Genomic DNA, 57,506 nt, shown 5'->3' with positions numbered 1-57,506 from the left:
GCCGAGAGCCTTGACGGCGACCCGCCCGTCTTCGTGCCGGTCGACTTCGCCCGCGACGTGCTCACCGACGCCCTCGAGTCGGCCGGGCACCGCGCGGACGTCCCCACGATCTGGGTCTGGGAGGGCGTGGTTCCCTATCTGACCCGCGCCGAGGTGACCGCCACGGTCGCGGCGCTGGCCGCCCGCTCGGCGTCCGGCAGCCGCCTGGTCGTCAACTACCAGTCCCCGTCCCTGCTGAGCGACCTGATCCGCAAGTCGATGTCGGCGGTGTTCCGCAAGTCGGGCCCGTGGGCCGGCGAGCCCTGGCGTTCCACGTGGTCCGCCGCGGCGATGTCCCGGCTGCTGGCCCTGCACGGCTTCGCCGTCCGCGAGGATCGCGACCTGCTCACCGTGGCCGCGACCCTGGGCGTGGTCCCGAAGCAGCAGACCAGCGTCAAGAACGGCCGCGTCGCCGTGGCCGAGCGGTGACCCTTCCGCCGTCCCGGCAATTCGCATACGACGACGGCCGCGTGCTGCGCTACTGCCTTTACGGCCCGGCGGACGGGTTCCCGGTGATCTGGCACGGCGGGTCGCCGAGCAGCCGCTGGAAGTGGCCGCACCTCATGGACGCGATGGCGCGGAGCAAGCTGCGCCTGCTCGTCTACGACCGGCCCGGCTACGGCGGCTCGACCCGCCGGCCCGGCCGCACGGTCGCCGACGCGGCCGCGGACACGCGGGCCCTGGCCGACGCGCACGGCTGGCAGCGCTTCGGCGTCTTCGGCGGCTCCGGCGGCGGTCCGCACGCGCTGGCCTGCGCGGCGCTGCTCCCGGACCGGGTCACCCGCTGCGCCGTGCTCTCCGGCATCAAACCCTCCGCCGACCGCCCCCGCGACGAGCACGCGCTCCGGTCCTCGCTGGCCGGCGTGGCGGCCGACATCCTGGCCCGGATCGAGGCCGGCGGCCCCGAGACGCCCTACTGGCCCGGGCCTCCGGCCCGCGACGATCCGGATGCCATGGCACGGATCCGGGCGACCTTCGTCGACGGCCGCGACGGCTGGGTCGACGACTTCCTCGCCTTCGCCCACCCGTGGGGTTTCGAGCCCGGCGAGATCGCGGCGCCCGTCGGCATCTGGCGGGGAACCCGCGACGCCCACGTCGCCGCCGACGACAACGACTGGCTGCTCGCCCACATCCCTGATGCGGAAGGACACGTCTACGACGGGGAACACCTTCCCGGCCCCGACGTGTACGGCGAGATCTACGACTGGCTGCGCGCCGGCTGAGCGCCCGCGACGAGGGCCAGCCGCAGTTTGGTCTCGTCCTCGGTGTCCGGCGCCGCGGTCAGGATGACGATCTTCAGGTCGGCGTCGCTGAGCACGTCGCAGTCGACCGCGATCGGCCCGACCGCCGGATGCTCGACGATCTTGTGATCCTCGCGGTGGGCGCCGACCACGCCGGAGGCCCACAGCTCGGCGAAGCGCTGGTTGCCGGCCGTCAGCGTGCGGATCAGGGTGGCGAGGCGCGCGCTGTGCGGGAAGCGGCCGGTAGCGCGGCGAAGGTCGGAGACGACGGCTGCTTCGACCGTGGTCGCGAGGCGCCGGATCTCCGGCGGCCGTGACTCCGGCGGCCGTGACTTCGCCGTTCTTGGGTCGGCGGCGGCCTCGATCGCGTCGCCGGCCAGCGAGGTCACCGGCCACTGCGACAAGCGCGGGCCCTCGTCGTCGACCGGGAAGGTGTCGAGGGCGAAGTTCCGCAGCCCCGGCGGCACGGTCGAGGGGTCGCCGAGCAGCGACCCCCAGCCGTGGTTCCACCGGATCAGCTGCCAGTCCGCGGCGAAGACGGCCACCGCGGCATCGCCCAGCCGGTGCAGGACCCGCTGCATACCGGGCGGGATGTGGTCGGAGACCTCGCCGTCGGCCGGCGGCGCCAGACCGGCCAGCCGATAGAGGTGGTCCCGTTCGGCGGCGGAGAGTTGCAGGGCACGAGCCAGCGCGGCCACCACCTGCGCCGAGGGAGTGGCAAAGCGGCCCTGCTCGAGCCGCACGACGTAGTCGACCGAGATCCCGGCCAGGTCGGCCAGCTCTTCGCGGCGCAACCCCGCGGCCCGGCGCGAACGCCCGGCCGGCAGCCCCGCCGCGGCGGGGGAGAGGCGGTCGCGCCAGGCACGCAGGGTCGCCCCGAGTTCCGTAGCCATGCGCCGATTCTTGCTCGCCGCCGCCCACCGAGGGTGGTAACGCCTTTCTCTGGAAGGCCTTCCGCGCCCGGCCGACGATGGACGCATGACGATCACCTTCATCACCGGGGCCAACAAGGGCCTCGGCCGCGAAACCGCCCGCCGCCTCACCGAGCTTGGTCACATCGTGCTGATCGGCGCCCGCGACGCCGAGGCCGGCCGGGCCGTTGCCGACGAGCTGGGCGCCCGCTTCGTGCCCATCGACGTCACCGACGACGCCTCGGTGGCCGCCGCCGCCAAGGACGTGGAGGCCCACGAGGGCGCGATCGACGTCCTCGTCAACAACGCCGGCGTGCATGGCCCGATGGGCGACCCGAGCGACTTGACCGGCGCCGAGGTCCTCCACGTGCTCGACGTCAACGTAGCCGGCGTGGTCCGCACCACCACCGCGTTCCTGCCGTTGTTGCGCCGCTCCGCCGATCCGGTCATCGCCAACGTCAGCAGCGCCATGGGCGACCTGGCCGCCACCCACAACCCGTCCCGCCCCGAGTCCGGCGTGATCGCCCCCGCCTACACGGCTTCCAAGGCGGCCCTCACCATGCTCACCACGCAGTACGCCAAGGCTTTCCCCGCCATCCGCATCAACGCCGCCGACCCCGGCTACACGGCCACCGACCTCAACGGCCACACCGGACACCAGACCGTCACCGAGGGCACCGACGCCACCGTCAGGTTGGCCAACGAGGGCCCGGGCCACGGTTCCGGCCGCTTCGTCGACCGCCACGGCGAGATCGCCTACGCGGAGCGCGACGCGCGGTAGTGCCGCCGGTAGGTTCCCCGGCCGGGTTGCCACCGGCACGCCCCGTTGCGCTCAAGCGACGAGGAAGGTGCCGGCCATGAAGACGAGCAGGAAGACCGCGTGCAGGGAGATGCCGACGGTCAGGACTGCTCGGTCGAGCGTGCGGTTGGCGCCCAGGCGGGCCAGCACCAGGAAGACCGCCACGGCCTCCAAGGTGTAGCGCGCCGCCGACTGCATCGAGCGGCCACCCACCTCGGTGGACATCAGGAAGACGAGGGTCAGCGCCGCCTGGACCACCAGGTAGAGCTGGTCGCGGCGGAAGCGGAAGCGGCCCTTCACGCACAGGATGAGCAGCGCGACCGCGATCAGGACGGAGCCGGCGTCGAGGATCGCGGCCAGTGAAGCGGGCTCCAAGAGGCTGCGGCCGTGCATCTGCCGGACGGCGATCAGCCAGGCCTCGCCGGGGAACGTGTAGCGCCGGCCCCACTGGTCCTGGGCGACGCTGAAAGCCAGCGGGCTCCCGAGCTCGATCGCGCAGTAGACGCTGTAGGCGACCACGCCCAGCGGGACCAGCGCCAGGCTCAGCACGTCGAGGCGCAGCCGCCACCGGCGCTGGCGGAGGTATTCGATCGCCAGCGGCGCGATGAGCAGGACGCCGAACAGGCGCGTGGCCGACGACAAAGCGCCGAGCGTCCCCGCCAGCCACCAGTGACCGCGGCGGCCGGTGTACAGGGCGCCCACGGCGAGCAGGATGAACAGCGACTCGTTGTAGCCGATGAACAGGAAGAAGCCGGTCGGAAAAGCGGCCAGATACCAGGTGGCGCGCTGGGCCACCCGCGGGCCGAACTCGTGCTCGGCCAGGCGGTGCAGCACGGCCAAGGCGCCGACGGCGGCGGCGTTGGCCACGAGCAACGCGGCGGCGAGCGCACCGCCGGGCAGCATCGCGTCGGCGACGTGGATCAGCAGTGGATACAGCGGGAAGAACGCCGGGAAGCCGGGCCCGAGGTGGTAGCCGCTCTCGGCGATCCGGACGTAGTGGCCGGCGTCCCAGCCGTTCCAGCTCAGGAAGATCATCGACAGGCCGGGTGCGTCGCCGGCGCGGCGCGGGAGCCACGCCAGCGCGCTCACGGCGAGGTGCGCGACGGTGACGGACGCCCACACCGCCAGGGCCGCCCGGAGAGCCGCTTGCCAGGGGCGGCGAAGCGGCGTCGAGGGAAGTACGGGTGTGGGAGCAACCGGCGCGGGCGCGATCATCGTCGACAAGTCGGGCTCCCCACCGTCGGCCCGGCTACGCACAGTCGCGGCACGGCGGTCGCACCATTCATGTGGCACCTCCCCTTCGCGATCTTCACCGGGGGAAGGCTGTCGCACGGAGGTGCGCGAGCCGGACCGCTCAGGAGTGACCTGGCACGTTCATGGGAGACGCACAGGAGACGCACATCTCTTCTTGCCCGGCCGCGCAACCTGGGGCTAGTGCCGATGCGTCAGGGCATGGCGGGTGGCGAAAGCGGTCATCTGGGCCCGCTGCGCGGACGGATCGCCGGCGGTGGGCGAGACGACGAGGCGGGTCACGCCCTGCTCGGCGTAGCGCGAGACCTGCTCCGGTAAGAGGTCGATCGATCCCCACCGTGTGTAATCGAGCGCGCGCCCCGACGAGCGCGCCACCTCGAGCTGCCGGGCGCGCTCGCCGGGCGCGAGCATGCCGCCCGGGAACCAGCCGTCGCCGCGGGCCGCCGCGCGCCGGGCCGCCGCGAGCGACGAGCCGCCGATGTGGATCGGCAGGTCGGCCAGGGGTCGCGGGTAGCTGCACAAGTCGGTGAAGTCATAGAACTCGCCGTGGTAGGAGACCGGCCCGCCCGTCCACAGCAGCCGCAGCACGTCGATCACCTCGTCGGCGCGACGCCCCCGGGTGCGGAAGTCGACACCCGCCGCCATGGCCTCGTGCGGAAGGGCGCCGACGCCGACGGTCAGCAGGCGCATCCGCCCGCCGGACAGCACGTCGATGGTGGCCAGGCGCTTGGCGAGGATCACCGGGTGGTGATAGGGCGCCAGCAGCACGGCAGTGCCGAGCAGCAGGCGGGTCGTCGCGGCCGCGACGAAGGCGAGGCAGTCGAGCGGGTCGGCGATCGGCAGGTCGGCCGGGAACTCCATCGCCCCGAGCCGCGCGCCCGGCTGCGTCGCGATGTGCTCGGGCAGGTAGAGCGCTTCGAACCCGCACTCCTCGGCGTGCCGCGCGTAATCGATCAGGCGGCCGGGGTCGGCAACGAACTGCGGTGTGCTGTAGCTGATCGCGAACCTCATGCGCCGCGACCCTAGACGTTGCCGCCGACGTCATGGCAAGACCACATCAACCTCCGCGCCCGGGGCGAGCCACGCGCTGAGGGATTTCGCTTCCGCGATGAGGGGGTCGAGGTCGATTTTCCGGTACGGGTGGAGCCACAGTTTTCCGTCGCGCAGCTGCCACGTGCCCTCCCACAGCCCGTCGACCAGGAAGGTGCCGGTCGTCGCGCCGGTGCCGGGCGGCAGGGGAACGCGGCGACTCTCCGGGTTGAACCGGCTGCGGTCCTTGTGGGAGAGCAGGAGATTGTCGTACTCGGGCAGGAATCGCGGCGGCGCGGGGACCTCCTCGCTGGGTCTGGGTGCGGCCGGCAGGTCGTACAAAATCTGATTGGTCTCGGTCTTGAAGGTCTGCAGCGGAAGCCGGCCGACCACTTCGGAGAGCCGGGTGAGGCCCGACCACATCTGCAGGTCGGCCACGCTCGCCGGGCCGAAAGCACCGAGGCCGCGCAGCACCAGGTCGTCGAGCGGGGTGGTGCGCAGCGGCTCGCCCAGCCAGGTCTCGACGAGCGCCCACGCGGCCGGACCGTTGCGCCCCCACACTCCGCGCGGCGGCACCTGACAGATCGGCACCTCCCGTGCGGCGGCCATCGCCAGCGCGCCCGGATCGTCCCGCGGCCAACGCTCGGCAAGCGCTCGGCCGAGATCGGCACGGGTCAGCGGGCGCTCGCCGAGCAGCCGAACCGCCTCGTCGCGAACGTCGTCGAGGCTCGCGGAAAGGCCGCGGATCTGCGGGGCGATCGCGGCGGAAAGCCGTTGACGAAAATGGCGGTGCCAGTCGAGACAGTCGCGCGCGCTCACCAGATGCACGGTCGCCCGCATCAGGTGCACCCGCACGACGCGGCGCTCCTCGACCAGCGCGGACAGATCCTCGGGCGCGAAGGTTTTCAGGCGCGACCAGAGACCCACGTAGGGTGACAACGGGGCCTGCGCCTGCATGCCGCCGAGGTGCTCGATCGCCTCGAGCGCGCCGATCGTCTCGCGCTCGAGGAGGAACTGGCGGGCGAGGGTGGCCCGGTTGAGTGCGCGGCGGCTGAGCATCGTCGTCATGGATCGAAGGCTAGGGCGAATTGCGGTCAGCTTCGGTCCGCAAGGTGGGCCCACGGTGGTGACTTCCCATTACGCTGAGATGCATCTCTGACGTGGCGGCCGCTGGGGGTGCCGATGGTGGGTGACGGTGTCCGCGCCGCCCGCGATTGATGCCGCCTGCATCGCGGAGGTCATCGTCTCGTCCGGCGAGGCTCAGTGGCGCGGGTCCGGCTACCGATTCAGCCGCGACGCGGTGCTCACCGCCGCCCACGTGGTCGCGGACGCCGACAAGATCACCCTTCGTTTCGACGCCGGGACTCCGGCCGAGTGGTCCTGCGCCGGTTCGGTGACCTGGCGCGGCAAGGACGCCGATCTGGCCATCGTCCGGCTCGACGGCGACCACCACCCGGAGCCCTCGCGCACGGCCGGTTTCGGCTCGCTGGGCGTCGGGTGGGCGGTGGTCCCGGTCGCCGCCGCCGGCTTTCCGCGCCGGAAGCTGCGCACCCGGCCGGACGGAACGAGGTTCCGCGACCTGAGCGCGATCACCGGCACCGTCATCACCCTGTCCAACCGGAGGTCCGGGACCTTCGAGGTCATGGTCAACAGCGGCTCCCTGCCCTCCGAGGACGGCCGCTCGCCCTGGGAGGCCATGTCGGGGGCCGCGCTGTGGCACGGCGACGCGATCATCGGCGTGATCACGGACCATCACCACGAGGAGGGCAGCACCTGCCTCACCGCCGCACGAATCGACGGCGCTCTCGACGAGATCGGCGATGCCCTCGCCGCGGCCGGCGCCCGGCCGGTGCGTGACGTGACGCCCCGGTCGCCGACCTGGCGATCCCGGTCCGGCTACTTCGAGCAGATCCGGGACATCCCGCCCCAGGGCGGCATCCGCGGCCGGGAGGAGGAGCTGCGGGAGCTCGCCGAGTTCTGCGCCGGCGACGAGAGCTACCTGTGGTGGCAGGCCGGCCCCTGGGCCGGGAAGTCCGCGCTGATGTCGACGTTCGTGGTCTCGCCACCGGCCGGCGTGGACGTGGTGTGTTTCTTCGTGACGGCGCGCCTGGCCGCGCAGTCGGACGGCAGCGCCTTCACGACGGCGCTTCTCGATCAGTTGACCGCGCTGCTGAACGAGCCGCTGGCCGACGCGTTCGACCGGACGTCGTACGCCCGTCAGCTGCTGCTGGACGCCTCGGCCAGGGCCGAGCAGGAAGGCCGGCGACTCCTGCTGCTCGTGGACGGGCTCGACGAGGACCGCGGCGCGATCCCCGGCTCGGAGATGGCCAGCATCGCCTCGATGCTGCCGAAGGCGCCGCACCCCCACCTGAAGATCATCATTTCCGGACGGCCGGATCCGCAGCTCCCGATCGACGTGCCCCGCGATCATCCGCTGCGGCACTGCCGGGTACGCCTGCTCTCCCGCTCGCCCTACGCCACCGAGTACGCCGGCCTCGCGCGGCAGGAGCTCGGCCTGCTCCTCAAGCAGCCGTTGCCCCGCGAGATCCTGAGCCTGGTCGCGGTGGCCGGCGGTGGCCTTTCGCTCGAGGAGCTCCAACAGCTCACCGGGCGCGCCCGGTGGGAGATCGACGACCTGCTGCAGGGACTCTTCGGGCGCACGATCATCGGCCGGGCCGACCCGAACCGGCCCGACGGCGGCAAGGTCTACCTGTTCGCCCACGAAGAGCTCCGGGTCGAGGCACTCGACCGCCTGCAAGGCACCCTCGAGCCGTTCGTACGCAAGCTGCACGATTGGGCCGATCGCTATCGCGCGGAGAGGTGGCCGGCCGAGACCCCGCAGTACCTGCTCTACGGCTATCGGCGCATCCTCGAGGACGGCGCGGAGGTCGCGCGCCTGGTCGAGCTCGCCTGCGACGCCGAGCGCCGATACCGCCTTCTCGACGTGACCGGGGGCGACGCCGCGGCCCTCACCGAGATCACCACTGCCGAGCGGCTGGTGCTCGAACGGCCGGAGCCCGACCTGCTCGCGCTGGCCCGCTTGTCGCTGCACCGGCAGGAGGTGCTGGCACAGAACGCGCACATGCCGGACTGCCTCCCCGCCGCCTGGGTCGCGCTCGGCAAGCCGGCCCGCGCCGAGTCGCTCGCCCGCGGCATCGCCGACCCCGACCAGCAGAACCGCGCCCTCGCCGACCTGGCGAGCGAGCTGACCTGTCAGGGACTGCTCGACCGGGCGCTGAGCGTCGCCGAGACCATCCGCAGCCCGCTACGCCAGACGACCGCGGTGGAGCAGGTCGGCGCCGCCTACGCGGAGCTCGGCGACTTCGCGTCCGCCGAGAAGATCGTCGGCCGCATGCCGCTGAGCTTCCGGCACGGCGACTACCTTCGCGGGATCGTCGACATCGCGCTGCGCGGCGGAGACGTCGAGACCGCCCGGCGCGTCGCGCGGGCGATCACGGCGCCCGACCTGCGGAGCTCGGCGCTGCTGGCGTGCTACCTGGCCGGCGACCGCGGCGAAGTGCCGGGCGGCATCACGGATCCGCGCGATCGGATCGAGGCCCTGGTCGAGAGCGGCGACCTCACCGACGTCGACGGCGTCCTCGCCGAGGTCATCGATCCGGTGGAGAAGCTGTCGGCGCTCGGCCTGCTCGCCGGCCACGAACGCTACGTCGCCGAGGGCCGGGCGGTCGTCGCGCGGCTCGCCGGCCCGGTCGCGGTCGCGCACGCCATCATCGCGACGGCCGATTGTCCCGTCTTCCTGCCCGACCTCCGGCTCCGGCTCGCCGCGGCCCGTACCGAGATCTTCGACCGGGACTCGCACGGCCAGCGCGCCGTCACCGGCCATGACGAGACGTTCGTGCGAGCGGCGGCGATCGCCGGCAACCGAGCGCTGGCCGACGAGATCGCGGGATCGCTGATGTACGTGGCCCTGGGGACGGTCGAGGCGCTTCTCGATCTCGCCGCCGGCGCGGATCGGCGGGGGAGAGCGAACGAGGCCGCGATCCTCGTGAAGGCCGCCTGCCTGCACGCGAACAGGTTGAGCAGCGACGCCAATCAGGCTCGTGCCGTGGCCACGCTGTGCCGCTACTCCGGGCCGACCGGCACGGCATACCTGCTCCGATGCGCGGACAACATCGCTCGCCGGATCGAGACGCCGTACCGCCGATCGGCCGCCGCGGTGTGCCTCGCCGTAGCCGCCCACCGGGCGGACAAGGGTGGCCTTGCCAAGGGCTATCTGGTGGAGGCGATCGCATCGGCCGGCGACATCCTCGAACGAAGCCGGCAGGCCTCCGCGCATGCCGAGATAGCGAGAGCCCTCGCCGGCGCCGGGGCGGCCGGCCGGGCGGCGGAATCGGCGAAGACGGCGGAGACGATCGCGCGTGGCATCTCGGCCACCGATCACTGGCTGCTCGCCATGGCGTTCGCGAGAGGCGCGCTGGTGCTCGCGCGACGCGGCGATCGTGAGGGAACGGCGGCCGTCGTCGCCGCGGCCACGGCGGCCACCGAGCGCGTGACCTATCCCTATTTGCGGGCCGCGGTGCTGGACACCCTCGTCGACGCCACCCTGGAACTACGGGATGTCGGCGCCGCCGACCTGATCGCCCGATCCATTCCGGTCATCGAGCGGTTCTACGCGCAATCGGGCACCTACTTCTCCGGCCGCGACATCGATCGGACCCGGCGTGATCGTGCGCTCGCCCGGGTGGCCCGGCATTACCCCGCGAACGATCTGCGACGGACCACCGAGCTGCTCGGACTGGTCACCGAGGACGCGGCGAGAGGAAGCGTCCGGGGGAGGCTGGCCGAGCGGGCGCTCGAGGACGACCTGAAAAGCGCCTTGGACATCGTCGACGCGGACGACTCGGATCGAGCCCGGCATGCGGGACGGCTGCATCTGGCCCGGCTGCTGTTCGAAGCCGGTCGCATCGACGACGCGAGCCGGCTGGTGAGACCGTCTTCGGGAGGGCCGGACGGTCGCGTTCTGGCCATGGACATCGTGCGCCGGGTCGCCGAGACCGATCCGGTGCGGGCGGCCGGCCCGGCAATAGCCGGCCGCTTGGAGCCTGACGACCTGACGACGGCGATCTGCCAAGGCGTGGCGACGGGCGGGAAGTGGTATGCCGCGTGGCAGAAGGCCGGCACGATCAAGAGCCCGTGGCGGCGGCTCGAGGTCCTGCTTGACATCGAAGAGCGGGCAACCCACAACAGCCGGGACGGTCTGGTCGAGCGGATGACCGAGCTGATGGGCCTCGCGACGACCGAGGCCAAGCCCAGGGATGGCAAGTACGAGGACTTCGTCGTCGTCGTGCGGCTGATCAAGGCGCTGCGCCGGCGAGGGCTCGACGACCAGATCGGTCCGCTCCTGGCTTTCGCCACCCAGGCGCGGCCGCGCAACTCCCTCGGTGGAGTGGAACACCTCCAGTCGACCATCGAGCTCGTGCGGCTGATGGTCGACCTCGGCGCGGCCGATCGAACGGACGAGTTCGTCGGACCGCTGCTCGGCGGCATCCGTAAGCTCCAGAACGACTTCGGCGGCCAGATGTTCGCGAGCCTGGTCGCCGCGGTCCCCCTCGAGACCGGGCGCCGGCTCACCGCCCGCGAGTTCGCCGCCGGCAGCTGGACGGTGCCGTTGCAGGCGATGGCGATCGTGGACCCGCCGGCCTTCGTCGCCATGGCGCGGTTGCTGACCGGCTGAGCGTCCTCAGGTCAGATGGGTCGTGAGCCAGGCGATCGTCTCGCGGAGGTAGGTCGCGCGGTTGGCGCGGTGCAGGAGGTCGTGGCCTTCGCCGGGGAAGAGCAGGTAGCGGTGGGGGTGGCCGCGCTCGGTCAGGGCGGCGACGAGTTGCTCGGCCTCGATGACGGGGACGTTCGTGTCGTTCTCGCCGTGGACGATCATCAGGGGTGCGCGCAGGCGGTCGAGGTGGTTGATCGGCGAGAGGTCGGCGAGGAGGTCGCGGTCGCGTACGGGATCGCCGTATTTCGAGATCGCGGCGGCCGCGATCCAGGGCTCGCTATCACGATAAAAAGTGAAAAAGCTGGACATGCCGCATACGTTGAGGCCGACGGTGAACAGGTCGGGGAAGCGCGTCAAGGCAGCCAGGGTGAGATAGCCGCCGTACGATCGGCCGGCGCAGCCGATTTTTCCGGAAATATTCGTTTTAGTGAGGTGCTGGACGCAGGAGCGCACGTCCTCGATGGCGGCATACCGCAGCGGCCCGTTGTCGGCGTTGACGAAGCTCCGCCCGAAACCCGACGACCCGCGCACATTGGGCGCGAAGACGGCGATGCCCCGGTCGACCAGCCCTTGAAACAGTGGCTCGTGCCCCGGCCGCTCCTGCGCTTCGGGGCCGCCATGCAGCCAGATCACGGTCGGATGCGGTCCGCCCGCGTCGGGCCGATAAAGCCATCCACTCAGCGTCAGCCCATCGTGGGCAGCGAACGTCTCGAGTGTCGGCCGCACCGCGCCCGCGGCGGCAGGCGTGGCCGACACGGGCTCCGTCGTTCCCCTTTCGACGGTGTGCACCCACACGCCGGGCGGCTGCCCCGGCCCCTCGGCGGTGAAGGCCAGAGCCGATCCGTCGAAGCTCCATGCGAGCCCCGCCACCACGATCCTCGGCAACGGCAACAGCCGCCGCTCCCCGCCGGGTAGGTCGATCAGCTCGACCTCGGACTCGCCCCCGCGAACGTTCCAGAGCGCCGCGACGGTGGCGCCGTCCGCGCTCAAGGCGAACGCCTCGACCTCGGCGTCGTCCGCCCCGGCCACATCGCTGGTCGTCAGCGGGTCAACCCTGATCAACACCGGGAACTCGCCGGCCTCCGAGCGGGCATAGACCGTGCGGCCGTCGGGCGAGTACACCGCCTGCTCTCCGGCCGCGACCGGCCGGTCGGCGCCCGCTGCCAGATCACGCTCGACGATCCGGCGCTCGCCTCGCGGTCCGATGCGGAGCAGAGCGCGCTTCTCGTCCGGCGACACGTCCAGCAGGGCCGTCAGCTCGCCCGTGGCCACGACCGTGCGGCGCCCGGCGTCCGGGTCGATCAGCACGGCCGTCGTGAGATTCTCGGTCAGCGCCAGCAGCGGGCGTCCCGGGAGCCAGCGCATGTTCTCGGCCGTGTCCGCGCCGAAGCCGGCCACCTGGTGCAGCGCCGAGCCGTCCGGCCGCACCAGCCATACCTCGTGCCGCGGCGCACCGCCCGGCGCCAGCTGGCAGGCCAGCCAGGCGCCGTCGCTCGACCAGCGGACGGCCGAGACCGGTGACTCGCCCGTCGCCACCAGGGATGCCCCCACCCACAGCTGCGGCCGTCCGCCGCGGTCGGAGATGTAGGCGCAGTGGCTCCCGTCCGGTGACAGCGTGGGCGACCAACTGCGGGTCACGCTCAATTGATTCCGTTCTTCTGCAGCCACATCTCCAGCAGAGCGAGCTGCCAAAGCTGATTGGCCCCCAGCGTCGTCCGAGGCGTGTTCGGGTCGGCCAGCAGCCGATCGACATATGCAGGCCGGAACAACCCGCGCCCCCGAGCCACCGGCGCCAGCAGCGCGTCCCGCACCCGGTCGAGCATCGCCCCTTCAAGATGCCGGATCCCGGGGACCGGAAAATACCCTTTCGTCCGATCGATGACCTCGTCGGGCACTACGCCGCGCGCCGCCTCCTTGAGCACCCCTTTGCCGCCGTGCGCCAGCTTCAGCTCGGGCGGGCAAGCCGCCGCCACCTCGACCAGCTCATGGTCCAAAAACGGCACCCGAGCCTCCAGCCCCCAAGCCATCGTCATGTTGTCCACCCGCTTGACCGGGTCGTCGACGAGCATCACCTCGGAGTCCAGCCGCAGCGCCGCGTCAACCGCCGTCGTCGCCCCCGGCCTGCCGAAGCTTGCGGCCACGAACGCCAGGCTCTCGTCCTCGTCGACGAGCCAGTCGGGGTTGAGCTGGGCGACCAGGTCACGCTTGGGTCGATCAAAGAACTCCTTCGCGTACGCCGACACGGCGCGTTCCCGCGGCACGCCGGCCAGTGGCGGGTACCAGCTGTAGCCGGCGAGGATCTCGTCCGCGCCCTGACCAGATTGTACGACTTTGACCTGCTTCGAAACGTCCTCGCTCAGCAGGTGGAACGCGATGCAGTCGTGGCTGACCATCGGCTCGCTCATGGCGGCCACGGTGCGCTCGACCGCGGGCAGGAACCGGTCGCGCCCGATGCGGATCTGGTGGTGGTCGGTGTCGAACTGCTTGGCCACGAGGTCGGAGTAGGCGAACTCGTCCCCGCTCTCCCCACCGGCCGACTCGAACCCGATGCTGAACGTGGTGAGCCCTCGCTGCCCCTGCGAGGCCAGCAGCGCCACGATGTAGCTGGAGTCGATCCCGCCCGAGAGCAGCACCCCGACCGGCACGTCGGCGACCATCCGCCGCTCGACCGCGACCTGCAGCTTCTCGTGGATGAGCGCCGGCCAGTCGGCGGGGGAGAGGTGCCGCGTGAACGACGCCTCCCAGTAGCGGGAATCTTCGAAGCTCCCGTCGGGGCGAATGGTCCGGACAGTCGCGGGCGGCAGCTTCCGTACGCCGGTGAGGATCGTCCGCGGCGCCGGGACCACCGAGTGGAACGTCATGTAATGCTCCAGCGCTACCTTGTCGATCGAGGTGTCGACGTCCCCGGCCGCGAGCAGCGCCGGCAGCGTCGAGGCGAAGCGCAGCCGCCCGGAAGTGGAAGCCACGTACAGCGGCTTGATGCCGAGCCGGTCCCGCGCCAGCACCACCTCGCCCGTCTCGTGGTTGTGCAGGGCGAACGCGAACATCCCCAGGAATCGCTGCACACAGCCGGCACCCCAGCGGTGATAGGCCTTGATGATCACCTCACTGTCCGAGGTGGAGAAGAAGCTATATCCGTACGCGGAAAGCTCTTGTCGAAGTTGTTTGTAGTTGTAGATGCAGCCGTTGAACACCAGCGTGAGGCCGAGCTGTGCGTCCGTCATCGGCTGGCTGCCCGCGTCGGAGAGGTCGATGATGCTGAGGCGGCGGTGACCGAACGCGACCGGCCCGCGCTCGAAGTAACCCTCCCCGTCCGGCCCGCGCGACTGAAGGCTCGGCAGCATCCGCCGGACCGCCTCGGCGTCCGGCGGCCGACCGTCGAACCGGAGCTCACCGGCGATCCCGCACATGCATCCTCCTCATTGAGACAGCAACCAGGTGTCCTTGGAACCGCCGCCCCGGGAGGAGTTGACGATCATGCTCCCGGCCGGGGCGACCCGGGTCAGCGCGGCCGGCGCGACCACCGACGACGTCTTCCCGGTGAAGACGAAGGCGCGCAGGTCCACGTGCCGCGCGGCGAGCTGGTGGCCGTCGAAGATCGGGTGCGTGGACAGCTGCACCACCTCCTGCGCCACCCACCGGCGCGGCGCGGCGACGATCTGCCGGCGCACGGCCGCGAGATCCTCGGGCGTCGCGTGCGGGCCGATCACGATGCGGTCGCCGCCGTACCCGTCGACCGGCTTGCAGACCAGCTCGCCGAGGCGCCGGAGCACTTCCTCGCGCTGCTCGGGTATCCCGCACAGATAGGTGGGCACGTCCGCCAGCAGCGGTTTCTCGCCCAGGTAGTACTCGATGAGCCTGGGCACGTACGCGTAGACGGCCTTGTCGTCGCCGATCCCGTTGCCCAGCGCGTTCGCCAGCGTCACGGTGTCCGCGTGCAGCGCGGCCACCAGGCTCGGCCCGAGCGGCATGCCGTCCGCGCCGGGCGCGTGCATCACGTCGTCCTCGCCCATCCGCAGGTAGATGACGTCGACCCGGTAGCGCTTGCCGTCGCGCATCCGGTACGCGCGGGTGTCCTCGACGAACAGCTCGGTCGAGCGGACCACCGGCACGCCCATCTCCTCGGCCAGCATCCGGTGCTCGAACCAGGCCGAGTCCTCCGGGCCCTGGCTGAGCACCACCACCCGCGGGTCGTCGCCGGCCGCCGGGCGGGCCGCCTCGCGCAGCGCCCGCAGCAGCAGCGACGGGGTCGGCTCCACCGAGAGCAGCCCGTCGGGCACCGGCAGCTCGGGCAGCACGCTCGCGGTCAGCCGGCGGTTCTGCATCGCGTAGCCGATCCCGGACGGCACCCGGATGTTGTCCTCCAGCACGCACCAAGTGCCGTCGACGTCGCGCACGAGATCGACGCCGGCCACCTGGGCTCGGACCCCGTCGTGTCCGACCAGGGCGCCGCTGGGCCGCAGCTCCGGCGATCCGTCGATCACCCACTCGGGGACGATCCCGTCGCGGACCACCGTGCGGTCGCCGTACACGTCACTCACGAAACGATCCAGTGCGCGGACCCGCTGGATCAGCCCCGCGCCCAGCCGCCCCCAGTCCTCGGCAGGCACGATGCGCGGCACGAGGTCGAACGGGAAAAGCCTGGTCGCCGCCTCGCCCGCCACGCTGAAGGTGATGCCCCGCGAGCGCTGCTCGTCGTCCCGGGCGTCCTCGCGACGGCGAAGTCCCGCCGAGCCGAGGGCGGTCAGGACATTGACAATTCCGGCGTACGCGGGAGCGACGTCACCGCCGGGAAACGCTTCGTCCCCGCTGCCGGCGTACGGGAAGAGGCCCGCCGGAACCGTGTCGCCCGGGCCCGCCAGTCCGATGCCGGTCGCCCCGCCGCGCGTGTCCTCCACGACCAGATCGACCACGTCGGAGATGCGGCCGCGCCGGGACATCGCGCGGCGCTGCCGGGAGGCCGAGCTGCCGCGGCTCAAGGCCCGCACCGACAGGTCGAAGACCTGCTCCCAGTCGCCCAGCTCCTCGAGCTGCGGCCGCAGCTCGCCGATCAGCCGCTCGACCGCCGCCGCGGCCGGGACCGGCACGGGCGACCGCGGCAGGTCCAGCAGATCGCCCTCGAGACCCGAGCGCGCGGCGCGCCACATCGCCGCCCGGTGCAGCGGCGGCCGCACGTGCGTGACCGGAAGGCCGGCCCGGTGCTCCTGCCGCGCCCGCAGCACCAGCGCCCGGAACAGGCCGGCCAGCAACACGACCGTGTCGGCATCCGGGCACGAGTCGGTGACGCGCAGCTCGACCGTCGGCAGGTGCGCCGAGGGGCGGACGTCGAAATAGACCATCTTGGGGTCGGTGATCGTGCCCGAGGCGATCAGGTCGGCGACCAGCTCGTCGTGCTCGGCCGCCGAGCGCAGCTCGCCCGGGTCGCCGGCCGTGGGCCAGCGCATCCACACCAGCGACCGGACGCTCGCGTAGCCGGAGTCCTCGCCCAGCCAGTAAGGCGAGCTGGCCGACAGCGCGAGCAGGATCGGTAGCGCCGGGGCGACGCGCTGGGTCACCGCGACCGCTTCGTCCCGGTCCGGCACGCCGACGTGCACCTGCGCGCCGCAGATCAGCTGTTCCCGGGCGAGCAGCTGGTAGTCGTCGAGCATCCGCCGGTACCGCGAGGTCGGGGTCACGGGGAGTGAGTCCAGGTCGACCAGCGGGACGGTCCCGGTGGCCACCAGGCCAAGGCCTCGCCGCTCGGCCACCTTGATCGCGTCGCGGCGCAGGCCGACGATCCCGTCCCGTAGGCCGTCCAGGGTCTCGGACACCGGGGTGTTGGTCTCGACCACCGAGCGATGCAGCTCGGCCGAGTAGTTGTCGTTGCCGAGGTGGGCCAGGATCTCCGGGGCCCGGGGCACCAGCTCCCGGGTGACCAGGTCGATGACGTGCAGTTCCTCCTCGACACCGAGAGTGAGGTCCTGCTCTTTTTCGACGGCTTCCTTGGCGATGGGGAGTGACTCCGTCATGCGGTCCGCCTTCGTGCTCGGATGGCTTCCTACCCTCGCCATCGCCTGTGCCGAATACGTGACGTGCCCATTTCGCGATCAGACCAAGCATGACCGCGACGACACAGCGCCCGCCAGCCCACCACGATCCGCACACCCTGTAACCTCGGGCCGTTCCGATTTACCCGGAGGTTTTGATGAGCAGTGTGGTCGTCGTCACCGGTTCGGCCGGCCTGATCGGCTCCGAGTCGGTCCGGCACTTCGCCGGCCTCGGCATGGACGTCGTCGGCATCGACAACGACATGCGCGGCTATTTCTTCGGCAAGGACGGCTCCACCAAGTGGAACCTGGACCGCCTGACGAAGGAGGTCGGGGAGCGCTACACGCACCACGACATCGACATCCGCGACCGGGACGGCCTGCTCAAGCTGTTCGCGTCGCTCGGCAAGAACGTGGGCCTGGTCATCCACTGCGCCGCGCAGCCGTCGCACGACTGGGCGGCCCGCGAGCCGTTCACCGACTTCGACGTGAACGCGGTCGGCACTCTCAACATGCTCGAGGCGGTCCGGCAGCACGCACCGACCGCGCCGTTCATCTTCACCTCGACCAACAAGGTCTACGGCGACCTGCCGAACTCGCTGCCGCTGATCGAGGGTTCAACGCGCTACGAGCTGCCCGAGGACCACAAGTGGTATGGCGGCATCGACGAGACGATGTCGATCGACCAGTGCCTGCACTCGGTCTTCGGCGCCTCGAAGGTCGCGGCCGACGTGATGGTCCAGGAGTACGGCCGGTACTTCGACATGCCCACCGCGGTGTTCCGGGGCGGCACGCTCACCGGCCCCGGTCACTCCGCCGCCGAGCTGCACGGCTTCCTCGCGTACGTGATGCGCTGCGTGATGGAGCAGCGCGTTTACCACATTTACGGTTACAAGGGCAAAATGGTGCGCGACGCCATCCACTCGCACGACCTGGTGTCGGCGTTCGAGGCGTTCCACAAGGCCCCGCGGGTTGCCGAGGTCTACAACATGGGCGGCGGCCGCTTCTCGAACTGCAGTCACATCGAGGCGTTCCAGATCGCTTCGGAGATCACCGGCCTCGAGGCCCGCACCGACTACGTCGAGCAGAACCGCGTCGGCGACCACCAGTGGTGGATCTCCAGCACGTCGCGTTTCGAGCAGCACTACCCGGAGTGGAAGCTCACGTACGACGTGCCGGCGATCCTCCGCGAGATGTACGAGGCCAACCAGGATGTCTGGAAGGCTTAGGGTTTGATCACCCACTGGCCGCGCCCGTGGGTGGCGGCCATGAGCCGGCTGTAGGGGTCCGTCCGGAGCTGAAGCGTGGTGGTGGTCGGCAGACCCTTGCCGAGCACCTGCCACTTCGTGCCGTGTGCCGGGCGGTAGAAGACGCCGGTGTCGGTGCCGAGCGCCAGCGCGCCGTGAGACAGGATCTTCACCGAGTTGGCCGGGACATCCGGCAGGTTGCCGGAAATATCCGTCCAATGCTCTCCGGCGTCCCGGGACTCGAAGAGGTGGCCGACGCCCGCGCCGGGCCCCTCGGTCCACTTCCGGGAGAACCCGTTGATCGCCACGAACACGTGCCGCGGGTCGGCCCGGTCGATGTCGAAGCCGGAGACGTACCGGTTCGGCACGGTGCCGTCGACCGGCAGCGTCAGCTGGTGCCAGCCCGTCCCGTCGGTGCGGCCGACCGCGATGCCGCGGGTGAAGCCCTGGTTGTTGCAGGGGCCGCACCAGCCGGCGTACACGAGACCACCGGAGGTCGCCACCGCCGTGGCGACGTGGCCGTCGCCCAGGTCGGCGAGGTTCACCCACTGCTCGCCGTCGCGGATCGCATAGCCGACCTTGTTGAGCCAGACGTGCTGGCCGCCCGCCACCCAGGTACGGCTGTTCGCCTGGTCCTGGTTGATCGGCGCGATGAACCGCGCCGCGCCGGTCTCGGCGTCCGGCGGCGCCACCTCGTAGCTGGTGGCCAGGGCCGGGTTGGTCACCCAGGAGCCGTCGTTGACCGCGCAGTTGTTGGTCACCCAGATGTCCAGGTACACGTACTCCTCGGCGATGTTGCACCCGTTGGCCGGGTCGACGATCGTGTCGCCGCCGTCGCCACCGAAGTTGGAGCCCATCGTCCGGTCGCCGGGCCGCAGAATCGACTGGCCGTTGTCCTGGAGGCCACCGGAGATCGCGAGGCCGTGCCGGTCCCGCCCGGCGTCCACCGAGTAGTACTGCAGGACGTCCATGGTGCCGTCGTTCAGCGAGCTCCAGTCGGTCGCGTGCCCGTCGGCGTCGGCGTGCCCGCGGACCGGCCGGCGATACATGCCGCCGTCGTCGCCGACCACCACATAGGACTTGCCGTGATCGCGGCCCACCGCCACCGAGTGCTGGTCGGCGTGCACGGTCTGGTGGCAGTCGCCGGTCTGCTTCGACGGGTCGATGCTCCAGCACGGGAAGTCGAAGTTCCAGTACGGCCCCGGCGTGGTCCAGCTGTTGGCGCCGTCGGTCGACTCGAAGACCTCCTCGAGGCCCGCCCAGACGTGGTCGCGGTTGCCCGGATCCACCTGCAGGAACTGGTTGTACCAGGCCTGGATGCCCGGCATGTAGCCCGGATCGGTCAGCGCGGAGCCGGACTCGGCCAGCTCCCGGTAGTCGGCGCCGAGCGTCCACGGCCCGAACGGCGAGCCCGAGCGGGAGACGTAGATGCCCTGCAGCGCGCTGTCCGGGTTGGTGGCCAGCTGCGTCGGCGACTGCTCGATCGCGTAGTAGCGGGAGCCGTCGGCCGCCGCCGCGAACGTCACCAGGCCGACGTCGCCCGCGGTCGAGGGGAGTCCGGCCAGCGTCGTCGGCTGCCAGCTGCCGGCGTTTTTCACATAGAAGCCGTTGTACGTGTCACCGCTGCGCCACCCGGCCGCGATGATCACGCGTCCCCGGTCGGACGCGAAGTCGTTGACGATGTTCTTGTACGGCGCGTTGGGGTCGGCCGCGCTGGCCCCGCCCGGCAGGAACGCCGGGTTCGGGGCGAACTCGAGCTTCCACGGCCCATGCAGGTTGCTCAGCGAATGCGTGTACGCGCCGTGGTTGGTGGCCGCCCACACCGTGTCGCCGATGAACCGCAGCTTCCGGATGATCGTGCTCTCCAGCTCGGTGCCGCCGACCCGGTCGCCCGGCGAGAAGGTGCCGTTGCGCGGATGGGCCAGCACGTAGACCCCGGTCCCGACGAACGAGGTCGCGCTGGTGTTGGCTTCGCCGGTCGCGTACCAGAGTCGCCCGCGCGTATCGAGCCGCAGGTCGCCGGTGGACGGTGACGGCAGCCGGTCCGAGATCGGCTGCCAGTGCCCGCCGCCGCGGGACGAGCGCCACACCCCGCCGTTGGCCGCGCCGGCGTAGACGTACCCGTCGTTGTCGGCGGCCAGCCCGGTGACCCGCCCGGTCACCAGGCCGGCCCCGCCGGAGGAGTTGCTGTTGACGTCCCGGTAGCGCGGATCGTCCGAGTTGTACGGCAGATTCGTCAGCGAGGACCAGCGCCCCGGCGAGTGCGACAGGCTCTGCTGCTGAGCCCACGCCGCCGAGTACGCCCCCGGCGCGACGATCCCCGGCGCCGAGCGGGCCTCGGCCCACTGCTCGGCCTGCTCGGCGATCTCGTCCGGATCCTCACCCTCGTCGTCCTCCGCCAGGGCCTTGAGCGCGCTCGGATGCGCGGCGCGCTGGGCCGCGAGCTCCTTGAGATGCCGGTAGGGCACCGGACGACCATCCTGCCCCGGCGCGGAAGCCGACGCCGCGGCCGGCGAGACAAGCAACGCGATTGCCGTGGCGGCCACGGCGACGAGACGAGGCCTCATTGCCCTTCCCCTTCGCTACGCTGCGCTACGGTCCGATGACCACGAGCGCCCGCGCATCCTCGTCACGACCCGCCACGGCGGACAAGACGGGAAGGAGAACCGTAGGGAAAACCCTGCACGTAAACCGGTACGAAGCAGTGACAATCGCCAATCAGCCAGCAACCCGCGGCCGCCGCGTAACACCTACGATCTGTAGGTGATCCGGGCGATCCTGCGCGCCCCGGCGGTGCGTCGGTAGCTGGCGTCGAGCAGCTCGTTGACCTCGTCCCACCCGGTGTCGTCGGTCAGGTCCACCCCGATCCAGCCGGAGGCGCCGAGGTAGGCCGGCACGTAGCAGCGGTCCTGCGCCAACATCGCCTCGCGCTCGCCGGGATCGATCAGCACGAGCACGGACTGCTCATGCTGCTGGTAGGCGCCGTCGATCTTCACCGAGCCGCCGTAGTAGGCGAACACCTTGGTGGTGAAGAAGGCGGGGTGCCCGTGGGAGATCTTCTCGGCCGCGTCGGGAAAGGCCAGAGCCAGCGCGCGGAGCCGGGCCAGCAGGGGATCCGCGTCGTCGAACATGATGGGATGCGCCATCGCAGAAGATAAGCACACGACGCGTCGTCAGCGCTCGCGCGTTCGCTGCAAGAAGGCTTCGGCCTGGTCGGGGCGGTGGAAGCGCAGGACCGTCAACGCTTGACGCGACGGATCGGCGATGCGGGCGGCGACGTCTTCTCGCCGGCGGCGATGCGTCGACCACGCGCGGCGGATGAGGTGGTCCTCGCGGAGCCACTGCCGTGGCGAATCGCGGTAGCCGTGCCAGAGCCGCTCGCGGGTGGCTATCCGACGGAGCGACCGGGTCGTGGCCCGCCAGAGGACGACGGGCTGCGAGTAATCCAGCCATACCAACGTGTCGGCACGAGTCCACATGAGATCGCGCACGCGGGCCAGGACGGGATCGGCGGGCGGTGGCCCGGCCGAGTCGACGATCCATGCGTCGCCCGCGGTCAGCTGCTCGATGGAAGCCGGGAACGCCGGCGCCATCAGCAGACCGGGACCATAGTAGAGGTCGTCCAGCGAGTGCCAGGGAATGCCGGTCGTCGCCGACAGACGCCGGGCCATCGTCGTCTTTCCCGCGCCGGCGAGGCCGGTGATCAAAATCCGCCTCATGGATCGCCGAGCAGGTTGTGGTGCGGCTGCGGCGGTCCAAGGGTTGTGGCGGAGGTGCCGCGGCGCACGTACTCGCCTCCGGCGGGCCAGCGCGTCACGAACTGGTCGCCGGTGGCATCGTCGTAGCGGATCAGGGTGATGTCGCCGATCTGGACGGCGAACAGCCGGAACGAGCCGGGCGTCGGGTGCCAGCCGAGGGCCTCGGACACCGCGGCGGCGTAGCGCTCGTGGACGGCCGGGTCGGTCTCGGCGCGGGCGGTGCCGCGGATCTTGTATTCGCCCTCGCCGCCGTCGCGGCTGGTGATCACGCTGTGCACCAGCACCCGTGCGTCCCGGTCGAGGTCGCGCACCTTGGCCGACGTCGGCATCATCGACAGCCACAGGTCGCCGTCGAGCACGAGGGGTTCGACCGGGCTCAGCCGGGGCGTGCCGTCCCGCCGGATCGTGACGACCAGCACCACTCCGGGGTCGAGCAGCCGCTCCCGGCCGGCCGCGGCCAGTTGTGGCTGCCGTTCCGCCAACTCCGACCACCGCATCCATGTCCTCCCGACCGGTCGCCTCGTCCCACCACCGGTATACCCGCAGCCCCCGACAATTCGCGCCCCCGGAAGTGGGCACGAACGTGACAGCGGGCCGGATCGGGGCGGCCATAGCCTCGCGACCATGCGACCTCTACCTCTCCTCGTGGTGGCGACAGCGCTGGCGACGATCGGCGCGGCCACCCCGGCTCACGCGGCGACCGCCGCGCCCCACCCCATCCATACCTGGCACGGCGACCAGGCGAACGAGCGATTCGGCTGGGCGGTCAGCCAGCTCGGCGACATCGACGGCGACGGCGTGCAGGAAGCGATCATCGGCGCCGCCCGGCACACCGACGACCAGGGCCGGGTCGACGGCCACACCGACGTGCGCTCCGGGCGCACCGGCAAGCTGCTCTATCGCTTCACCGGCGCGCCCGACGACGTGCACGGGTATGCGATGGCCGACGCCGGCGACGTCAACCGCGACGGCGTGCCGGACATCGTCGTCGGCGCCACCGGCGAGTCCCAGCTGGCCTGCCTCGACACCCCGCGACCGGGCCGGATCTACGTCTACTCGGGGCGTTCCGGCCGCGAGCTGCTGAAGGTCGGCGGCGAGGCGGACGGTGACCAGTTCGGCGCCGCCGTCGGCGCGGCCGGCGACGTGGACGGCGACGGCCGGGCCGACCTGCTCGTCGGCGCGCCCTGCCACGACGGGCCGGCCGGGGCGGACGCCGGAAAGGCGTACGTCGTCTCCGGCCGTACGGGAAAAATCCTGCGCACCCACGACGGCGCGGAAGCGGGCGACGCGCTCGGCTGGGGCGCCGCCGGGCTGGGCGACATCACCGGCGACCACCGCGCCGACTACATCGTCGGCGCCAAGGACGCCGGCCCGGGCGATCGCGGCCTGGCGTACGTGTACGACGGCCGGCGCGGCACCACCCGGTTCACCCTGGCCGGGAACGAGAAGTCGTTCGACTTCGGGTGGTTCTTCGTCGCCACCGCCGGCCGGGTCGACGGGGACCGCGTCCCGGACATCTACGTCGGCGACTTCTGCGCCGAGGACGCCACCGACCAATGCGCGCTTCCGGCCGGACAGGCGTACGTGTTCTCCGGCCGTACCGGCGAGCGGCTGCATCTGTTCCGCGGCGACCAGCCCAACGACGGCGCCGGACCGGGCCGGTCGGCCGGTGACGTGGACCGCGACGGCCGCGACGACATCGCGGTCGGGTTCTACTCCAGCAGCGCCGGCGCGTCCCAGGCCGGGCGGCTGGTCGTCTACTCCGGTCGCACCGGCCGCGTCCTGCGCGACATGCGCAGTTCGGTCGCGAACGAACTGCTCGGCTACGACGCCGTCGGCATCGGCGACGTCAACCGCGACGGCCGGGTCGACCTGCTGGTCTCGGCCGCGGGCGGCGACACCGTCTACGTGCTCGGCACCTGAGCCCCGCGCGCCTGCGAGGGTGTACAGCCGAACGCGGCCTGGAACGCCCGGGTGTAGTGGCTGTGGCTGCTGAACCCGTGCTCCGCCGCGATCCGGGACAGGTCGCCGCCGGCCCGCAGCACTCCGGGCAGCGACTGCCGCAGGCACAGCAGCCGCCGGTAGCGGGCGATCGGATAGCCGGTGTGGCGATGGAAGGTGCGGGCCAGGAAGTACGGCGAGTAGTGCACCGCGGCGCCGATCTCCGCCAGCGTCCAGACCCGGGTCGGAGCACCGGCCAGCAAGCCCTTCACCGCGTCGACCGTGGCCGCCGCGCCGCGGTCGGCGCGGCGACGCCGGCACAGCTGACGCGCGACGTGGCCGAGGACCGCGAGCACCGCCTCGTCGGCGGCCAGCAGGTCGGGGCCGGGCCGGCGCAGCGCGGCCCGGACGCGGTGCACGAGAAGGTACGGCTCCGGCGCGCATGGCGCGTGCCGCACCCCGGCGCCGGTCTCCAGGCCGAGCTCGTCGGCCAGCTCGTCGCCGACCACGACGAACGTGCACCGGTCGCCTTCCGCGCTGACCAGCCCGCGCCGGTAGGTGGTGTCCCGGTCGTACACGACAACTTCGTTCACCGTGCGCACCTCGTCGGGTGCCGGGCCGGCGCCGATCCGGACCGCGGTGGACGGCAGCACCACATGCGGTCGCTCGCCGATCCAGTTGGGCTCGCGCCAGCGCGCCGCGCCGGGCGGGCAGTGGAAACCGCCCAGCACGTAGCCGGATCCGGACAGCAGGTGCCGCTCGTACGGCCCGGCCAGGCGGTCCAGCAACTGCGGCATGCGCCGACGCTAGCGGCACGGGATCGCGGCCGGGTCACGGCGACTGGGGAGGCTTGGCCTTCTGCGGGTAGACCGTCTCGTGGCGGGCCAGCATGGCGACGAACTCGCCGATCTTCCGCTCGCGGGTCTGCGCCCGCTTGACGGCGTTGACGCGGTAGATGAGAGCGAACCGGTTGGCCTTGGTGAGTACATCGAACATCGCCTGGGCGGCCGGGACGGCGGCGATGGCGGCGAGGAGGTCGGCCGGCGGCTCGGCCTCCGACGTCGGGGCGTAGGCCGCCGCCCACCGCCCGTCCGCTTTCGCGGCGTCCACCGCGGCGCGGCCCGACGGCAGCATCAGCCCCTGCGCTTCCAGCCGGGCCACGTGCGCGACGTTGCGTTGTGACCAGGAGCTGCGGGGTCTACGAGGGGTGAACCGGATCCACGAGCTCTCCTCATCCCGCTTCCGGGCCTGCCCGTCGATCCAGCCGAAGCACAGGGCCTCGTCGACCGCCTGCTGCCAGGTCAGCGTGGTGACCGTGCCGCCCTTCTTGGTCAGGGCCAGCCAGACGCCGGGCGACGTGGCGCAATTGGCCGACAACCACGCGCGCAGCGCCTCGGCGTCCGCGACGATCAACTCATCCAGTTCGGCGCTCCCCATGACGGCAGGTTAACCGCCGCCGAGACTTCTGAGGGAGGTGATGATCTCGGCTACCCGGTGGATGGCCGGGGACGCCTCGCCCGCTCGGGTCGCCAGGGCCAGGTCGATGGTCGGCTGGTCGGTCAGCTCGACGTAGGCGACGCCCTCCAGGGCCAGGCGGCGGACCGGCTCCGGCACCAGGGCCACGCCCAGGCCGGCGGCCACGAAGACGACCAGGGTGACGGTCTCTCCTACCTCGATGATCTCGGTGGGGCGGAAGCCGGCCGCGGCGCAGGCGGCCAGGACGTGCTCGTGCATCGAGGAGCGGTGGCCGGAGAAATGCATGACGAACGGCTCGCCGGCCAGCGACGCCAGGTCCAGGGAAGACTGGGCGGCCAGGAGGTGGCGGTCGGGCAACACCGCCACCAGGCGCTCGGTGCGCAGCACCTGGACGTCCAGCTCGGGGCGGGCGACGCCGTCGGGGCGGAGGACGACCAGGTCGTAGGTGCCGTCCAGCAGGCCCGTGCGCAGGGCGGGGCTGAGAAGCTCGCCGTGCAGGTCCAGCCGGATGTCGGGCAGGGCCTGGCGGATCTCGCGGGCGGCCATCGGGAGCAGGTCGTAGGTGGCGGTGCCGATGAAGCCCAGCGAGACCCGGCCCGCCCGCCCGGCCGCGACCAGGGCCATGTCGGTGGCGGCGCGGTCGAGCGAGCCCAGGACGGCCCTGCAGTGGTCGGCGAAGCGGCGGCCGGCGTCCGTGAGATCGACGCGGCGGGTGGTGCGGGTGACCAGCGGTACGCCCAGCTCGCGCTCCAGCTGTTTGATCTGCTGGGACAGCGCGGGCTGGGCGATGTGCAGGCGGGTCGCGGCCCGGCCGAAATGACGCTCATCGGCCAGGGCCTCGAAGGAGCGCAGGTGGCGCAGTTCCATACCCGTACGTTATGGCGGTCTTGGTCAGGCGGAAGCCTTCGCGGCTTTCTCGACGACCCGGATCACCGACTTGGGGTCCGAGATCAGGCCCAGGTGGCCGGCGTTGAAGTAGGAGATGTCGGAGCCGGCGCGCTCGGCCAGCCTCCGCTCGACGGACGGCGGGATGATCAGGTCCTTGGTGCCGATCAGGTACCAGGACCGGATGGTCTTCCAGGCGGGTACGCCGGAGGGCTCACCGAGCGCGCCGATGGTGGCCGGGCGCTGGGTGGCGGCCAGGATTCGCGCGTCGCGGGCCGGGATGCCGTTGGCGAACGAGGTGAGGAAGGTCGAGGTCTTCAGGTAGAGGTCGGTGGCGGGAGTCGGCGGCAGGGTCGGCGGGATCAGCGTGAAGACCGTGGTGGGATCGGGCACCGACAGGGCGGAGTCGGGGCCGGCCAGCGCCGTGGCGTTCTCACCCTGGTCGGGCGCGAACGCGTCGATGTAGACGAGGGCACGCACGTTCGGCAGGCCGGTCGCGGCGTTGGTGATGACGGCGCCACCGTACGAGTGTCCGACCAGCACGATCGGGCCGGGGATCGTCTGCAGGTAGGCACGGACGTCGGCGGCGTCGCCGGAGAGCGAGCGCAGCTCGTTGGGGATGGCGGCCACGGGGTAGCCGTCGTCCTGGAGCCGCTTGACCACGCCGTTCCACCCGGAGGCGTCGGCCCAGGCGCCGTGCACCAGCACGACGGTGGGTTTCGCGCCGTGCGAACCCGAGGCGAAGGCCGGCATCCGGATGGCGGCGAAGGCGGTCAGCAGCACGGCGACGAGCGCGCCCGGCGACCTCCCTCGCCGCGCTGGTGGCGGTGCTGGTCGTGGCGGGGCTGCGGCTGATCAGCCTGGCCCAGATCCGCACCTACGCGCGGCACCGGGAGCTGTCGACGTACCTGGTGACCGCGGGCGGGATGGTCGCGGCCGACCTACTCACCGGCGTGGCGTCGGCGATCATCGTGATGCTGTGGCGGGCCGGCGCGCTGCGAGATCCGGGTGGCCGGCGAGCGGGGCGAGCGGACGGTGACGATCAGCGGGACGCTCGCGTTCGTCGGGTCGCGCGGGCGCTCGCGGCGGTGCCGCCGGGGCAGCGGGTGGTGGTGGAGCTGCATCCCGACACGAGCGTGGCGCCACTGGTGCGGCCGCATCTGGCCGGGCTGGCGCGAATATACGAAGTGGACGGGGCGCGCGGCGTCACCCGGCATCTGGTGCCGACAGCAACTCCCGCAACGAGGTCGCCGGGTGCCCGCTGAGCGCCGCCACGTCCCCGGAAACGGCCTCGAGCTCGCCCGCGGCGATGGCCGTGTAGGTGCTCACCCACGCGTCGACCTGCCAACGCGGCGCCCGATAGCGTTCCCTCGACGCGTACGCGTCCTCGATGCTCTCGGCGTGATAGCGCACGCCGCCTCCGATGATCTCCGCGACCTCGGCGAGCGTCAGGGCCTCCGGCCCGGTCAGGTCGTAGGTCTTGCCGGCATGTCGCGCGGGCTCCCGCAGCACCGCGATCGCCGCGTCCGCGATGTCGTCCTGGGTGACCACCGCGGCGCGACCGTCACCCGCCGGCCCGCGGATCACGCCGTCCTCGCCCACCATCATGGGCAGGAAATCGGCGTAGAGGTTGTCGCGCAGGAACGTGAAGCCGATCCCGCTCGCCCGGATGTGCTCCTCGGTCGCCCAATGGTCGCGCGCCAGCGTGAAAGTCGCCTCCGGCGCCGCGCCCGCGAACGACGTGTAGACCAGATGCCGCACGCCCGCCGCTTTCGCGGCGTCGACGAAACTGCGGTGCTGCGCGACCCGGTCCGGCGTCTCGGCCGCCGACACCATCAGCACGGTCTCGGCCCCGCGCAGCGCCTCCTCGACGGCCTTCCCGTCGGCGTACTCGGCGACCGCGACCTGCGCGCCCTCGATCTGCGGCGCCCGCTTGGCATCGCGCACCAGCAGCTTCGTCGAGCCGCCGAGACGCCGCGCCACCCGTCCGCCCAGGCGCCCGGTCGCGCCGGAAACCACGATCATTGCGGACGCACCGGCACGTCGAGCCGCTCGCGCAGCTCCTCGAACGAGATGCCGAAAGTCTCCCGCACCTCGACCCCGCTCGGGGTGATGAGGAAGGTCGCCAGGTCGGTGTATATCCGGTCCACGCAGCCGACCCCGGTCAGGGGGTACGTGCATTCCGGCACCAGCTTCGGCGTCCCGTCCTTCGCGAACAGCGTCATCATCACGTAGATGCTCTTCGCGCCGATCGCGAGGTCCATCGCCCCGCCCACCGCCGGGATCGCGTCGGGCTCGCCGGTGTGCCAGTTGGCGAGGTCGCCGGTGGCCGAGACCTGGAACGCCCCGAGCACGCACACGTCCAGGTGGCCGCCGCGCATCATCGCGAACGAGTCGGCGTGGTGGAAGTATGCCGAGCCCGGCAGCTCGGTCACCGGGATCTTGCCGGCGTTGATGAGATCGGGGTCGACCTCGTCGCCCTTGGCGGCCGGTCCCATGTTGAGCATGCCGTTCTCGGTGTGCAGCACCACCCCCGAGTCGGCCGGCAGATGGTCGGCGACCAGCGTCGGCTGCCCGATCCCGAGGTTCACGTACGCGCCGTGCGGAATGTCGTGCGCGATCCGGGCCGCGATCTCGTGCTTGCTCAGGCTCATGCCGCCACCACCCGGTCCACGTAGATGCTCGGCGTCACGACGGCCTCCGGGTCGAGCGCGCCGGTCTCGACGATCTCGCTCACCTGCACGACGACGAGCTTGGCCGCGGTCGCCATCACCGGCCCGAAGTTTCGCGCGGTCTTGCGGTAGACGAGGTTGCCGATCCGGTCCGCGCGGTACGCCCCGATCAGCGCGACGTCCCCCTTGATCGGGTACTCGAGGACGTAGGCGCGACCGTCGATCTCCCGGGTCTCCTTGCCCTCGGTCAGCGGCGTGCCGACCCCGGTCGGCGAGAAGAACGCCCCGATGCCCGCGCCGGCCGCGCGCATCCGCTCGGCGAGGTTGCCCTGCGGCACCACCTCGAGCTCGATCTTGCCGGCCCGGTAGAGCCCGTCGAAGACCCACGAGTCGGTCTGCCGCGGGAACGAGCAGATCACCTTGCGCACGCGTCCCTTCGCCAGCAGCGCCGCCAGCCCGGTGTCGCCGTTGCCGGCGTTGTTGGACACCACGGTGAGATCCTTCGCGCCCTGCTCGATCAGGGCGTCGACAAGCTGGACCGGCATGCCCGCCATGCCGAAGCCGCCGACCAGCACGGTCGACCCGTCCTCGATGCCGGCGACCGCCTCGGCCGCGCTGTCGCAGATCACCGCGGTCATGCCACGTTCTCCAGCACGACGGCCAGGGCCTGGCCGACGCCGATGCAGATGGCCGCCACGCCCCAGCGCTCGCCCGAGTCGCGCAACCGTGTCGCGAGCGTGCCGAGGATCCGTCCGCCCGACGCGCCCAGCGGGTGCCCGATGGCGATCGCGCCGCCCTTGGCGTTGACGATCGCGGGATCGATACCCCACGCGTCGACGCAGGCGATCGACTGGACCGCGAACGCCTCGTTCAGCTCGACCGCGGCGACCTCGGCCCACGTGATGCCGGCCTTTCCGAGGGCCCGGTCGGCGGCCTCGACCGGCGCGTAGCCGAACATCGGCGGCTCGACCGCCGCCACCCCGCGCCCGGCGATCCGCGCGATCGGCGCGCTGCCGATTCTTTCCGCGGCCTTCTCGGAGCCGAGCAGCACGGCGGAGGCGCCGTCGTTGAGCGGCGAGGCGTTGCCGGCCGTGATCGTGCCGGTCGCGCGGAACGACGGCTTCAGCCCGGCGAGTTTCGCCGCCGACGATCCCGGCCGGATGCCTTCGTCGCGGCTCAGGTCGACGCCCGGCACCGGCACCACCAGCTCGTCGTAGAAGCCCGCCGTCCACGCCGCGTCGGCCAGGTTGTGCGAGCGGGCCGCGAACTCGTCCTGCCGCTCCCGGGAGATCCCGAACTTCTCGCCGAGCAGCTCGTTGGCCTCGCCCAGCGAGATCGTCCACTCCTTCGGCATGTTGTCGTTGACCAGCCGCCAGCCCAGCGTGGTCGACACCGCCGTCACGTTGCCCGCCGGGAACGCGCGCGACGGTTTCGGCAGCACCCACGGCGCCCGCGTCATCGACTCGACGCCGCCGGTCAGCACCACGTCGGCGTCCCCGGTCTCGATCGCCCGCGATCCGATGATCGCCGCGTCGAGCGAGGAGCCGCAGAGCCGGTTGACCGTCGTCGCCGGCACCTCGACGGGCAGCCCCGCCAGCAGCACGGCCATGCGCCCGACGTTCCGGTTGTCCTCGCCGGCCTGGTTGGCGCAGCCCCACACCACGTCGCCGATCACCGCGGGGTCGAGCCCGGGCGTCTTGCCCAGCGCTCCCTTGACGGCGATCGCGGCCAGGTCATCGGGACGCACCTCGGCGAGGGCGCCCCCGAACCGGCCGAACGGCGTGCGGACGGCGGAGTACAGAAAGGCGGAGTTCACGTCTTCCAACCTACGACCCGTCAACCGATTGACTCCAATACTGAATAAAACCCCATTGATAACGTACGGATATGAAAGCTGACCGTCAGCCGGAGTCGTAATGCCACAGCTCGGGCACCGCGCGGATCAGCAGCGCAACCGTCACCACGGCCAGCGCCCCACCGATCACGATCGCCGATCGGGCACCGAGCGCGGCGCCGCCGAAGCCGTGCAGCATGGTGGCCAGCTGCGGGCCGCCCATCAGCACGACGGTGAGCGACCCCTGGATCCGCCCGCGGAGAGCGTCGTCGGTGTAGGCCTGCGAGATCGCGTTGCGGAACGTGCTCAGCACGAAGTTGACCGCACCGCCGAGGACCAGCGCCACCAGGGCGACGCGCAGGTCGGACGTCAAGCCGAGCAGCACCACACAGCCGCCCCAGGCCATCGCGGCCGACGCCATCAGCGCGCCGTGCCGCGTCGCCCGGCTGAACGTCCCCGACCACAGCCCGGCCAGGAGCACGCCGGCCGGATACGCCGCGTACAGCAGGCCCAGCTCCGCGCCGCCGCCGGCCCGGCCGCCGTACGTACGCTCGGCCAGCTCCGGCAGCAGCGCGTGCGGCAGCGCGAGGACCATCGCGGCCAGGTCCACGGCCAGGATCGCGACCAGCACCCGGTGCCCGGCGAGGTAACGGAAGCCGTCGCCGAGCCGGCGCAGCGTGCCTCCGGCGCGGGCGGCCGCCGGCTGCATCTCCGGCAGCCTGGCCACCGCCCACAGCACGACGCCCAGCGCGAGGGCGTCGAGCAGATAGAGCGTCCCCAGCCCGATGACCGGGATCAGCACCCCCGCGAGCAGCGGCCCGACGACCGCGCCGCTGTACCGCGTCAGCGAACTGAGGCTGTTGGCCGCCACCAGCTGCTCGGCGGGCACGACCCGCGGCACCGCGGCGCCCATCGAGGTCAGAGTGGCGCCGTAGCTGAGACCCTGCACTGCGACAAGCACGAGCAGCACACCCACGGAATCGAGCCCCAGCGCCGCGTTCAGCCACAGCCCGGCGTAGGCCAGGCCCAGCCCCGCGTTACCCGCCAGCAGCAGCCGGCGGCGGTCCATCGCATCGGCCAGCGCACCCGACCACAGCGCCGACACCACGAGAGCGCACAACGAGATCGCCGCCGAGACCCCGACCACGGCCGACGACCCGCTGAGCGTGAACAGCTGCGTCGGCACCGCGATCAGGCTGAAGGAGCCACCGACCGCGGTGACCGCCGACGCCACCCAGAGGCGGCGAAACGCGGGAATCGCCAGGGGCCGCCGGTCGACGAAGTACGCACCAACCTTCATGGCGTCGATCCTGGGGTCTCCCCTTGGGGGAGAGTCCAGCCCCACCGCCACGTGGGAAAGTGGTTCATGCCATTGAGCGCCCACCCCCTCCGTGCTTCGATCGCCGTGTCCGACATCCAGCAAGCAGTCGCCTTCTACGAGGGCAAACTAGGCTTGCAACCGCTGCGCTCCGGCCCCAGCGCCACCATCCCCGACGGCAGCCGCGTCTACGCCGCCGCCGGCGCCCCGGCCCTGAACGTCTATCAGTCGACCACCGCCGGAACGACCGCGGCCACCCTGGCGACCTGGTACGTCGACGACCTCGACCAGATCGTCGACGAGCTCACCGCCGCCGGTGTCGGGATCGTCCGCTACGACCAGCTCGTCCACGACGCCAGGGGCATCACCGCCCGGGCCGGCGGCGGTCGCATCGCGTGGTTCCAGGACCCGGACGGCAACACTTTCGCCCTCGAAGCCGACGCCTAGTAGCGGAACTTGTCCCTGGCGCTGCGCCGGTTCACCCGGGCCGGTAACTCGTCCACGTTGTCGCGGCGGGGCAGCTCGTCCGGCTCATGGCCTTGGGTAAAATCCCGCATCGTCACCACGAAGCCCTGGACCAGGCGGTCCTCGCGCAGATCTCGGTACGTGGCTTCGATGAGCACCTGGCTGTCGTCGGCCCGCAACAGCGAGCAGAACACCACACCGTCGCCGGAGCCGGCGAAGGCCTGACGCAGCTGGTCGCGGTCGTCCGGATGCACCAGATCGTCGAGTGTGGCCAGCGGTGGAAGCTCGTCGGCGCCGAGCAGCTCTCGCAGCGAAGGACTGGCGTATCGGATACGCCGGTCCTCGTCGATCACCACCACGATGTCCGCGCTGTTCCGGATCACCGCGCGCAGATAGAGGTCGCTGTCGCGGCGGCCGACCGCCTCCACCAGGCAGATGCGATCCAGCGCGAGCGCCGCCTGACCGGCCAGCACCTCGAGGGTGTCGCGAGTGGCGGTGAGGGTGTCCCGGCGACCCACCAGGATCAGGGCTCCACCGCTGGGCCGGGCGACGGCGAGCGGTTCCAGCCAGAGCGGACAGACCAGGGTGGCGTAGTCGCGGTCCGTGCCCTCGATCCACCAGCTCCGGGGCGGTGGGCCGGACTCGGGGCCGGGCGCCGCTTCGAGCGTGAGCTGGCGGTCGTCGACGGCGAAGACGGTGCTGCGGATGGCCTCCGGCGGCATGAGCTGGGCGATCGCGGCCCGGACGGCCTCGTCCACGGCGGGGATGTCGGCGGCGGCGACCAGCGCGGCGCTCGCCTGCCGCAAGCCGCGTTCACGCGTCAGGGCCTGGCCGTTCAGGGTCACCGAGTCGGTCAGCCGCGTGATGGTCAGGAGAAGGGTGATCGCACCGGCCACGGCGATCACCACGCCGTCCCCGACCGTGCCGTGGACCGCCTCGATGAGCAGAAGGACCGGCGGGGTGGCGACGGAGATGCCCAGCAGCGCCGCCCAGTGCAAGCGCCACGGGCTCGGACGCGGCGCCGCGGGCTCGGTGAGCCTGACCATCGACGGGTGCAGCGCGGCGGCGCCCCAGGCCAGGTAGAGCACCACGAACCCGGACTCGCTCAGCCGGCCCGGCCACAGCGGCTGCACGATGTCGCTGACCAGGACACCCACCGCACCGACGACCAGCAGCGTGGCCGAGAGGTTCCGGCCCACGGCGATCAGCACGCGGGCGACGACCGCGAGGAGCAGCAGGGCTCCGATGACGTACGCCCCGGAGGTCTCGCCGATCTGGCCCGCGTCGCCGATGACGAACACCCAGATCACCAGCAGCGTGGAGCACCCGAACGCGAGCAGGTCGATGAGCCGTGCCCGGTCGACGAGAATCGCACCGACGCGGGTCAGCTGCAGCAGGCTGCAGGCGACCAGCACGAACATGGCGTAGAAGCAGAAATTGGCTACGCCGGGCCGGTCCAACGCGGTCAGCACGTCGCCGGCGCCGCTCGCCACGATGGCGCCGGCGAGCAGCAGCCAGGGTCCGATCCGCGCGGGCCGGTGACGGCGGACGCCGTAGACGATGGCGGCCGCGCTGCCGATGCCCAGCACGATCCACTCGATGGCGCGCAGCACGCCTAACTACTACCAGCGGCGTCGCCATGTGTCCACGTCGTCATATACGTAGCGCTATGCGGGCTGGTAACTCAGGATGACCATGCCGGAGCCGCACACCCGATGGTCGACGAGACGGAAGCGGGCCTCGCCGCTGACCTCGGCGAGGAGGGCGTCGCGAGGCGGCCCGCCGACCGTGATCGGGTGCACCCAGAGGCGTAGCTCGTCGAGCAGGCCCTCGCGCAGCAGCGCGGCGGTGACCGGCCCGTACCCGTACTGGATGATGTCCTGCCCGGGTTTTTGCTTGAGCTCCCGGGCCAGCGCCGGGAACTCGGCCCGGCTGACGATCGTCGCATGGAACCACTCCCGAAGCCCCACCGCGCCGCGATCGCGTGGACCGGCAGCGACGTCAGCCGCGGGTCGGTCAGGTCGCGCTGAATCCGGCACGCACCCGGAACCCGCTCTCCATCCGCGGGTCGCAACGCAGGTCGTACGGCACGAGCAGCTTTTGTTCAGCTCTCGCCAGTAGGGGAATCGCTCTCCCGACGGGACCGCGGCAGCACAGGAATCGGTCATGTGACCGATTCGCTCGGGCGGCTCGCCCGCGACGATGGTTACAGACAAGTTGCAGGACCTGGGAGCGAGGATGACTGGGGAGCGACCCTTGCGTGTGGAGTCGAAGCCGTGCGGACCGGCGACGGTCTGCCTGACCGTCTCGGGAGAGCTCGACGCCTACACGGCGGACGATCTGGCGAACCGGGTGCGGGAGGCGCTTCTGCTGGAGCGGCCCAGCATGATCCGGCTCGACCTCAACGGGCTCGACTTCATCGACGTGGCGGGCGTACGGACCCTTTACGACCTGCACTTCGACGCGGCGGCCGTCGACTGCACGCTGACCATCAGCCAGGCGCCGCAGACCACCCGCTGGATTCTCAACGTGCTCGGCCTCGACGACCTGTTCGCCGTCTCCGCCCGCCGTCCGAAGCGGGCGGAGACGGTCACCGACGGCCGCCGGCGCAGGCACGCGGAACCGGGAAGTTAGGAGGCGATGCGGGCAGCGGCCCAGGCAGCGATCTGAGCCCGCGACGTGTAGTCGAGCTTGGTGAGGATGTGCTCGACGTGAGTGTTCGCGGTACGCCGCCCGATGACCAGCCGATCGGCGATCTGCTGGTTGGTCAGACCCTCGGCCACGAGCACGGCTACCTCGCGCTCGCGCCGGGTGAGCGGCGCCCAGCCGGCCGCCCCCGAATTGCTGGGCGCCGCGCCCGCCCGCGTGGTCTCGTCGAGCGCGTAGTCGATCCCCGCCTCGAGCTCGAGCCCCAGCCCGTCGGCGTAGGCGGCGTCGAATCCGGCGTCCCCGGCCTTCTCGCGGGCCTGCTTCTCGACCGCGGCGCGGGCGGCGACCAGGTCGGGGGAGCCCAGCTGGGGTTTGCCCACGGTCGCCCAGATCTGGTGGGCGACGCCGAGCAGCCGGGCCGCGCTGGTCGCCTCCCCGAGCGTCGCGGCCGCGGTGGCCAGCACGTCGACGGCCATGGCACTGCCGGAGCTGTCGCCGAGCTGCCGCTTGAAGCGCAGCGCGTCCCGGCCGTAGCTGACCGCCGCGTCCGGGTTGCCGCGCCCCATCTCGGCCAGCGCCCGCATGTAGTCGATGTACGACCGCATCCAGCTTTCGCGGTACTCGTCGCAGAGGACCCAGGTCTGCTCGATGACGGCGATCTCACGTTCGAACTCGCCGGCGAACGCGAGCGCGATGCACTGCGCGGACAGCGCGACCAGCAGGCCGGTGCCCGGGTCGCCGCCGTTGCGGTGCAGGCGGGCCGCCTCCTCGGCCTTCGCCAGCGCCTCGGTGGGGTCGCCCTGGAAGACCGCGCACACGCTCGCGAGGTAGGCGAGCCAGCCGGACACGACGGTGTCCGCGTACGGCCGGCCTTGGACGATCCGCGCCTCGGCGGCCGCCATGTCGCCCTGCATCGCGGCGACCCACCCGCTCACGAACAGCGCTCTCGCCAGCATCGGCCCGGGGGGATGCTTCACCGCCAGCGCCCGGTCGAGATAGAGCCGTCCCTCGCGCGGGTGTCCACATGCGATCCAGAAGTACAGCAATGCCCCGGCCAGCTCGAGCCCGGTCTCGTCGGTCAGGTCGAAGTCGAGCGCGGCGCGCAGGTTGGAGTGCTCGCGGCTGAGCCGCTGGTACCAGGCGACCTGGTCCGGCCCGCACCAATCGGCGTCGAAACGGCGGGCGAGCCGCAGGTAGAAGTCGCGGTGCCGGCGGCGGAGCAGCTCCTCCTCGCCGGTCTCGCGCAACAGCTCGAGCCCGTACTGGCGGATCGTGTCCAGCAGGCGGTAGCGGCCGCCGTCGCCGAGCAGGATGGACTTGTCCACCAGCCCGGCCAGCACGTCCACGTCGCCGTCGCACACCTCGCGCACGGCGTCCAGGTCGAAGTCGCCGGCGAAGACCGAGACGCGGGCCCACAGCAGACTCTCGGCCCGGGTGCACAGGCCGTGGCTCCAGTCGATCGCCGTACGCAGCGACTCGTGCCGCCCGGCCATCACGCCGCCGCCGCTGAGCAGCGCGAACCGGTCGGCGCGCCGGCCTTGCAGCAGCTCGGCGATCTGCCGCACGGGCAGCGCCCGGGTGCGCACCGCGGCCAGCTCGATGGCGAGCGGGATGCCGTCGAGGTCGCGGCAGAGCCGGGCCACCTCGTCCCGGTTGTCGTCGGTCAGCGCGAAAGTGGGGGAGGCGGCGCGGGCCCGCTCGGCGAACAGCGACACGGCGGCGTCGCTCGCCGACAGCGGCAACAGCGGGAAGACGTGCTCGCCCTGCACCACCAGCGGCTGCCTGCTGGTCGCGAGCACCCGCACGCCCGGCGCCGCGCGCAGCAGCGAGTCGACCAGCTGCGCGCAGGACTCGGCCAGGTGCTCGCAGTTGTCCAGCACGAGCAGCAGGCGTCTGGGCTCCAGGTACTCCGCTAAGGTCTCGGCCTGCGGCCGGGTCGACGGGTCGCGCAGCCCGACCGCCTGCGCCACGGCCTCGGCGACCAGGTCGGCCCGGGCGAGCGGGGAGAGGTCGACGAACCAGACCCCGTCGGCGAAGGCCCGCTGCACCTCCGCGGCGACCCGCAGCACCGTACGCGTCTTGCCGACGCCCCCGACGCCGGTGACGGTGACGAGCCGGGATGCGGTGAGCAGGCGTTTCAGCGCGGCTCGCTCGCTCTCCCGATCCACGAAGCTGGACAGTTCCGCCGGTAGGTTTCCGGTCCGGATCACATAAACCTCGCTCGATGGACGGCCGCCCCGATTCCCCGGAGCATATGCCCGGGAGCCCGCCCGGAGTGACGCCGTCAATCCGAAGAGTTACGCCGAAGGCCTATCGAGGTTGGACCGAATCGTCGAAGACTCTTGCCGTGGCGAGAACATCCGCGAAGCGGGCCGGGTCGAGGTCGAGTCCACCCGGGATCCACGAGATATCCGGGCCGGTCATCGCGAGGAGGATGGCATCGGGGGTGAGACCCGCCGACTGCAGGGCCAGGATCTCCCGCGGGTTCACGCCCGGGACCACCGGGCCGTTGCCGAGATCGGTGCCGTAGCGCACGCTCCCGCCGTACTCCAGGAAACGTCGCAGGTTGCCGACGGCCGTGACCAGTTCCGGGGTCGGCGTGCCCCAGCCGTGGATGTCGAGCGTGCTGATCCAGCGCATGCGCTCCGCGCAGGCGCGGATCAGGCCCCGGTCCAGCGACTCGGTCCAGGGAGTGTGGGCGAGCAGGTCCGCGCCGGACTCGTACGCCATCTCGACCGTCCCCGGCCCTTCGGCGTGCACCACCACCGGCAGCCCGAGGTCGTGCGCGGCGTCGGCCACGGCGGTCATCGTGAACAGCCGCGGCAGCGGCCCGCCGGCGTGCGCGGTCAACTTGATCAGCGTGGCGCCGGCCGCGTGCGCCTCGGCCACGGCGGCTTCCGCCTCGGCGGCCGAGTCGATCTCCCGCCAGCTGCCGGGCGTCGCCCAGGCCCGGTCGCTGGGATAACCGCCGGGAGCGATCAAAAACGGTCCCGCGTAGCGGATGCGGGGGAGCCCGGGAAGCCCGGCGAGCCGCGCCACCGACGCCGGGACGCTGCCGAGATCCCACACCCCCGCGATCCCGCCGGCCCGCACGGTGGCGAGATCCACGAGCCCGGAGTGCACATGGGAATCCACCAGCCCCGGCAGCAGCGTCCCCGGCAGCCGGCGAATTACCGACAATTCAGAAATGTCCGAAAGAGGCACGGGGGCCGGGGCGGGGTCCAAGCGCAAGCCCAGGTCGGAGCGCAGAGCGCCGTCCCACCACAGCGACCCGGCGACGACATAGGAGCTCACAGCAGGGACCGCAGCGCGGCCAGCCCCCGGTGGACCTCGCCGAAGCTGGTGCTCAGCGGCGCCGGCCCGATCCGCAGCCCGTCCGGCCGCCGGTAGTCCGGGATCACCCCGCGCTCCCACAGCTGGTCGAGCACCTTGTCGAAGCCCGAGCGCTGCAGCGTCACGTGCCCGCCCCGGCGCGCCGGATCGCGCGGGCTGACCACCGCGACGCCCGGCAGCTCCGCGGCGAGCTCCAGCACATAGTCGGTGAGCAGCAGAGACTTCTCCCGCACCGCCTCGATGCCGGCGCTTTCCAGCATGTCGAGATTGGCGTGCAGCGGCACCATCGCCAGGACCGGCGGCGTCCCGCTCTGCAGCCCCCGGATCCCGTCGGCCGGCTCATAGCCCGGGCCCATCTCGAACGACGCCCGATGCCCCATCCACCCCTGGATCGGCTGCTTCAAAGACCCGATCAAACCCTTTCTCACGTACGCGAAAGCAGGCGCCCCCGGTCCGCCGTTCAAGTACTTGTACGTGCAGCCGACCGCCAGGTCGACCTCCCATGCGTCCAGCTCGACCGGCACCGACCCCACCGCATGGCACAGGTCCCACATCGCCAGCGCGCCGGCGTCGTGGGCGATCCGCGTGATCGACGCGACGTCGGCCAGCCACCCCGAGCGGTACGCCACGTGGCTGAACAGCACCAGCGCCGTCCGCTCGTCGACGACCTCGGCGACCTGCTCGGGCCGGACCCCCTCGGCCGGGTCCACCGAGATCCAGACCAGTTCGAGCCCGCGCTCCGCGGCGATCCCCTCCAGCACGTACCGGTCGGTCGGGAAGTTGTCCTTATCGAGGACGACCCGGTTGCGCCCCGGCCGCGCCTGCACGGCGGCCCACGCCAGCTTGTAGATCAGCACGGTCGTCGAGTCGGCCACGACCACCTGCCCCGCGGCCGCGCCCAGCGCCACCCGAGCGAGCCGGTCGCCGAGCCGCAGCGGCCATTCCAGCCATTCGTCGGTCCAGCCCCGGATGAGCCGGCCCGCCCACTGCTCGCGGATGAACTCCTCCATCAGCGCGGCGGTCGCCTCGAGCGGCCGGCCCAGCGAGTTCCCGTCCAGGTACGACACCACGTCGAAGTCGCCGGGCGCGAGGAACTGATCCCGGTACGCCGCGAGCGGGTCGGCCGCGTCCAGCTCGGCGGCGCGGGCCTGCGGATCGGTCACCGGGGCACTCCGATCTCGGTGCGGACGGCGTACAGCTCGGGGAAGAACGTCAGGTCGAGCGCGGCCTTGAGGAAGCCGACGCCGCTGGAGCCGCCGGTGCCGCGCTTGAAGCCGATGGTCCGCTCCACGGTCTTGAGGTGCCGGAACCGCCAGAGCTGGAAGTTCTCCTCCAGGTCGACGAGCTCCTCGCACGTCTCGTAAGCGGCCCAGTGCTTCTCGGGGTCGTTGTAGATGCGCACGAACACCGGGACGAGGTCCTCGCGGAAGGTCCACGGCCGGGTCACGTCGCGCTCGAGCAGCCCGGCCGGCACTTCGTATCCGTGCCGGGCCAGATAGCGGAGGAACTCGTCGTAGACGCTCGGCGTCTCGAGGGCCTCGACCAGCAGGGCGCGCGCGGCCGGGTCGTCGTCGAAGAGCGAGAGCATCCGCCGGTCCTTGTTGCCGAGCAGGAACTCGACCGCGCGGTACTGGTACGACTGGAACCCCGACGACGTGCCGAGGAAGCTGCGGAACTCGGAGTACTCGCTCGGGGTCAGCGTGGCGAGCACCGACCACTGCTCGGTGAGGGTGCGCTGGATGTGCTTGACCCGGGCCAGCCCCTTGAGCGCCGGGCGCAGCTCGTCGGCGGCGATCTGGCGCCGCACCGCGCGCAGCTCGTGCAGCACCAGCTTCAGCCACAGCTCCGACGTCTGGTGCTGCAGGATGAACAGCAGCTCGTCGTGGTGCTCGGGCACGCTGACCGGGTGCTGCGCGTTCAGGATCTCGTCGAGGTGCAGGTACTTCCCGTACGAGAGGTTGACCTTGAAGTCCCGGACGATGTCGTCTTCCAGCGGGCGTTGTTCCACCTTACGAGCGAAGCACACGCGATCAGATGTTGGCGAGGGAGCCGTCGGCGAGGATCGGCCCCCAGTACACCCACTGGCCGTCGTGGCGGACGAATCGGCTGCGCTCGACCATGTCGCCCGGTTTGCCGTGGTCGCGGTAGTGCGCCCGGAACTCGACGACCCCTTCGGCGTCGAACATGCCGCCGCCGGTGGACTCCAGGATGTCGAGGCCCACCCAGCGCAGATGCGCGTCGGGCTCGACCGTGGCCGGCCGGGTGTCGGGATGCCAGGAGCGCAGCACGTAGGCGTCGTCGTCCAGCGCGAACGCCGAGTACCGCGACCGCATCAGCGCCTCGGCGGTGGCCGGCGCGTGCCCCTGGTGGGCCGGGCCGCAGCACTCCGCGTACGGGAAACCGCGCCCGCACGGGCAGGCGGCGATGGTCTTCGTCTTCCGGGCCATGCCCCGATTCTCGCAGCTGATCTCTATCGGCCGTTATGTAACCGTGGTGTAAGCGATGACGGTCGCGCAGCGCGACGACTTAATCGCTTCAGCGCAGGCGGGCTTCCACGTTCCGGATACGCGGCGCAACATTCCGGAAACAGCGGTCCGGTCGTTTTGACGGGATCTGCAAGCACAGCCGGTCCTGACAAGCGTCACTGCAAGTCAAGGTTCGAAATTTGCAATGAGCTGACGTAGGATTCCGCCGTGACCAAACGTCTGGCCGAGGTGGCCAAGAAGGCGGGCGTCAGCGAGGCCACGGTCAGCCGGGTGCTCAACGGGCGCAGCGGCGTCTCCGAGGCCACCCGCGCGTCCGTGCTCACCGCGCTCGATGTCCTGGGGTATGAGCGGCCCACCAAGCTGCGCGGCGAGCGCGGCCGGCTGGTCGGCCTCGTCCTGCCCGAGCTGCAGAACCCGATCTTCCCGGCGCTGGCCGAGGTGGTGACCGCGTCGCTGGCCCAGCGCGGCTTCACCCCGCTGCTGGCGGCCCGCACGATCGGCGGCGTGCCCGAGCGCGACTACATCGAGATGCTGCTCGACCACCAGGTCTCCGGCGTGGTCTTCGCCGGCGGGTCGTACGCGCTGGCCGACGCCGAGCACAGCCACTACCGCGCGCTGACCGACCGCCGGATGCCGGTCGTCATGGTCAACGCCGGTGTCGACGACCTGGGCTTCCCGCACATCTCGACCGACGACGCGGTCGCCGTCGAGCAGGCGTACGGGCATCTCAAGTCCCTCGGCCACCAGCGCATCGGCATGGTGATGGGCCCGGAGGACCACATGCCGTCGCGCCGCAAGCTGGCCGGCCTGGAAAAGATCGCCGGCGACGACTGGCACGTCGAGCGCACCAACTTCTCGATGGAGAGCGCCCGCCTCGCCGCCGGCCGTCTCATCGAGCGCGGCGTGACCGGCATGATCTGCGCGTCCGACGTGCTCGCGCTCGGCTCGATCCGCGCCGCCCGCCGCCTCGGCCTCGACGTGCCCCGGGACGTCTCGGTGGTCGGTTTCGACGACTCCGCGCTGATGACCTGCACCGACCCGCCGCTGACCACGGTCCGGCAGCCCATCGAGATGATGGGCCAGGCGGCCGTGGACCTGCTCGTCAACCAGATCGAGGGCAGCGGCGTCGCCGCCGACGAGTTGCTGTTCGAGCCCGAGCTGGTGGTGCGCGGCTCCACCGCGCCAGCGCCGCAGGCGCTCGGGTCCTCCGGCCGTCCGTAGGACCAGGCCTAGGTAGCAACTCAGCACCCCAGGCCTGACCAGGCAATATTCCTAAGAGAAGGGCGGGCCGATGGCCCGCCCTTCGTCGTTCCCGCGTTTTTAAGCCGACGTCGTGTTTTTTCTTCTTGCAGTCAACTTCTTGCGGGCCGCCGTTTGACTTTGTATCGTCACCTCCACGAAACATGGCGAGAGACCCCGGTCACATCGGGCCTCGCGCAGTGACGACACCGCAGCTCAGCGCAGTTCTCCGATACTTTCGTTCCCGAAGGGATGGACAGATGTCCGTACCGCAGTACAAGAGGGCCGCGGCGATCGCCCTCGCGGCCGGCCTGGGATTCAGCATCGCGGCGTGCTCCACGAAGGGCAGTGACGACTCCGGCAAGGACGCCGCCGGCAAGACGATCATCACGGTCGACTGCCAGCCGGACGGCTCCCAGAAGGACCTGCTCGCGAACTGGAACGCGGACGTCGCCGAGTTCGAGAAGCAGAACCCCGACGTCACGATCAAGAGCGTCAGCGTCGGCCAGCAGTGCAACAACCCGCCGGACTTCACGGCCCGCCTCACCGGCGGCACGATGACCGACGTCTTCTACGGGTACATGACCGACCTGCAGCAGGTGCTGGACTCGGGCCAGGCGATGGACATCACCCAGTACGCGACCAAGGACAACATCGCGAGCTGGGACAGCATCGACCCGGCGCTCAAGGCGGTCTTCACCGACAACAGCAAGATCTACGCCATCCCGACGAAGAACTACTCGATGGGTCTGCTCTACAACAAGACCCTGTTCCAGAAGGCCGGGCTGGACGTCGCCAACCCGCCCAAGACCTGGCCCGAGGTTCGCGCCGCGGCCAAGAAGATCTCCGCGCTCGGCGGCGGCATCGCCGGCTACTCCGAGTACAGCGCGGGCAACACCGGTGGCTGGCACTTCACCGCCGAGCTCTACGCGCAGGGCGGCCAGATCCTGAGCCAGGACAACAAGAAGGCCGACTTCAACAACGCCCAGGGCAAGCAGGTCCTGCAAAATCTGAAGGACATGCGGTACGGCGACAACAGCATGGGCAGCCGCCAGCTGCTCCAGTGGGCCGACCTGCTGACCAACGCGGCCGCCGGCAAGGTGGGCATGTTCATCGGCGCCCCCGACGCCACCACCGCGATCGTCCAGCAGTTCCAGGGCAAGTACGACGAGTGGGCGATGGCCCCGATGCCCGGCCAGGACGGCGCCGCCAAGGGCACGCTCGGCGGCGGCGAGGGCTACTTCTTCCGCAAGGACCTCACCCCGGAGCAGGTCAAGGCCGGTCTCAAGTGGATCGCCTTCGAGAAGCTGACCCCGGGCAAGGGCCAGTTCGACTACGCCCGGGCCAAGCCGCAGAACCAGCCCGTGGGCCTGCCCCAGCCGCTGCTGTTCGCCAACGGCAGCGACGCGCAGAAGCAGGAGCTCGACGCCCGCAAGGCCAACCAGAACGTGCCGAGCGAGAACTTCTCGCTCTTCGAGGCCACCCCGGTTCCGATCAAGGGTGAGCCGGCCAACGCGCAGGCGATCTACGCGGTGCTCGACAGCGCGATGTCCGGGGTCCTGACCAACCCCAACGCCAACGTCGACGAGCTGCTCAAGACGGCCGAGACCAAGACCAACCAGCTCCTGGCCTCGAACGGCTGACCGGACGAGTGCGGGGGCGCAAGCCCCCGCACCCCCTGTAGAAAGCAGGAGTTTTCGTTGGCGACGATGACCAGCGTCCCGGAGACGAGCCGCAAGTCACGGGTGTACGCGGGGCCGAAGACATCCCGGACGCGCCGCGGCCGCAAGCTGCGGGACAACCTGACCGGTTACGCGTTCCTGATCGGGGCGATCTTCTGCTTCGCCCTGTTCCAGTGGTTCCCGATGATCCGCGGCATCGTGATGAGCTTCCAGCACACGAAGCGCGGCGAGACCACCTGGGTGGGCTTCGACAACTTCGTGCGCATCGTTCAGGACCCGAGCTTCTGGACCGCCTGGAAGAACACCTTCTACTTCACGGTCCTCGCGCTCATCCTCGGCTACGTCGTCCCGTTCGTGGTGGCGATCCTGCTCAACGAGCTGCGGCACGGCAAGGGCTACCTGCGCATCCTGGTGTACCTGCCGGTGATGCTGCCGCCGGCCTCGGCGCTGTTCCTGTTCAAGTACTACGCGTACGACCCGAGCGACGCCGGCCTGTTCAACGCGATCCTCAAGTTCCTGCACCTGCCCACGTCGGAGTGGATGCAGTCGCCGACCGCCACCATGCCGGCCATGGTGATCGCCTCGACCTGGATGAACATGGGCGCCGCGGTCCTGATCTACCTCGCCGCCCTGCAGAACATCCCGGGCGAGCTGTACGAGGCGGCCGAGCTGGACGGCGCCGGCCTGCTACGCCGGATCTGGAACGTGACGATCCCGCAGACCCGGCTGATCCTCGCGTTGCTGGCGATGCTCCAGATCGTTGCCACCATGCAGGTCTTCATCGAGCCCCTGATCCTCGCCAACGGCGCCGGCACCCAGGACTCGGCGACCTCGGTGGCATACCTCATCTACCAGCACGGCTTCTTCCAGAACGACCTGAACGGCGCCGCGGCGCTCGGCGTGATCATGCTCCTGGTGCTGGCCGCCTTCTCCGCCGTGTACGTACGGCTGACCACGAAGCAGGACTGAGATGTCACGGACCCTTATCTCCCAGGCCCAGCTCCAGCGCGGGCGAGGCAAGTTCCTCTACTGGACGATTCTCGTCGCGGTCATCGTCGTCTTCACGCTGGTCTTCATCGGGCCGCTGTACTGGATGGTGACCGGCGCGCTCAAGAGCGGCCAGGAGATCGCGCAGACCCCGCCCACGCTGTGGCCGCAGGACCCGCAGACGGAGAACTACGCGAACGCGTGGAACAACCTGAACCTCGCGAAGCTGATGTTCAACACGTTCTACTACGCGATCGGCGCGGTCTTCTTCCAGCTCGTCTTCGACACCGCGGCGGCGTACGCCCTCTCCAAACTGCGCCCGATCTTCGGCAACGTGGTCCTCGCGCTGATGCTGGCGACGCTGATGATCCCGGCGATGGTCGTCATCGTCCCGCAGTACGTGACCGCGATCGACCTGCCGTTCGTCCACGCCAGCCTGATCGACTCGCCCTGGGCGATCTGGCTGCCGCTGGTCGCCAACGCGTTCAACATCTTCCTGCTGAAGCGGTTCTTCGACTCGATCCCCGAGGACCTGATCGCCGCGGCCATGGTGGACGGCGCGTCCCCGCTGCGCACGCTGTGGTCGGTGATCCTGCCGATGTCGCGCCCGATCCTCGGCGTGGTCTCGATCTTCGCGGTGACGTACGTGTGGAAGGACTTCCTCTGGCCGAAGTTGGTCATGCCCTCGCCCGAGACCCGCACGCTCAGCGTCGGCATCTACGCCTTCTCCGGCGGCACCCCGATGAACGTGGTCGTCGCCGCCTCGGTCATCGCCGCGATCCCGACCGTGATCATCTTCCTGATCTTCCAGCGCAACATCATGTCGGGCCTCACGGCGGGCAGCCTCAAGGGCTGAAGCCCTTCTTACGAAATATCGACAAAAATCATGGTCCGGCGTGCCGGGCTTGGATACCCATGCAGAAAGCAGGTACCTGTGTCCACAACAGACGGCAGTCCGTGGTGGAAGAGCGCGGTTATCTACCAGGTGTACCCGCGAAGCTTCGCCGACTCGGACGGCGACGGCGTGGGGGACATCGACGGCATCCGCGCGCACCTGGGGCACCTGCGTGACCTCGGCATCGACGCGATCTGGATGAGCCCGTGGTACCCGTCGCCGATGGCCGACGCCGGCTACGACGTGGCCGACTTCCGCGACATCGACCCGGTCTTCGGCTCGCTCGCCAAGGCCGAGGCGCTGATCGAGGAGGCGCACGCGGTCGGCATCCGGATGATCGTCGACATCGTCCCGAACCACATCTCCAGCGAGCACCCGTGGTTCAAGGCGGCGCTGGCCGACCCGTCGGCGCCCGAGCGGGACTACTTCTGGTTCCGGCCGGGCCGGGGCGCGAACGGCGACGAGATGCCGACGGACTGGCGAGGGGAGTTCGGCGGCACCACCTGGACCCGTACGCCCGATGGCCTTTGGTATCTGCACTTGTTCACGCCCGAGCAGCCGGACCTCAATTGGGATCACCCCGACGTCCGCGCCGAGTTCGAGAGCATCCTGCGCTTCTGGTTCGACCGGGGGGTCGACGGCATTCGCATCGATTCGGCGGCGCTGCTCTTCAAGGACGGTTCGTTGCCGCCGGTCGTCGACGGACAGCCCCACCCGTTCCACGACCTCGACGAGGTGCACGACGTCTACCGGGCCTGGCGGCGCGTCGCCGACTCGTACGCCGGAGACCGTGCCCTGATCGGCGAGGTCTGGATGCCGGAGGTCGACCGGTTCGCCAACTACCTGCGCCCCGACGAGCTGCACCAGGCGTTCAACTTCCTCTTCCTCGGCTGCGCCTGGGATCCCACCCTGATGCGGGAGTGCATCGACACCACCGTCGAGGCGCACGCCGCGATCGGCGCGCCCGCCACCTGGGTGCTGTCCAACCACGACGTCACCCGGCACGTCACCCGCTACGGCCGGGAAGACACCACCTTCAGCTTCGACAACAACCTCGACGGCACCCCGGTCGACCTCGAGCTCGGCACCCGTCGCGCCCGGGCCGCCGCGCTGCTGTCCCTCTCGCTGCCCGGCGCCACCTACATCTACCAGGGCGAGGAGCTCGGCCTCTGGGAGAACGAGAACATCCCGCCGGACCAGTACCAGGACCCGATGTGGGCGCGGCGCGGCCACAGCCGCGACGGCTGCCGCGTGCCGCTGCCGTGGAGCGGCGACGAGCAGCCGTTCGGGTTCACCACCGGAACCCCGTGGCTGCCCCAGCCCGCCGAATGGAAGGACCGCACCGCCCAGGCGCAGACCGGAGACCCCAGCTCGATGCTCGAGCTGTACCGGGACGCGATCCGGCTGCGACCGGGCTCTCCCCATGCCGGGATGGCCTGGCTCGACCTGCACCCCCAGGTCCTCGCCTTCACCCGCGGCGCGGACTTCGCCTGCGTCGTCAACATGTCCGGCGGCTCCATCCCCCTGCCGGACCACGAGACCTGCCTGCTCGCCAGTGGCCCACTCGACGGTGACCGCCTCCCCCCGGATACCGCCGTCTGGCTGCGCTTGAAGGGCTAACAGGAGGAAAGCACGGTTCCCCGGGGGCTTTTCACGGAAGAAAGGCTCGCTCCCCGCCATGCCTCGATTCAGAAGACGACTGCTCGCCGCGGCTGCCGCGGCGGGCGTCGTCGCCGCCGTCCTCATCGCACCCTCCGCCGCCTCCGCCGCCGGCCCCAACCTGGCCGCCGGCAAGACCTTCTCCGCCAGCAGCAACACCGACGTCTACGGGGCCGGCAACGCCGGCGACGGGAACGCGAACACCTACTGGGAGAGCCAGAACAACGCGTTCCCGCAGTGGCTGCAGGTCGACCTCGGCACGGCCGTCAGTGTCAACCAGGTCGTGCTCAAGCTCCCGCCGGCCACGGCCTGGGCCACCCGCACCGAGACACTGACCGTGTCCGGCAGCTCCGACGGCTCGTCGTTCAGCACCTTGAAGGCGTCGGCCGGCTACACGTTCAACCCGGCCTCCGGCAACGCGGTCACCGTCGACTTCACCGCGGCCACCGCGCGGTTCGTGCGGCTGACCTTCACCGGCAACACCGGCTGGCCCGCCGGGCAACTGTCCGAGATGGAGGTCTACGGCCCGGTCACCGGCGACACCCAGGCGCCCACCGCGCCCGGCAACCTCGCCTACACCCAGCCGGCGAGCGGGCAGATCCGGCTGGCCTGGTCGGCCTCGACCGACAACGTCGCGGTCACCGGCTACGACGTGTACGCCAACGGCGTGCTGCGCACCAGCGTCGGCTCGGGCGTGCTGACCTACACCGACAGCCAGCCCGACACCGCGACCGTCGCCTACTACGTCCGGGCGAAGGACGCGGCCGGCAACGTGTCGGCGGCCAGCAACACCGTCACCCGCAACGGCAGCGGCGGCACCGGCACGAACCTGGCGCTGAACAAGCCGATCGAGGCGTCCTCGACCGTCTTCACGTTCGTGGCCACCAACGCCAACGACAACAACACCGCCACCTACTGGGAGGGCAGCGCGTATCCGGCCAACCTGACGGTGCAGCTGGGCGCGAACGCGTCGCTGCAGCAGGTCGTGGTCAAGCTCAACCCGGACAGCGCGTGGGGCACCCGGCAGCAGACGTTCTCGGTCCTCGGCCGTGAGCAGAGCTCGAGCGCCTTCACGACGCTGGTGGGCTCGGCCTCCTACACGTTCAACCCGGCCTCGGGCAACACGGTGACCATCCCGGTGAGCGGAACCGCTGCGGACCTCCGACTCTCCTTCACCGCGAACACCGGCGCGCCCAGCGGTCAGGTTGCCGAGCTCCAGGTCGTCGGCGTCGCCGCGCCCAACCCGGACCTCACGGTCACGGGCATCACGTCCTCCCCGGCCGCGCCGGTGGAGACCGACGCGGTGACGCTGTCGGCGACCGTCCGCAACGGCGGGAACGCCGCGTCGGGCGCGTCGAACGTCAACTTCTACCTGGGTACGACGAAGGTCGGCACCGCCACCGTGGGCGCGCTCGCGGCCGGGGCCTCGACGACGGTCTCGGCGAACATCGGCGCCCGGGACGCCGGCACCTACGCGCTGACCGCGAAGGTGGACGAGTCGAACACGGTGATCGAGACCAACGAGGCAAACAACTCCTTCACCTCCTCGTCGTCTTTGATTGTCACCCCGGTCTCGAGCTCCGACCTGGTGGCGTCAGCGGTCTCCTGGTCACCGGGCAACCCGTCGGCCGGTAACACGGTCACGTTCTCGGTGACCATCAAGAACCAGGGGTCGGCGGCCTCTTCATCCGGCGCCCACGGTGTCACCTTGACAATTTTGAATGGCTCGACCGTGGTGAAGACCCTGACCGGCTCCTACACGGGCACGCTGGCAGCCGGCGCTTCCTCGCCTGCCCTCTCGCTGGGCACCTGGACGGCCGCAAATGGGAAATATACGGTTCGCACCGTTATCGCGGTAGACGCGAACGAGCTGGCGGTCAAGCAGGCGAACAACACCTCCGACAAGCCGTTCTTCGTCGGTCGTGGCGCCAACATGCCCTACGACATGTACGAGGCCGAGGACGGGTCCCTGGGCGGCGGCGCGGCGATCGTCGGCCCGAACCGCACGGTCGGCGACCTGGCCGGCGAGGCGTCCGGCCGTAAGGCCGTCACGCTCAACCAGACCGGCGCGTACGTGCAGTGGACCACCCGCGCGGCCACCAACACGATCGTCGCCCGGTTCTCCATCCCGGACGGCACCAACAGCTCGATCAACGTGTACGTGAACGGCAGCCTCAACAAGACCCTGCCGCTCACCTCGAAGTACGCGTGGCTGTACGGCAACGAGACGGCGCCGCAGAACTCGGGCTCCGGCCCGCGGCACATCTACGACGAGGCGAACATCCTGCTGACCGGGTCGTTCCCGGCCGGCAGCACGGTCAAGCTGCAGAAGGACGGCGCCAACTCCGGCAACATCGCGATCGACTTCATCAACCTCGAGCAGGTCTCGGCGCTGGCGAATCCCGACGCCTCCAAGTACGTCGTGCCGACCGGCTTCGACCAGCAGTCGGTGCAGAACGCGCTGGACACGGCCCGGCAGGACACCACCAAGCTCGGCGTCTACCTGCCGGCCGGTGACTACCAGGTCTCCAGCAAGCTCCAGGTGTACGGCCGGCCGATCGTGGTGACCGGGGCGGGACCCTGGTACACCCGCTTCTTCGCTCCCTCCACCCAGACCGAGACCGACGCCGGCTTCCGGGCCGACGCCGGCGCGAACGGCTCCACGTTCAAGAACTTCGCGTACTTCGGCAACTACACGATCCGCATCGACGGCCCCGGCAAGGTCTTCGACTTCGCCAACGTCAGCGGCATCACGATCGACAACATCTGGGCCGAGCACGTGGTCTGCCTGTACTGGGGCGCGAACACCGACAACATGGTGATCAAGAACTCGCGCATCCGGGACACGTTCGCCGACGGCATCAACATGACCAACGGCAGCACCGGCAACCTGGTCGACAACAACGAGGCCCGGGCCACCGGCGACGACAGCTTCGCGCTGTTCTCGGCGATCGACGCCGGCGGCGCCGACGAGATCAACAACACCTACCAGAACCTCACGTCGATCCTGACCTGGCGGGCGGCCGGCATCGCGGTCTACGGCGGCTACGCCAACACGTTCAAGAACATCTACATCGCCGACACCCTGGTCTACTCGGGCATCACGATCAGCTCGCTGGACTTCGGCTACCCGATGAACGGCTTCGGCGCCAGCCCGCCGACGGTGTTCGACAACATCTCGATCGTCCGGGCCGGCGGCCACTTCTGGGGCGCGCAGACCTTCCCGGCGATCTGGATCTTCAGCGCGTCGAAGGTCTTCCAGGGCATCCGGGTCAGCAACGTCGACATCGTCGACCCGACCTACTCCGGAATCATGTTCCAGACCAACTACGTGGGCGGCCAGCCGCAGAACCCGATCAAGGACACCACGTTCACCAACATCACCATCAGCGGCGCGCAGAAGAGTGGCGACGCCTACGACGCCAAGTCCGGCTTCGGCCTGTGGGCCAACCCGATGCCGGAGTCGGGCCAGGGCCCGGCCGTCGGATCGGTGACCTTCACCAACCTCCAGTTCAGCAACAACTACCGGGACATCGAGAACCAGACCAGCACGTTCACCATCACTCGCAACTGAGCCCGCTCCCGAGGTAACAGGAAGGGCCCGCGCAACGTCCCCGCGGGCCCTTCCGCCTGTGTAGGTTTTCCGGATGGAGCATCTGACCCTCCCGGACGGCCGCACCCTCGAGTACCTGGCGGAAGGACCCTCGTCGGCGATCCCGCTGGTCCTGCACCACGGCACCCCGTCCGGCACTGTCCGCTACGACCCACTCTTCGACGCGGCCCGGGCCGGCGGCTTCCGCGTCGTCCAGGCCAGCCGCCCCGGCTATGCGACCTCCACGCCGCACCCCGGCCGCCGGGTCGCCGACGTCGCCGCCGACACCGCCGCCCTGATGGACGCCCTCGGCGCGCCCACGTTCGTCACCGTCGGCTGGTCCGGCGGCGGTCCGCACGCGCTGGCCTGCGCCGCGCTGCTGCCCAGCCGCTGCCTGGCCGCCGCCACCATCGCCGGCGTGGCGCCGTTCAACGCCGAGGGCCTCGACTGGCTGGACGGCATGGGTCAGGAGAACGTCGTCGAGTTCTCCGCCGCCATGGCCGGCCGCGACTCGCTCGACGCGTTTCTCACCAACGCCGCCCAGCCGCTGAAGTCGGTCGAGCCGGCCGCCATGATCGCGGCGTTCGGCGACCTGATCTCCGAGGTCGACAAGCGGGCCCTGATCGACGGCGGCCTGGCGGCCTACCTCGCGGCCTCCTTCCAGGCGTCGGTCTCGACCGGCATCGCCGGCTGGCGCGAGGACGACCTGGCCTTCGCCGAGGACTGGGGCTTCGACCTCGCCGGCATCAAGGTGCCTGTCTCGCTGTGGCAGGGCGACCAGGACCGCATGGTGCCGTTCGCCCACGGCCGCTGGCTGGCCGAGCACCTGCCGACCGCCGACGTCCACCTGGTGCCCGGCGAGGGCCACCTCTCCCTGATCGCCAACTTCGGCACTATCGTCGGTTACCTGCGCGACCACATCCGCGAGTGAGGCCGCGCTATCCTGGCCGCACTTGACGGGGCGGCCAGGGGGTATTCACGGTGACGGATGAGCAGATCTCCAAATTGGACACCGGCATTCCGCACTCGGCTCGATTGTGGAACTACTGGCTCGGTGGGAAGGACAACTTCGCCTCCGACCGGGCGGCCGGCGACGAGATCGCGCGGCGGTTTCCCTCGATCATCGATCTGGCGGTCGCCGACCGGGCGTTCCTGAAGCGCGTCGTCCGGTTCTTCGTGGCCGAGCAGGGCATCGGGCAGATCCTCGACATCGGCACCGGGCTGCCCACGGCCGACAACACCCACGAGGTCGCGCAGGCGATCGACCCGGCCACGCGGGTCGTCTACGTCGACAACGACCCGCTGGTGCTCACGCACGCCCGGGCGCTGCTCACCGGCAGCGCCGAGGGGCGGACCGACTACATCGAGGGCGACCTCAACAATCCGGCCGAGATCCTGCGCGCGGCGGGCCGGACGCTCGACTTCGGCAAGCCGGTCGCGGTCACGCTGCTCGGCATCGTGCACTTCATCGGGGACTTCGAGGAGGCGCGCTCGGTGATCCGCGAGCTGGTGGACGCGCTGCCGTCCGGCAGCTACCTGACGATCGCGCACGGCTGCCACGACATCAACCGGGCCGAGGCCGACGACATCGTCGGCTTCTGGAACGAGCACGGCACCCCGAAGATCGTCTACCGCAGCGCGGCCGAGATCGAGCGCTTCTTCGACGGGCTCGAGCTGATCGAGCCGGGCGTCGTGCCGTGCTCCCGCTGGCGCCCCGACGCCGGCGACCCCGACATCGACGTCAACCAGTACTGCGGCGTGGGCCGCAAACCCTAGCCCAGCAGATCCCAGCGGTTCCCCGCGATGTCGAGGAACACGGCCACCCGGCCGTAGGGCTCGTCGCGCGGCTCCCGCACGAAGGTCACGCCGGCCGCGAGCATCCGGCGGTACCGCGCGTCGAAATCGTCGGCCCGCAGGAAGAAACCGACGCGGCCGGCGACCTGGTCACCGACGGCGGCGCGTTGCCGGTCGCCGTCGGCGCGGGCCAGCAGGATGCCGGTCTGCGCGCCGGGCGGCCGCACGACGACCCACCGTTTCGGGCGGCCGTCGGTGGTCTCGGCGGGGGAGTCCTCGACCAGGTCGAAGCCCAGGATCCCGGTGAAGAAGGCGATCGCCGGGTCGTAGTCGTCGACGACGATCGTGAAGAGGTCGATCCGCACGGCGCCAGGATAGTGATCGCCGCGGCGCGGTTGTGCCGCCCGCCGGGCCGGAGGCCGCGTATGGCCGTCACCCACCACCCGGCCGGGGCGGCACCGCGGGTGCGGTGCCGCTTCGGCGTGGGGCTGTGCCCGACTCGTACGATATGTGGGTTCAAACCTCGACCGGCGTGAGCTCGGGCAGTGCCTGGACCGGCTCGGGGTTGGTCCTGCGGCGGGCCGTGGGGACCAGCAGCGCGACGCCGATGGCAGCGACCGCGACCACCGCCAGGATCAGGAACGACTCGGTGTAGCCGGATTCGGCGGGCAGGCCCGTCGAGGTGGTGTGGCCGGCGACGACCGAGCTGACGATCGCGGTGCCGATCGACGCGCCGATGGTGCGGACGTTGGTGTTCATGCCGGAGGCCACGCCGGTCTGGTGCATCGGGACACTCTGGACGATCAGGCTGATCAGCGAGGAGTAGACCAGGCCCAGGCCGATGCCGAAGACGCCGCCGGCGATCGCGACCAGGGGTTTCGAGCCGTGTTCGGTGGCCAGCGAGAAGCAGGCGAGGGCGGCCAGCGCGGCGCCGGCGATCAGCTGGGTCTTGCCGGGGAACCAGCGGGTGAGCGGTCCGGAGAGCGAGCCGAAGACGGCCATCGCGACCATCATCGGCAGCATCAGCAGGCCGGCCTCGGTGACGGTCGCGCCGAAGCCGTAGCCGGTCGCGCTCGGCACCTGCATGAGCTGCGGCAGGAAGGCGAAAATGCCGAACATGGTGGCGCCGAAGAGAAGCGCGACGACGTTGGTGGTCCAGACCGCGGGCAGGCGCATCATGCGCATGTCGATCAGCGGGTTGGCCGAGCGGAGCTCCGCGACGAACCAGGCGGCGAGAAGGACAACTGCCAAGACGAGCAATCCGATCGTACGGCCGGAGCCCCAGCCCCACGTCGTGGCCTTGCTCAGGGGCAGCAGCAGCGCGACGAGCCAGCCGGAGAGCAGCACGGCCGCCAGCCAGTTGACCTTGCCGGGACTGCGGACGGGCGACGCGGGGATGACGAACTTGGCGACGATGCCGACGAGGGTGACGACGATCATCGGGATCCAGAACAGCCAGCGCCAGTTGAGGGCGCCGACGATCGGGCCGGCCAGGACGATGCCGAGGCCGCTGCCGGAGGCGATGACGGCGGCCATGACGCCGACCGCCGAGGTGACCCGGTGCGGCGGGAACTCGTCGCGGATGATGCCGAACGAGACCGGGAAGATCGCGCCGCCCAGGCCCTGCAGCACGCGGGCGGCGATGAGGACGCCGATGCTGGGCGCGATCGCGGCGAGCAGGCAGCCGAGGGCGATCGCGGCCAGCGCGACCAGCAGCGCGCGGTCCTTGCCGATCATGTCGGCGATGCGGCCCATCAGCGGCGTGGCGACCGAGGCCGCCAGCAACCAGGCGGTGAGCACCCAGGTGACCGTGCCGGTGTCGGTGTGCAGATCGTGCTGTATGACCGGCAGAACTGGCGTCACCAGCGACTGCATCAGCGCGAACGCGGCCGCGGCGGCCGAGAGCACGCCGAAGGTCTGATAAAGTCGAGGCATGCCTCCACATTAGCGGAGGGGTGCCTCCGTTTTGCAAGTTGGTTTGTTTGTGAGGTGGATCTCGTCATGGCGGCGGTTGGTGTGCGGCGTCCGGCTCGGGCTGATGCCCGCCGCAACTTCGACGCGTTGATTGCCGCTGCCCGCGCGGCCTTTGCTTCCCACGGGACGAATGCCTCGCTGGAGGACATCGCTCGGCAGGCGGGCGTGGGAATCGGCACCTTGTACCGAAATTTCCCGACACGGCGAGATCTGTTCGAAGCGGTGTACGTGTCGGAGATCGACCAGCTGGCCGTGGTGGCGGCCGAGGTCGGGTCGCTGCCCCCGTGGGAGGCGCTGATGGCGTGGCTCGACCAGTTCGTCCAGTACGCGATCACCAAGCGGGCGATCATCGAGGCGCTCAACCGGGAGTCGGAGCTGTTCGCGAGCTGCCGCAAGACGATGTACGAGGCGGGGGAGCCGTTGTTCGCGCGGGCTCAGGCGGCCGGGGTGGTGCGCTCGGACGCCAACTTCGACGACCTGCTGCGGATGGTGTCGGGGCTGATGTCGGCCGCGTTCGTCGACGACGGCCAGCGCAAGCGGGTGCTCGCGCTGGCGCTGGATGGCCTCAGAGCCTAATTGCGCTTCCTGTGCGGGCGCTTTCGCGGGCCGCGTCGAGGACCGTCATGTTGCGCAGGACGTCGGCCGGGTCGACCGGGAGCGGGCCTTCATCGCGGACAGCTTTGGCGAACGCCGGGTAGTACGAGTCCCAGCGGCCGCGCTCGGTCGGGACGGGCGCGCTGGTCGGGCCGTGGTAGAGCCGGCCCCAGCCGTGCTCGGGCTCCACGCCCCACCGCTCGCCCAGGATCGCCGGGGACTTGCCGGACTTCAGGAGGGCCTCCTGGTGGTCCATGCCGTCGATGCCGTTCACGATGTAGGTGCCCGTCGAGCCGGACACCCGGAAACGCGGGCCCGGCGCGGCCTGGCGCCAGCTGCCCCAGAGGTGCGACTCGACGCCGCCGACGTGGTGCAGCGCCACGAAGAAGTCGTCGTCGAGGTCGCCGTTGCCGCGGATCTCGGCATAGACGCGCACTGCCGGGCCGTGCAGCAGGTGCGCCTGGTCGACCAGGTGCGAGCCGAAGTCGAGCAGGGTGCCGCCGCCGGCCGCGGGAACCTTGCGCTGCGGGTCCCACCGCTCGAAACGGGACTCGAAGCGGCGGATCGTGCCGAGCGCGTTGTCGGCGATCAGCTTGCGCAGGGTGAGCAGGTCGGAGTCCCACCGGCGGTTCTGGTAGACGCTGAGCAGCACACCCTGGGCGCTCGCGGCGTCGACGACCTCCTGCGCGCTGGGCGCGTCGAGCGTGAAGGGCTTGTCGACCACGACGTGCAGGCCGTGGGCGATCGCCTCCTTGGCGACCTCGGCGTGGGTGGCGGCCGGGGTCGAGATGCTGACCGCCTCGGCGCCGGCCTTCTTCAGATCCGCGATCGAGTCGAAGGCGGTCGCGGTCGGGTGCTGGGCGGCCAGCTCGGCGCGGCGCTCGGGCGACTTGGTGACCACGCCGACGAAGTCGACGTTCTCCGCCGAGGTCAGCAGGGGGGCGTGGAAGATGCGCCCGCCGGAGCCGTAGCCGACAAGCCCGAACTTGACCGCGTCACTCATGCGAAGAGCCTGCCACAAGCACCTGGGGTTCGCCGATCAAGGGGTGCTGGAACGCTTCGGTGCGGTTCTTGCCGCCGCTCTTGGCCGCGTACATCGCCATGTCGGCGCGGCGGATGAGCTCGGTGACGGTGACACCGGGCTCGGCCACGGCGACGCCGATGCTGGCGCCGACCGTCACGGTGGCGGCGGTCAGCGTGACCGGGGCGGCCAGCGTCGCGCAGAGCAGACCGGCGACCCGCTCCGCCTCGAACGGGCCGGCCAGATCGGTCAGCAGCACCGCGAACTCGTCGCCGCCCAGCCGGGCGGCCACACCCCGGCCGGCGGTCACCGCGGTCATCCGGGCCGCCACCTGCACCAGCAGCTCGTCGCCGGCGCCGTGCCCGTACCGGTCGTTGACCTGCTTGAAGTCGTCGAGATCGACGTTGAGCACGGCCGTGCAGGCCGGCCGGGCCAGCGCGTCGCCGATGGCCTGGACGAACTTCGCCCGGGTCGGCAGCTGGGTCAGGTGGTCGTGGTGGGCGCGGTGCTCGAGCTCGGCGTGCGCCTGGCAGCCCTTCTCGGCCAGGATCACCTGGTGCGAGAGGTTGCGCACGGCGTCCAGCACGTCGGTGGGGATCCGCCGGCGGCTGCCGACGGCGATGTAGACGTCGGCGACGTCGAACTCGGCGCCGAGCGAATCAAGCTGCCACTCGCGGAAGCCGGGCATCAGCTCCACGAGGACATCCCGGTCGATGATGGCTTCCTCGCCCAGCTCCCGCCCTCGCAGCTCGGCCGGGGCGCCGGCGGCGGTGCTGATGTAGAAGCCACCGGGCCGGCGGCGCAGCACCAGCATCACGACGCCGGGGGAGAGGGCCAGCATCTCGCCGGCCACGCGCCGGCCTAGGGCCCGGATCTGCTCGCCATCGGTGACGCCGAGCATGGCCAGGCCGGCCCGGGCGAGCAGCGACTCCCGCGCGGCCGCGCCCTCCTGGCGGATCATCGCCAGGTAGATGC

At 70.8% G+C, this 57,506-nt stretch carries 49 protein-coding genes (2 of these 49 only partly in view); 18 read left to right on the top strand and 31 right to left on the bottom strand.

The window, feature by feature from the left end:
• Nucleotides 1-468 carry the 3' portion of a class I SAM-dependent methyltransferase gene (locus ACQPZX_RS39225; RefSeq protein ID WP_433367227.1) on the top strand. Its footprint begins 390 nt before the window's first position, so the window shows 468 of its 858 coding nt (coding positions 391-858); its start codon lies beyond the left edge, outside the window; the stop codon is at nt 466-468.
• A complete protein-coding gene (locus ACQPZX_RS39220) occupies nt 465-1,262 on the top strand; it encodes an alpha/beta fold hydrolase (protein ID WP_433367224.1) in 798 nt (265 codons plus the stop codon). Before ACQPZX_RS39225 ends, ACQPZX_RS39220 begins: the two co-directional genes overlap by 4 nt.
• Here ACQPZX_RS39220 and ACQPZX_RS39215 read toward each other — a convergent pair.
• Nucleotides 1,238-2,173, bottom strand: a complete 936-nt coding sequence (locus ACQPZX_RS39215; protein ID WP_433367221.1) for a helix-turn-helix transcriptional regulator — start codon at nt 2,171-2,173, stop codon at nt 1,238-1,240. The two genes, ACQPZX_RS39220 and ACQPZX_RS39215, sit on opposite strands and share 25 nt — an antisense overlap.
• 85 nt (nt 2,174-2,258) lie before the next feature.
• On the opposite strand from ACQPZX_RS39215, the gene ACQPZX_RS39210 reads away from it, so the two are divergent.
• Nucleotides 2,259-2,972, top strand: coding sequence for an SDR family NAD(P)-dependent oxidoreductase (locus tag ACQPZX_RS39210; RefSeq protein ID WP_433367218.1), 714 nt, complete (start codon nt 2,259-2,261; stop codon nt 2,970-2,972).
• A 51-nt stretch (nt 2,973-3,023) separates the two neighbouring features.
• On the opposite strand, the gene ACQPZX_RS39205 is transcribed toward ACQPZX_RS39210, so the two are convergent.
• The 3 genes from ACQPZX_RS39205 to ACQPZX_RS39195 all read right to left on the bottom strand — a co-directional run bounded on the left by ACQPZX_RS39205 (nt 3,024) and on the right by ACQPZX_RS39195 (nt 6,338).
• Nucleotides 3,024-4,205: a mannosyltransferase family protein gene (locus ACQPZX_RS39205; RefSeq protein WP_433385710.1), complete on the bottom strand. Its 1,182-nt coding sequence runs from the start codon at nt 4,203-4,205 to the stop codon at nt 3,024-3,026.
• 216 nt (nt 4,206-4,421) lie between these two features.
• On the bottom strand, nt 4,422-5,252 hold the full coding sequence (locus ACQPZX_RS39200; RefSeq protein WP_433367215.1) for a TIGR03619 family F420-dependent LLM class oxidoreductase: 831 nt from the start codon (nt 5,250-5,252) through the stop codon (nt 4,422-4,424).
• 30 nt (nt 5,253-5,282) lie between these two features.
• Entirely contained in the window at nt 5,283-6,338 is a 1,056-nt protein-coding gene (locus ACQPZX_RS39195; protein WP_433367212.1) for a winged helix DNA-binding domain-containing protein, read from the bottom strand.
• Nucleotides 6,339-6,465: 127 nt separating this feature from the next.
• Between ACQPZX_RS39195 and ACQPZX_RS39190 the strand changes: the two genes are divergently transcribed.
• On the top strand, nt 6,466-10,965 hold the full coding sequence (locus ACQPZX_RS39190) for a trypsin-like peptidase domain-containing protein (protein WP_433367209.1): 4,500 nt from the start codon (nt 6,466-6,468) through the stop codon (nt 10,963-10,965).
• A 6-nt stretch (nt 10,966-10,971) separates the two neighbouring features.
• Here ACQPZX_RS39190 and ACQPZX_RS39185 read toward each other — a convergent pair whose 3' ends face one another.
• The 3 genes from ACQPZX_RS39185 to ACQPZX_RS39175 are packed head-to-tail and all read right to left on the bottom strand — an operon-like array spanning nt 10,972 to nt 17,012.
• Entirely contained in the window at nt 10,972-12,642 is a 1,671-nt protein-coding gene (locus ACQPZX_RS39185) for a prolyl oligopeptidase family serine peptidase (protein ID WP_433367206.1), read from the bottom strand.
• Between the two features lie 2 nt (nt 12,643-12,644).
• Entirely contained in the window at nt 12,645-14,414 is a 1,770-nt protein-coding gene (locus ACQPZX_RS39180; RefSeq protein WP_433367203.1) for an N-acetylglutaminylglutamine amidotransferase, read from the bottom strand.
• Between the two features lie 9 nt (nt 14,415-14,423).
• Nucleotides 14,424-17,012 (bottom strand): glutamate--cysteine ligase, encoded by a 2,589-nt coding sequence (locus ACQPZX_RS39175; protein WP_433367200.1) that lies wholly within the window; start codon nt 17,010-17,012, stop codon nt 14,424-14,426.
• A gap of 176 nt (nt 17,013-17,188) precedes the next feature.
• Between ACQPZX_RS39175 and ACQPZX_RS39170 the strand changes: the two genes are divergently transcribed.
• Complete coding sequence (locus tag ACQPZX_RS39170) at nt 17,189-18,259, top strand: NAD-dependent epimerase/dehydratase family protein (protein ID WP_433367197.1); 1,071 nt, start codon at nt 17,189-17,191, stop codon at nt 18,257-18,259.
• On the opposite strand, the gene ACQPZX_RS39165 is transcribed toward ACQPZX_RS39170, so the two are convergent.
• The 4 genes from ACQPZX_RS39165 to ACQPZX_RS39150 all read right to left on the bottom strand — a co-directional run bounded on the left by ACQPZX_RS39165 (nt 18,256) and on the right by ACQPZX_RS39150 (nt 22,532).
• Entirely contained in the window at nt 18,256-20,844 is a 2,589-nt protein-coding gene (locus ACQPZX_RS39165; protein WP_433367194.1) for a glycosyl hydrolase, read from the bottom strand. The genes ACQPZX_RS39170 and ACQPZX_RS39165 overlap by 4 nt on opposite strands.
• 183 nt (nt 20,845-21,027) lie before the next feature.
• Nucleotides 21,028-21,423 (bottom strand): MmcQ/YjbR family DNA-binding protein, encoded by a 396-nt coding sequence (locus ACQPZX_RS39160; RefSeq protein WP_433367191.1) that lies wholly within the window; start codon nt 21,421-21,423, stop codon nt 21,028-21,030.
• A gap of 27 nt (nt 21,424-21,450) precedes the next feature.
• Nucleotides 21,451-21,984 (bottom strand): hypothetical protein, encoded by a 534-nt coding sequence (locus ACQPZX_RS39155; RefSeq protein ID WP_433367188.1) that lies wholly within the window; start codon nt 21,982-21,984, stop codon nt 21,451-21,453.
• An 8-nt stretch (nt 21,985-21,992) separates the two neighbouring features.
• Nucleotides 21,993-22,532, bottom strand: coding sequence for a pyridoxamine 5'-phosphate oxidase family protein (locus ACQPZX_RS39150; RefSeq protein ID WP_433367185.1), 540 nt, complete (start codon nt 22,530-22,532; stop codon nt 21,993-21,995).
• A gap of 127 nt (nt 22,533-22,659) precedes the next feature.
• Between ACQPZX_RS39150 and ACQPZX_RS39145 the strand changes: the two genes are divergently transcribed.
• On the top strand, nt 22,660-23,958 hold the full coding sequence (locus ACQPZX_RS39145; RefSeq protein WP_433367182.1) for an integrin alpha: 1,299 nt from the start codon (nt 22,660-22,662) through the stop codon (nt 23,956-23,958).
• On the opposite strand, the gene ACQPZX_RS39140 is transcribed toward ACQPZX_RS39145, so the two are convergent.
• The 4 genes from ACQPZX_RS39140 to ACQPZX_RS39125 are packed head-to-tail and all read right to left on the bottom strand — an operon-like array spanning nt 23,940 to nt 27,120.
• Complete coding sequence (locus ACQPZX_RS39140; RefSeq protein ID WP_433367179.1) at nt 23,940-24,773, bottom strand: helix-turn-helix transcriptional regulator; 834 nt, start codon at nt 24,771-24,773, stop codon at nt 23,940-23,942. The two genes, ACQPZX_RS39145 and ACQPZX_RS39140, sit on opposite strands and share 19 nt — an antisense overlap.
• A 34-nt stretch (nt 24,774-24,807) precedes the next feature.
• On the bottom strand, nt 24,808-25,413 hold the full coding sequence (locus ACQPZX_RS39135; protein WP_433367176.1) for a YdeI/OmpD-associated family protein: 606 nt from the start codon (nt 25,411-25,413) through the stop codon (nt 24,808-24,810).
• A gap of 9 nt (nt 25,414-25,422) precedes the next feature.
• Nucleotides 25,423-26,319, bottom strand: a complete 897-nt coding sequence (locus ACQPZX_RS39130; RefSeq protein WP_433367173.1) for a LysR family transcriptional regulator — start codon at nt 26,317-26,319, stop codon at nt 25,423-25,425.
• 24 nt (nt 26,320-26,343) lie between these two features.
• Nucleotides 26,344-27,120, bottom strand: coding sequence for an alpha/beta fold hydrolase (locus ACQPZX_RS39125; protein ID WP_433367170.1), 777 nt, complete (start codon nt 27,118-27,120; stop codon nt 26,344-26,346).
• Between the two features lie 44 nt (nt 27,121-27,164).
• On the opposite strand from ACQPZX_RS39125, the gene ACQPZX_RS39120 reads away from it, so the two are divergent.
• Complete coding sequence (locus ACQPZX_RS39120; protein WP_433367167.1) at nt 27,165-27,602, top strand: hypothetical protein; 438 nt, start codon at nt 27,165-27,167, stop codon at nt 27,600-27,602.
• Here the strand turns inward: ACQPZX_RS39120 and ACQPZX_RS39115 are convergent.
• The 5 genes from ACQPZX_RS39115 to ACQPZX_RS39095 all read right to left on the bottom strand — a co-directional run bounded on the left by ACQPZX_RS39115 (nt 27,544) and on the right by ACQPZX_RS39095 (nt 32,143).
• Nucleotides 27,544-28,362: an SDR family oxidoreductase gene (locus ACQPZX_RS39115; protein ID WP_433367164.1), complete on the bottom strand. Its 819-nt coding sequence runs from the start codon at nt 28,360-28,362 to the stop codon at nt 27,544-27,546. The genes ACQPZX_RS39120 and ACQPZX_RS39115 overlap by 59 nt on opposite strands.
• Complete coding sequence (locus ACQPZX_RS39110) at nt 28,359-28,991, bottom strand: 3-oxoacid CoA-transferase subunit B (RefSeq protein ID WP_433367161.1); 633 nt, start codon at nt 28,989-28,991, stop codon at nt 28,359-28,361. The genes ACQPZX_RS39115 and ACQPZX_RS39110 overlap by 4 nt, the downstream gene beginning before the upstream one ends.
• Nucleotides 28,988-29,647: a 3-oxoacid CoA-transferase subunit A gene (locus ACQPZX_RS39105; RefSeq protein WP_433367158.1), complete on the bottom strand. Its 660-nt coding sequence runs from the start codon at nt 29,645-29,647 to the stop codon at nt 28,988-28,990. The genes ACQPZX_RS39110 and ACQPZX_RS39105 overlap by 4 nt, the downstream gene beginning before the upstream one ends.
• Complete coding sequence (locus ACQPZX_RS39100; RefSeq protein ID WP_433367155.1) at nt 29,644-30,825, bottom strand: thiolase family protein; 1,182 nt, start codon at nt 30,823-30,825, stop codon at nt 29,644-29,646. The genes ACQPZX_RS39105 and ACQPZX_RS39100 overlap by 4 nt, the downstream gene beginning before the upstream one ends.
• A gap of 85 nt (nt 30,826-30,910) precedes the next feature.
• Nucleotides 30,911-32,143: an MFS transporter gene (locus ACQPZX_RS39095; RefSeq protein WP_433367152.1), complete on the bottom strand. Its 1,233-nt coding sequence runs from the start codon at nt 32,141-32,143 to the stop codon at nt 30,911-30,913.
• A 66-nt stretch (nt 32,144-32,209) separates the two neighbouring features.
• On the opposite strand from ACQPZX_RS39095, the gene ACQPZX_RS39090 reads away from it, so the two are divergent.
• Complete coding sequence (locus ACQPZX_RS39090) at nt 32,210-32,608, top strand: VOC family protein (RefSeq protein ID WP_433367149.1); 399 nt, start codon at nt 32,210-32,212, stop codon at nt 32,606-32,608.
• Here ACQPZX_RS39090 and ACQPZX_RS39085 read toward each other — a convergent pair.
• Complete coding sequence (locus tag ACQPZX_RS39085) at nt 32,605-34,239, bottom strand: PAS domain-containing protein (protein ID WP_433367146.1); 1,635 nt, start codon at nt 34,237-34,239, stop codon at nt 32,605-32,607. The two genes, ACQPZX_RS39090 and ACQPZX_RS39085, sit on opposite strands and share 4 nt — an antisense overlap.
• Nucleotides 34,240-34,293: 54 nt before the next feature.
• The gene (locus ACQPZX_RS39080; RefSeq protein WP_433367143.1) at nt 34,294-34,596 is read right to left on the bottom strand and encodes a dihydrofolate reductase family protein; all 303 of its coding nucleotides are present in this window, start codon (nt 34,594-34,596) and stop codon (nt 34,294-34,296) included.
• A gap of 268 nt (nt 34,597-34,864) precedes the next feature.
• Between ACQPZX_RS39080 and ACQPZX_RS39075 the strand changes: the two genes are divergently transcribed.
• Entirely contained in the window at nt 34,865-35,260 is a 396-nt protein-coding gene (locus ACQPZX_RS39075) for an STAS domain-containing protein (protein ID WP_433367141.1), read from the top strand.
• Here the strand turns inward: ACQPZX_RS39075 and ACQPZX_RS39070 are convergent.
• From ACQPZX_RS39070 to ACQPZX_RS39050, 5 genes are all read right to left on the bottom strand, one after another.
• Nucleotides 35,257-37,485, bottom strand: coding sequence for an ATP-binding protein (locus ACQPZX_RS39070; RefSeq protein ID WP_433367138.1), 2,229 nt, complete (start codon nt 37,483-37,485; stop codon nt 35,257-35,259). The two genes, ACQPZX_RS39075 and ACQPZX_RS39070, sit on opposite strands and share 4 nt — an antisense overlap.
• Before the next feature lie 100 nt (nt 37,486-37,585).
• On the bottom strand, nt 37,586-38,569 hold the full coding sequence (locus tag ACQPZX_RS39065; protein WP_433367136.1) for an amidohydrolase: 984 nt from the start codon (nt 38,567-38,569) through the stop codon (nt 37,586-37,588).
• The gene (gene kynU, locus ACQPZX_RS39060) at nt 38,566-39,771 is read right to left on the bottom strand and encodes a kynureninase (protein ID WP_433367133.1); all 1,206 of its coding nucleotides are present in this window, start codon (nt 39,769-39,771) and stop codon (nt 38,566-38,568) included. Before kynU ends, ACQPZX_RS39065 begins: the two co-directional genes overlap by 4 nt.
• A complete protein-coding gene (gene kynA / locus ACQPZX_RS39055) occupies nt 39,768-40,616 on the bottom strand; it encodes a tryptophan 2,3-dioxygenase (protein WP_433367130.1) in 849 nt (282 codons plus the stop codon). The genes kynU and kynA overlap by 4 nt, the downstream gene beginning before the upstream one ends.
• Nucleotides 40,617-40,638: 22 nt before the next feature.
• Entirely contained in the window at nt 40,639-41,055 is a 417-nt protein-coding gene (locus ACQPZX_RS39050) for a YchJ family protein (RefSeq protein ID WP_433367127.1), read from the bottom strand.
• Between the two features lie 246 nt (nt 41,056-41,301).
• Here ACQPZX_RS39050 and ACQPZX_RS39045 point away from each other — a divergent pair, with 246 nt between their 5' ends.
• From ACQPZX_RS39045 to ACQPZX_RS39010, 8 genes are all read left to right on the top strand, one after another.
• A complete protein-coding gene (locus ACQPZX_RS39045; RefSeq protein WP_433367124.1) occupies nt 41,302-42,315 on the top strand; it encodes a LacI family DNA-binding transcriptional regulator in 1,014 nt (337 codons plus the stop codon).
• A 278-nt stretch (nt 42,316-42,593) separates the two neighbouring features.
• Nucleotides 42,594-43,976 carry an ABC transporter substrate-binding protein gene (locus tag ACQPZX_RS39040; protein WP_433367121.1) on the top strand — a complete coding sequence of 461 codons (1,383 nt, stop codon included), beginning with the start codon at nt 42,594-42,596 and terminating at the stop codon, nt 43,974-43,976.
• Between the two features lie 66 nt (nt 43,977-44,042).
• The gene (locus ACQPZX_RS39035; RefSeq protein ID WP_433367118.1) at nt 44,043-44,984 is read left to right on the top strand and encodes a carbohydrate ABC transporter permease; all 942 of its coding nucleotides are present in this window, start codon (nt 44,043-44,045) and stop codon (nt 44,982-44,984) included.
• Between the two features lies 1 nt (nt 44,985).
• Nucleotides 44,986-45,858, top strand: a complete 873-nt coding sequence (locus ACQPZX_RS39030; protein WP_433367116.1) for a carbohydrate ABC transporter permease — start codon at nt 44,986-44,988, stop codon at nt 45,856-45,858.
• Nucleotides 45,859-45,888: 30 nt separating this feature from the next.
• On the top strand, nt 45,889-47,517 hold the full coding sequence (locus ACQPZX_RS39025; RefSeq protein ID WP_433367113.1) for a glycoside hydrolase family 13 protein: 1,629 nt from the start codon (nt 45,889-45,891) through the stop codon (nt 47,515-47,517).
• A gap of 58 nt (nt 47,518-47,575) precedes the next feature.
• A complete protein-coding gene (locus tag ACQPZX_RS39020) occupies nt 47,576-51,130 on the top strand; it encodes a CARDB domain-containing protein (RefSeq protein ID WP_433367110.1) in 3,555 nt (1,184 codons plus the stop codon).
• 73 nt (nt 51,131-51,203) lie between these two features.
• Nucleotides 51,204-52,079, top strand: a complete 876-nt coding sequence (locus tag ACQPZX_RS39015) for an alpha/beta fold hydrolase (protein WP_433367107.1) — start codon at nt 51,204-51,206, stop codon at nt 52,077-52,079.
• Nucleotides 52,080-52,129: 50 nt separating this feature from the next.
• A complete protein-coding gene (locus ACQPZX_RS39010) occupies nt 52,130-52,924 on the top strand; it encodes an SAM-dependent methyltransferase (RefSeq protein ID WP_433367104.1) in 795 nt (264 codons plus the stop codon).
• Here the strand turns inward: ACQPZX_RS39010 and ACQPZX_RS39005 are convergent.
• Both ACQPZX_RS39005 and ACQPZX_RS39000 read right to left on the bottom strand, forming a co-directional pair.
• Complete coding sequence (locus ACQPZX_RS39005) at nt 52,921-53,307, bottom strand: VOC family protein (RefSeq protein WP_433367101.1); 387 nt, start codon at nt 53,305-53,307, stop codon at nt 52,921-52,923. The two genes, ACQPZX_RS39010 and ACQPZX_RS39005, sit on opposite strands and share 4 nt — an antisense overlap.
• Nucleotides 53,308-53,458: 151 nt before the next feature.
• Nucleotides 53,459-54,877, bottom strand: coding sequence for an MFS transporter (locus ACQPZX_RS39000; RefSeq protein ID WP_433367099.1), 1,419 nt, complete (start codon nt 54,875-54,877; stop codon nt 53,459-53,461).
• A gap of 66 nt (nt 54,878-54,943) precedes the next feature.
• On the opposite strand from ACQPZX_RS39000, the gene ACQPZX_RS38995 reads away from it, so the two are divergent.
• Entirely contained in the window at nt 54,944-55,492 is a 549-nt protein-coding gene (locus ACQPZX_RS38995) for a TetR/AcrR family transcriptional regulator (RefSeq protein WP_433385707.1), read from the top strand.
• Here ACQPZX_RS38995 and ACQPZX_RS38990 read toward each other — a convergent pair.
• On the bottom strand, nt 55,482-56,513 hold the full coding sequence (locus ACQPZX_RS38990; RefSeq protein WP_433367096.1) for a Gfo/Idh/MocA family protein: 1,032 nt from the start codon (nt 56,511-56,513) through the stop codon (nt 55,482-55,484). The two genes, ACQPZX_RS38995 and ACQPZX_RS38990, sit on opposite strands and share 11 nt — an antisense overlap.
• Nucleotides 56,506-57,506 carry the 3' portion of a diguanylate cyclase domain-containing protein gene (locus tag ACQPZX_RS38985; RefSeq protein ID WP_433367093.1) on the bottom strand. It continues 484 nt past the right edge of the window, so 1,001 of the gene's 1,485 nt are visible here — the last part of the coding sequence; its start codon lies off the right edge, out of view; its stop codon occupies nt 56,506-56,508. Before ACQPZX_RS38985 ends, ACQPZX_RS38990 begins: the two co-directional genes overlap by 8 nt.

This window comes from Actinoplanes sp. CA-142083, from assembly GCF_050942195.1.
Lineage (GTDB): Bacteria > Actinomycetota > Actinomycetes > Mycobacteriales > Micromonosporaceae > Actinoplanes.
The sequence above is the reverse complement of the archived record's forward strand: the minus strand, read 5'-3'. Positions and strand labels throughout refer to the sequence as shown.

Coding starts and splice junctions, on each gene's coding strand:
- ACQPZX_RS39140 (WP_433367179.1), bottom strand. CDS start 24,773: ATGCCGCAGTTGCTGGACCGCCTGGCCGGGCCGTACGAGCGGCACCTG.
- ACQPZX_RS39180 (WP_433367203.1), bottom strand. CDS start 14,414: ATGTGCGGGATCGCCGGTGAGCTCCGGTTCGACGGTCGGCCGCCGGAC.
- ACQPZX_RS39200 (WP_433367215.1), bottom strand. CDS start 5,252: ATGAGGTTCGCGATCAGCTACAGCACACCGCAGTTCGTTGCCGACCCC.
- ACQPZX_RS39015 (WP_433367107.1), top strand. CDS start 51,204: ATGGAGCATCTGACCCTCCCGGACGGCCGCACCCTCGAGTACCTGGCG.
- ACQPZX_RS39170 (WP_433367197.1), top strand. CDS start 17,189: ATGAGCAGTGTGGTCGTCGTCACCGGTTCGGCCGGCCTGATCGGCTCC.
- ACQPZX_RS39165 (WP_433367194.1), bottom strand. CDS start 20,844: ATGAGGCCTCGTCTCGTCGCCGTGGCCGCCACGGCAATCGCGTTGCTT.
- ACQPZX_RS39210 (WP_433367218.1), top strand. CDS start 2,259: ATGACGATCACCTTCATCACCGGGGCCAACAAGGGCCTCGGCCGCGAA.
- ACQPZX_RS39075 (WP_433367141.1), top strand. CDS start 34,865: ATGACTGGGGAGCGACCCTTGCGTGTGGAGTCGAAGCCGTGCGGACCG.
- ACQPZX_RS39030 (WP_433367116.1), top strand. CDS start 44,986: ATGTCACGGACCCTTATCTCCCAGGCCCAGCTCCAGCGCGGGCGAGGC.
- ACQPZX_RS39025 (WP_433367113.1), top strand. CDS start 45,889: ATGGTCCGGCGTGCCGGGCTTGGATACCCATGCAGAAAGCAGGTACCT.
- ACQPZX_RS39105 (WP_433367158.1), bottom strand. CDS start 29,647: ATGACCGCGGTGATCTGCGACAGCGCGGCCGAGGCGGTCGCCGGCATC.
- ACQPZX_RS39095 (WP_433367152.1), bottom strand. CDS start 32,143: ATGAAGGTTGGTGCGTACTTCGTCGACCGGCGGCCCCTGGCGATTCCC.
- ACQPZX_RS39020 (WP_433367110.1), top strand. CDS start 47,576: ATGCCTCGATTCAGAAGACGACTGCTCGCCGCGGCTGCCGCGGCGGGC.
- ACQPZX_RS39135 (WP_433367176.1), bottom strand. CDS start 25,413: ATGGGGAGCGCCGAACTGGATGAGTTGATCGTCGCGGACGCCGAGGCG.
- ACQPZX_RS39035 (WP_433367118.1), top strand. CDS start 44,043: ATGACCAGCGTCCCGGAGACGAGCCGCAAGTCACGGGTGTACGCGGGG.
- ACQPZX_RS39090 (WP_433367149.1), top strand. CDS start 32,210: ATGCCATTGAGCGCCCACCCCCTCCGTGCTTCGATCGCCGTGTCCGAC.
- ACQPZX_RS39150 (WP_433367185.1), bottom strand. CDS start 22,532: ATGCGGTGGTCGGAGTTGGCGGAACGGCAGCCACAACTGGCCGCGGCC.
- ACQPZX_RS39000 (WP_433367099.1), bottom strand. CDS start 54,877: ATGCCTCGACTTTATCAGACCTTCGGCGTGCTCTCGGCCGCCGCGGCC.
- ACQPZX_RS39160 (WP_433367191.1), bottom strand. CDS start 21,423: ATGGCGCATCCCATCATGTTCGACGACGCGGATCCCCTGCTGGCCCGG.
- ACQPZX_RS39040 (WP_433367121.1), top strand. CDS start 42,594: ATGTCCGTACCGCAGTACAAGAGGGCCGCGGCGATCGCCCTCGCGGCC.
- ACQPZX_RS38995 (WP_433385707.1), top strand. CDS start 54,944: ATGGCGGCGGTTGGTGTGCGGCGTCCGGCTCGGGCTGATGCCCGCCGC.
- ACQPZX_RS39110 (WP_433367161.1), bottom strand. CDS start 28,991: ATGAGCCTGAGCAAGCACGAGATCGCGGCCCGGATCGCGCACGACATT.
- ACQPZX_RS39115 (WP_433367164.1), bottom strand. CDS start 28,362: ATGATCGTGGTTTCCGGCGCGACCGGGCGCCTGGGCGGACGGGTGGCG.
- ACQPZX_RS39215 (WP_433367221.1), bottom strand. CDS start 2,173: ATGGCTACGGAACTCGGGGCGACCCTGCGTGCCTGGCGCGACCGCCTC.
- ACQPZX_RS39050 (WP_433367127.1), bottom strand. CDS start 41,055: ATGGCCCGGAAGACGAAGACCATCGCCGCCTGCCCGTGCGGGCGCGGT.
- ACQPZX_RS39205 (WP_433385710.1), bottom strand. CDS start 4,205: ATGATCGCGCCCGCGCCGGTTGCTCCCACACCCGTACTTCCCTCGACG.
- ACQPZX_RS38990 (WP_433367096.1), bottom strand. CDS start 56,513: ATGAGTGACGCGGTCAAGTTCGGGCTTGTCGGCTACGGCTCCGGCGGG.
- ACQPZX_RS39145 (WP_433367182.1), top strand. CDS start 22,660: ATGCGACCTCTACCTCTCCTCGTGGTGGCGACAGCGCTGGCGACGATC.
- ACQPZX_RS39175 (WP_433367200.1), bottom strand. CDS start 17,012: ATGACGGAGTCACTCCCCATCGCCAAGGAAGCCGTCGAAAAAGAGCAG.
- ACQPZX_RS39130 (WP_433367173.1), bottom strand. CDS start 26,319: ATGGAACTGCGCCACCTGCGCTCCTTCGAGGCCCTGGCCGATGAGCGT.
- ACQPZX_RS39195 (WP_433367212.1), bottom strand. CDS start 6,338: ATGACGACGATGCTCAGCCGCCGCGCACTCAACCGGGCCACCCTCGCC.